This window comes from Streptomyces sp. RLA012 (assembly GCF_056270325.1).
In genome coordinates this window covers 6,007,052-6,064,339 of the sequence record NZ_JBWDPA010000002.1, presented here as the reverse complement: position 1 = coordinate 6,064,339, position 57,288 = coordinate 6,007,052, and the positions used below count along the sequence as shown (strand labels likewise).

At 70.2% G+C, this 57,288-nt stretch carries 50 protein-coding genes, 8 tRNA genes and 1 other RNA gene (1 of these 59 running past the window's edge); 21 read left to right on the top strand and 38 right to left on the bottom strand.

Features of this window, described 5'->3' with window-relative positions:
- Positions 1 to 13: 13 nt before the first annotated feature.
- The 4 genes from RV986_RS27775 to RV986_RS27760 all read right to left on the bottom strand — a co-directional run bounded on the left by RV986_RS27775 (position 14) and on the right by RV986_RS27760 (position 7,064).
- Positions 14 to 3,100 (bottom strand): FG-GAP repeat domain-containing protein, encoded by a 3,087-nt coding sequence (locus tag RV986_RS27775; protein WP_475919988.1) that lies wholly within the window; start codon positions 3,098 to 3,100, stop codon positions 14 to 16.
- Between the two features lie 248 nt (positions 3,101 to 3,348).
- A complete protein-coding gene (locus RV986_RS27770) occupies positions 3,349 to 5,691 on the bottom strand; it encodes a DEAD/DEAH box helicase (protein ID WP_475919987.1) in 2,343 nt (780 codons plus the stop codon).
- Positions 5,692 to 6,013: 322 nt separating this feature from the next.
- Positions 6,014 to 6,538 (bottom strand): hypothetical protein, encoded by a 525-nt coding sequence (locus RV986_RS27765; RefSeq protein WP_475919986.1) that lies wholly within the window; start codon positions 6,536 to 6,538, stop codon positions 6,014 to 6,016.
- A 175-nt stretch (positions 6,539 to 6,713) separates the two neighbouring features.
- Positions 6,714 to 7,064, bottom strand: a complete 351-nt coding sequence (locus RV986_RS27760; protein WP_475919985.1) for a metallopeptidase family protein — start codon at positions 7,062 to 7,064, stop codon at positions 6,714 to 6,716.
- A 148-nt stretch (positions 7,065 to 7,212) separates the two neighbouring features.
- Here RV986_RS27760 and RV986_RS27755 point away from each other — a divergent pair, with 148 nt between their 5' ends.
- From RV986_RS27755 to RV986_RS27720, 8 genes are all read left to right on the top strand, one after another.
- Positions 7,213 to 8,766 (top strand): metallophosphoesterase family protein, encoded by a 1,554-nt coding sequence (locus RV986_RS27755; protein ID WP_475919984.1) that lies wholly within the window; start codon positions 7,213 to 7,215, stop codon positions 8,764 to 8,766.
- 204 nt (positions 8,767 to 8,970) lie between these two features.
- Positions 8,971 to 9,043: transfer RNA gene (locus RV986_RS27750), tRNA-Glu, on the top strand.
- Positions 9,044 to 9,090: 47 nt separating this feature from the next.
- Positions 9,091 to 9,165, top strand: a tRNA-Asp gene (locus tag RV986_RS27745).
- 24 nt (positions 9,166 to 9,189) lie between these two features.
- Positions 9,190 to 9,263 (top strand) — tRNA-Phe (locus RV986_RS27740).
- Positions 9,264 to 9,413: 150 nt separating this feature from the next.
- Entirely contained in the window at positions 9,414 to 9,776 is a 363-nt protein-coding gene (locus tag RV986_RS27735) for a hypothetical protein (RefSeq protein ID WP_475919983.1), read from the top strand.
- Positions 9,777 to 10,118: 342 nt separating this feature from the next.
- Positions 10,119 to 14,096, top strand: coding sequence for an ATP-dependent RNA helicase HrpA (gene hrpA, locus RV986_RS27730; protein ID WP_475919982.1), 3,978 nt, complete (start codon positions 10,119 to 10,121; stop codon positions 14,094 to 14,096).
- A 93-nt stretch (positions 14,097 to 14,189) separates the two neighbouring features.
- Positions 14,190 to 14,264: transfer RNA gene (locus tag RV986_RS27725), tRNA-Asp, on the top strand.
- Between the two features lie 356 nt (positions 14,265 to 14,620).
- Positions 14,621 to 14,827: a DUF6274 family protein gene (locus RV986_RS27720; protein ID WP_475919981.1), complete on the top strand. Its 207-nt coding sequence runs from the start codon at positions 14,621 to 14,623 to the stop codon at positions 14,825 to 14,827.
- Positions 14,828 to 15,283: 456 nt separating this feature from the next.
- On the opposite strand, the gene bldC is transcribed toward RV986_RS27720, so the two are convergent.
- Positions 15,284 to 15,490, bottom strand: a complete 207-nt coding sequence (gene bldC, locus RV986_RS27715; RefSeq protein WP_003949541.1) for a developmental transcriptional regulator BldC — start codon at positions 15,488 to 15,490, stop codon at positions 15,284 to 15,286.
- Positions 15,491 to 16,093: 603 nt separating this feature from the next.
- Complete coding sequence (locus RV986_RS27710; protein WP_475919980.1) at positions 16,094 to 16,942, bottom strand: DUF8083 family protein; 849 nt, start codon at positions 16,940 to 16,942, stop codon at positions 16,094 to 16,096.
- Positions 16,943 to 17,188: 246 nt separating this feature from the next.
- On the opposite strand from RV986_RS27710, the gene RV986_RS27705 reads away from it, so the two are divergent.
- Together RV986_RS27705 and RV986_RS27700 are read left to right on the top strand one after the other, a co-directional pair.
- Positions 17,189 to 18,298 (top strand): Leu/Phe/Val dehydrogenase, encoded by a 1,110-nt coding sequence (locus tag RV986_RS27705; protein ID WP_475919979.1) that lies wholly within the window; start codon positions 17,189 to 17,191, stop codon positions 18,296 to 18,298.
- 321 nt (positions 18,299 to 18,619) lie between these two features.
- Positions 18,620 to 18,874 (top strand): DUF3073 domain-containing protein, encoded by a 255-nt coding sequence (locus tag RV986_RS27700; RefSeq protein WP_037615441.1) that lies wholly within the window; start codon positions 18,620 to 18,622, stop codon positions 18,872 to 18,874.
- 171 nt (positions 18,875 to 19,045) lie between these two features.
- Here the strand turns inward: RV986_RS27700 and purM are convergent, their stop codons facing one another.
- The 5 genes from purM to RV986_RS27675 all read right to left on the bottom strand — a co-directional run bounded on the left by purM (position 19,046) and on the right by RV986_RS27675 (position 24,209).
- A complete protein-coding gene (purM, locus tag RV986_RS27695) occupies positions 19,046 to 20,143 on the bottom strand; it encodes a phosphoribosylformylglycinamidine cyclo-ligase (protein WP_475919978.1) in 1,098 nt (365 codons plus the stop codon).
- 43 nt (positions 20,144 to 20,186) lie between these two features.
- Positions 20,187 to 21,713 carry an amidophosphoribosyltransferase gene (purF, locus tag RV986_RS27690; RefSeq protein ID WP_475919977.1) on the bottom strand — a complete coding sequence of 509 codons (1,527 nt, stop codon included), beginning with the start codon at positions 21,711 to 21,713 and terminating at the stop codon, positions 20,187 to 20,189.
- A 61-nt stretch (positions 21,714 to 21,774) separates the two neighbouring features.
- Positions 21,775 to 22,566, bottom strand: a complete 792-nt coding sequence (locus RV986_RS27685) for an META domain-containing protein (protein ID WP_475919976.1) — start codon at positions 22,564 to 22,566, stop codon at positions 21,775 to 21,777.
- A 73-nt stretch (positions 22,567 to 22,639) separates the two neighbouring features.
- Complete coding sequence (locus tag RV986_RS27680) at positions 22,640 to 23,434, bottom strand: maleylpyruvate isomerase family mycothiol-dependent enzyme (RefSeq protein ID WP_475919975.1); 795 nt, start codon at positions 23,432 to 23,434, stop codon at positions 22,640 to 22,642.
- Positions 23,435 to 23,570: 136 nt separating this feature from the next.
- On the bottom strand, positions 23,571 to 24,209 hold the full coding sequence (locus RV986_RS27675) for a TetR/AcrR family transcriptional regulator (protein WP_475919974.1): 639 nt from the start codon (positions 24,207 to 24,209) through the stop codon (positions 23,571 to 23,573).
- Positions 24,210 to 24,288: 79 nt separating this feature from the next.
- Here RV986_RS27675 and RV986_RS27670 point away from each other — a divergent pair, with 79 nt between their 5' ends.
- Positions 24,289 to 25,803: an MFS transporter gene (locus RV986_RS27670; RefSeq protein ID WP_475919973.1), complete on the top strand. Its 1,515-nt coding sequence runs from the start codon at positions 24,289 to 24,291 to the stop codon at positions 25,801 to 25,803.
- Between the two features lie 172 nt (positions 25,804 to 25,975).
- Here the strand turns inward: RV986_RS27670 and purL are convergent, their stop codons facing one another.
- Genes purL through purS form a run of 3 tightly spaced genes read right to left on the bottom strand, consistent with a single transcriptional unit; the run spans position 25,976 to position 29,171 of the window.
- Positions 25,976 to 28,234, bottom strand: a complete 2,259-nt coding sequence (gene purL / locus RV986_RS27665) for a phosphoribosylformylglycinamidine synthase subunit PurL (protein WP_475919972.1) — start codon at positions 28,232 to 28,234, stop codon at positions 25,976 to 25,978.
- On the bottom strand, positions 28,231 to 28,911 hold the full coding sequence (gene purQ / locus RV986_RS27660) for a phosphoribosylformylglycinamidine synthase subunit PurQ (protein ID WP_475919971.1): 681 nt from the start codon (positions 28,909 to 28,911) through the stop codon (positions 28,231 to 28,233). Before purQ ends, purL begins: the two co-directional genes overlap by 4 nt.
- Complete coding sequence (gene purS / locus RV986_RS27655; protein WP_060898438.1) at positions 28,908 to 29,171, bottom strand: phosphoribosylformylglycinamidine synthase subunit PurS; 264 nt, start codon at positions 29,169 to 29,171, stop codon at positions 28,908 to 28,910. The genes purQ and purS overlap by 4 nt, the downstream gene beginning before the upstream one ends.
- 361 nt (positions 29,172 to 29,532) lie before the next feature.
- Here purS and RV986_RS27650 point away from each other — a divergent pair, with 361 nt between their 5' ends.
- From RV986_RS27650 to RV986_RS27615, 8 genes are all read left to right on the top strand, one after another.
- Complete coding sequence (locus RV986_RS27650; protein ID WP_475919970.1) at positions 29,533 to 29,850, top strand: histone-like nucleoid-structuring protein Lsr2; 318 nt, start codon at positions 29,533 to 29,535, stop codon at positions 29,848 to 29,850.
- A gap of 142 nt (positions 29,851 to 29,992) precedes the next feature.
- Positions 29,993 to 30,064 (top strand) — tRNA-Gly (locus RV986_RS27645).
- Between the two features lie 79 nt (positions 30,065 to 30,143).
- Positions 30,144 to 30,219: transfer RNA gene (locus tag RV986_RS27640), tRNA-Gly, on the top strand.
- A gap of 130 nt (positions 30,220 to 30,349) precedes the next feature.
- Positions 30,350 to 31,375, top strand: a complete 1,026-nt coding sequence (locus RV986_RS27635) for an ABC transporter ATP-binding protein (protein WP_475919969.1) — start codon at positions 30,350 to 30,352, stop codon at positions 31,373 to 31,375.
- Positions 31,376 to 31,473: 98 nt separating this feature from the next.
- On the top strand, positions 31,474 to 32,286 hold the full coding sequence (locus tag RV986_RS27630; protein WP_475924455.1) for an ABC transporter permease: 813 nt from the start codon (positions 31,474 to 31,476) through the stop codon (positions 32,284 to 32,286).
- A 20-nt stretch (positions 32,287 to 32,306) separates the two neighbouring features.
- Positions 32,307 to 33,587: a sensor histidine kinase gene (locus tag RV986_RS27625; protein ID WP_475919968.1), complete on the top strand. Its 1,281-nt coding sequence runs from the start codon at positions 32,307 to 32,309 to the stop codon at positions 33,585 to 33,587.
- A 98-nt stretch (positions 33,588 to 33,685) separates the two neighbouring features.
- Positions 33,686 to 34,288 carry a response regulator gene (locus RV986_RS27620; RefSeq protein ID WP_475924454.1) on the top strand — a complete coding sequence of 201 codons (603 nt, stop codon included), beginning with the start codon at positions 33,686 to 33,688 and terminating at the stop codon, positions 34,286 to 34,288.
- Between the two features lie 22 nt (positions 34,289 to 34,310).
- Positions 34,311 to 34,383, top strand: a tRNA-Gly gene (locus RV986_RS27615).
- 73 nt (positions 34,384 to 34,456) lie between these two features.
- Here the strand turns inward: RV986_RS27615 and RV986_RS27610 are convergent.
- The 6 genes from RV986_RS27610 to ffs all read right to left on the bottom strand — a co-directional run bounded on the left by RV986_RS27610 (position 34,457) and on the right by ffs (position 43,612).
- Entirely contained in the window at positions 34,457 to 35,356 is a 900-nt protein-coding gene (locus RV986_RS27610; RefSeq protein WP_475919967.1) for a phosphoribosylaminoimidazolesuccinocarboxamide synthase, read from the bottom strand.
- A gap of 87 nt (positions 35,357 to 35,443) precedes the next feature.
- The gene (locus tag RV986_RS27605; RefSeq protein WP_475919966.1) at positions 35,444 to 37,033 is read right to left on the bottom strand and encodes a N,N-dimethylformamidase beta subunit family domain-containing protein; all 1,590 of its coding nucleotides are present in this window, start codon (positions 37,031 to 37,033) and stop codon (positions 35,444 to 35,446) included.
- Positions 37,034 to 37,263: 230 nt separating this feature from the next.
- Complete coding sequence (locus RV986_RS27600; RefSeq protein WP_475919965.1) at positions 37,264 to 39,279, bottom strand: M48 family metalloprotease; 2,016 nt, start codon at positions 39,277 to 39,279, stop codon at positions 37,264 to 37,266.
- Positions 39,280 to 39,621: 342 nt separating this feature from the next.
- Entirely contained in the window at positions 39,622 to 40,878 is a 1,257-nt protein-coding gene (gene purD / locus RV986_RS27595) for a phosphoribosylamine--glycine ligase (RefSeq protein ID WP_475919964.1), read from the bottom strand.
- A 227-nt stretch (positions 40,879 to 41,105) separates the two neighbouring features.
- A complete protein-coding gene (locus tag RV986_RS27590) occupies positions 41,106 to 43,403 on the bottom strand; it encodes a DNA polymerase III subunit gamma and tau (protein ID WP_475919963.1) in 2,298 nt (765 codons plus the stop codon).
- Positions 43,404 to 43,513: 110 nt separating this feature from the next.
- An RNA gene (gene ffs / locus RV986_RS27585) (signal recognition particle sRNA small type) lies at positions 43,514 to 43,612 on the bottom strand.
- 71 nt (positions 43,613 to 43,683) lie between these two features.
- Between ffs and RV986_RS27580 the strand changes: the two genes are divergently transcribed.
- Positions 43,684 to 43,771 (top strand) — tRNA-Ser (locus RV986_RS27580).
- Between the two features lie 62 nt (positions 43,772 to 43,833).
- On the opposite strand, the gene RV986_RS27575 is transcribed toward RV986_RS27580, so the two are convergent.
- The 18 genes from RV986_RS27575 to RV986_RS27490 all read right to left on the bottom strand — a co-directional run bounded on the left by RV986_RS27575 (position 43,834) and on the right by RV986_RS27490 (position 56,705).
- Entirely contained in the window at positions 43,834 to 45,114 is a 1,281-nt protein-coding gene (locus RV986_RS27575; RefSeq protein WP_475919962.1) for a tyrosine-type recombinase/integrase, read from the bottom strand.
- A gap of 84 nt (positions 45,115 to 45,198) precedes the next feature.
- Positions 45,199 to 45,426, bottom strand: a complete 228-nt coding sequence (locus tag RV986_RS27570) for an excisionase family DNA-binding protein (RefSeq protein ID WP_475919961.1) — start codon at positions 45,424 to 45,426, stop codon at positions 45,199 to 45,201.
- A gap of 339 nt (positions 45,427 to 45,765) precedes the next feature.
- Positions 45,766 to 47,328, bottom strand: a complete 1,563-nt coding sequence (locus RV986_RS27565) for a YfjI family protein (protein WP_475919960.1) — start codon at positions 47,326 to 47,328, stop codon at positions 45,766 to 45,768.
- Positions 47,325 to 47,648, bottom strand: coding sequence for a hypothetical protein (locus RV986_RS27560; protein WP_475919959.1), 324 nt, complete (start codon positions 47,646 to 47,648; stop codon positions 47,325 to 47,327). Before RV986_RS27560 ends, RV986_RS27565 begins: the two co-directional genes overlap by 4 nt.
- Positions 47,645 to 48,523 carry a bifunctional DNA primase/polymerase gene (locus tag RV986_RS27555; RefSeq protein WP_475919958.1) on the bottom strand — a complete coding sequence of 293 codons (879 nt, stop codon included), beginning with the start codon at positions 48,521 to 48,523 and terminating at the stop codon, positions 47,645 to 47,647. The genes RV986_RS27560 and RV986_RS27555 overlap by 4 nt, the downstream gene beginning before the upstream one ends.
- Complete coding sequence (locus tag RV986_RS27550; protein WP_475919957.1) at positions 48,520 to 49,278, bottom strand: DNA methylase; 759 nt, start codon at positions 49,276 to 49,278, stop codon at positions 48,520 to 48,522. Before RV986_RS27550 ends, RV986_RS27555 begins: the two co-directional genes overlap by 4 nt.
- Before the next feature lie 91 nt (positions 49,279 to 49,369).
- Positions 49,370 to 49,879, bottom strand: coding sequence for a hypothetical protein (locus RV986_RS27545; RefSeq protein WP_475919956.1), 510 nt, complete (start codon positions 49,877 to 49,879; stop codon positions 49,370 to 49,372).
- A 19-nt stretch (positions 49,880 to 49,898) separates the two neighbouring features.
- Positions 49,899 to 50,393 carry a hypothetical protein gene (locus tag RV986_RS27540; RefSeq protein WP_475919955.1) on the bottom strand — a complete coding sequence of 165 codons (495 nt, stop codon included), beginning with the start codon at positions 50,391 to 50,393 and terminating at the stop codon, positions 49,899 to 49,901.
- 15 nt (positions 50,394 to 50,408) lie between these two features.
- On the bottom strand, positions 50,409 to 50,603 hold the full coding sequence (locus RV986_RS27535; RefSeq protein WP_358545634.1) for a hypothetical protein: 195 nt from the start codon (positions 50,601 to 50,603) through the stop codon (positions 50,409 to 50,411).
- Positions 50,604 to 50,620: 17 nt separating this feature from the next.
- Positions 50,621 to 50,872, bottom strand: a complete 252-nt coding sequence (locus tag RV986_RS27530) for a hypothetical protein (protein WP_388173870.1) — start codon at positions 50,870 to 50,872, stop codon at positions 50,621 to 50,623.
- A gap of 141 nt (positions 50,873 to 51,013) precedes the next feature.
- Positions 51,014 to 53,236 carry a cell division protein FtsK gene (locus RV986_RS27525; protein WP_475919954.1) on the bottom strand — a complete coding sequence of 741 codons (2,223 nt, stop codon included), beginning with the start codon at positions 53,234 to 53,236 and terminating at the stop codon, positions 51,014 to 51,016.
- An 83-nt stretch (positions 53,237 to 53,319) separates the two neighbouring features.
- A complete protein-coding gene (locus tag RV986_RS27520; RefSeq protein WP_475919953.1) occupies positions 53,320 to 53,706 on the bottom strand; it encodes an RRQRL motif-containing zinc-binding protein in 387 nt (128 codons plus the stop codon).
- A complete protein-coding gene (locus tag RV986_RS27515; protein ID WP_475919952.1) occupies positions 53,703 to 54,809 on the bottom strand; it encodes a conjugal transfer protein in 1,107 nt (368 codons plus the stop codon). Before RV986_RS27515 ends, RV986_RS27520 begins: the two co-directional genes overlap by 4 nt.
- On the bottom strand, positions 54,809 to 55,384 hold the full coding sequence (locus tag RV986_RS27510) for a GGDEF domain-containing protein (RefSeq protein ID WP_475919951.1): 576 nt from the start codon (positions 55,382 to 55,384) through the stop codon (positions 54,809 to 54,811). The genes RV986_RS27515 and RV986_RS27510 overlap by 1 nt, the downstream gene beginning before the upstream one ends.
- Positions 55,381 to 55,671 (bottom strand): hypothetical protein, encoded by a 291-nt coding sequence (locus tag RV986_RS27505; protein WP_475924453.1) that lies wholly within the window; start codon positions 55,669 to 55,671, stop codon positions 55,381 to 55,383. The genes RV986_RS27510 and RV986_RS27505 overlap by 4 nt, the downstream gene beginning before the upstream one ends.
- 98 nt (positions 55,672 to 55,769) lie before the next feature.
- Positions 55,770 to 56,219, bottom strand: a complete 450-nt coding sequence (locus RV986_RS27500) for a transcriptional regulator (protein WP_475924452.1) — start codon at positions 56,217 to 56,219, stop codon at positions 55,770 to 55,772.
- Positions 56,220 to 56,224: 5 nt separating this feature from the next.
- Complete coding sequence (locus RV986_RS27495) at positions 56,225 to 56,455, bottom strand: hypothetical protein (RefSeq protein WP_475919950.1); 231 nt, start codon at positions 56,453 to 56,455, stop codon at positions 56,225 to 56,227.
- 85 nt (positions 56,456 to 56,540) lie between these two features.
- A complete protein-coding gene (locus tag RV986_RS27490; protein WP_475919949.1) occupies positions 56,541 to 56,705 on the bottom strand; it encodes a hypothetical protein in 165 nt (54 codons plus the stop codon).
- A gap of 489 nt (positions 56,706 to 57,194) precedes the next feature.
- Between RV986_RS27490 and RV986_RS27485 the strand changes: the two genes are divergently transcribed.
- On the top strand, positions 57,195 to 57,288 hold the start of the coding sequence (locus tag RV986_RS27485) for a GntR family transcriptional regulator (protein WP_475919948.1). The gene runs 257 nt beyond the window's last position; 94 of the gene's 351 nt are visible here — the first part of the coding sequence; it begins with the start codon at positions 57,195 to 57,197; its stop codon lies off the right edge, out of view.

Genomic DNA, 57,288 nt, shown 5'->3' with positions numbered 1-57,288 from the left:
GACGTCGGGTTGGCTAGAAAAGGCCCTTATAGCCCTGCCAGCCGCTCCCGATCTTCACCCGCGCCGCGAACGACCCCTTGCCGGTGCCGTTCTGACGGTACAGATTGCCCGCGGTGTCCCGCGCGACCAGATCCGCCTTGCCGTCACCCGTGATGTCCCCGGCGCCGACGACGACGTTGTACGACCCGCCCCAGCCCGCGAACACCTTCGTCCGCGCGCCGAACGACCCCTTGCCGGTGCCGTAGTAGCGGTACAGGGTGTTGGCCTTGTCCTGGGCGAGCAGGTCACCGATACCGTCGCCGTTCAGGTCACCGACACCGACGACCTTCTTGTACGTCTTCCAGTTGGCGTACAGCTTCACGCGCGCGGACAGCTTGCCCGCGCTCGTGCCCTTGTAGAGGTACACCGTGCCGGTCGCCGTGTTGCGCGCGATCAGATCCGGGCGGCCGTCGCCGCTGATGTCGCCGGGCGAGGTCAGGACGTCGTACTGGTTCCAGCCGCTGGTGCCGAGCGAGGTGTACGCCGTCGACGGCTTCAGCGTGCCGTAGCAGTCCGGCTTGTACGCGCGCAGTGCCCCGCTGGTCAGCCGGACCAGGACGTCGTTGCAGCGGTCGCCGCTCAGGTCGCCGAACGGCACCACCTTGTTGGTCGTCGTCCAGCCGCTGCTGGTGCCGAGGTTCACGGAGAACGTGCCCTTGCCCGAGCCCTGCCGGAAGCCCAGCGTGCCCGAGGAGCTGAGGGTGACCAGGTCGCCGATGAAGTCGCCGCCGCCGATGTAGTCGTGGGTGGCCGGAGCCGCACCGGACAGGGCGACCGTGCCGCTCGTGGCGACCGGGGCGCCGACCCCGTCGGCCGGAGTGACCGACAGCGTCCAGTCGTACCGCCCGTTCGTCAGGAACGCCCCCTTGGCGTCCGTCCCGAACCAGCCGACCTTCACCTCGCCGCGTGTCGCACCGCCGTCCCGCGTGTCCACGACCTTGCCGGTGGCGCGGCTGCGCACGGTCAGCCGCCAGCCCGCGGTCGGCTTCGACAGCAGCAGGGTGGTCAGCGTGGACGGCGTCGTGTCGATCTCCTCTGCGGCGAGGGTGGACGCCGAGTCGACCGGGGCCAGCAGGCGCAGCGGCTGCTGGGTCACGCCGGTCGGCACGAGGTGCACGCGCTCCTGGTCGTCGACGTAGGCGACGTTCCCGGTCGACTCGTCGACCGTCCAGCGCACCTCGCGCTGGGAGATTCCGGTGTCGGGCAGTGCGCCGATCACGCGGCTCGCGGGTATGCCGTCCGCGACCGTCGTGAGGACCAGTTGCCCAGCCTGTCTGTCGTGCGTGACGACGAATCCGTCGCCGAGTTCCGCCTCGCCGGCCGGGACGGGCACGGACCTCTTCGCCGTACGGTCGTAGACGCCGGCCGTGCCGTCGGCGCAACCCCAGTACAGCCAGCGGCCGTTGGCCCGCAGTTCGGTGGGTGCGCAGCCGGCGTCGGTGGTGAGGGTCTCGGTGGTCTTCTTCGTGGTGAGGTTGTACGCCGTGACGGTGCCGGGGGTGGTGCCCGGGGTCCACAGGGTGTCGCCGGAGAGGGCGGCGGCGCCGGGCGTGCGGGTGAGCGCCGGGTTGCCGTCATTGCCGATCTTGTAGACGGTCTGCGCGGTGTCCGTCGTGTGGATCAGGTACCGGCCGGACACGTCGGTGATCCGGCCGCCGGCGGGGACCCCGCGCTCCCAGAAGGAGTACGGGGCCGGCCCGGCGACGCGAATGCGGTCGCTGGTCGCGGTGTCCTTCGTCACCCAGGCGGCGCGACCGTCGGCCGTGCCGTGGAGCTGGGAGCAGCCGACCTCCGTCGCCGGGCAGGTGCCGAGGTTCAGTGCGGTGCCGTCGAACGACGAGCGTGCGCCGAACTCGGGGGTGCCGGTCACGGCGACGGTCCGTACGTAGTCGTCGCGGTATCCACCCGGGCCGCCGGTGTCGGCGACGAGCAGCCGCCCCTGCTCCAGGGACAGTCCCTGGATCTTGATCGGCGGCTTGGGCAGAGCCTTGACCTGGGTGACGGCAGGGGTGCCGTCGGGACCCGGCTTGATGCGCTGGACGCCCCAGTCGTCGGCGGTGGTGCGGCCGATCAGGACGGCGGTGCCGTTGGAGACGGCGGAGGAGTAGACACCCGACGAGGGCATCAGGGTGACCGTGGGACCGCCCGCGATCGGTTTGGCGAGCACCGCCGTACCGCCGCTGGGCCGGTGGACCAGCCAGTCGCCGACCACGGCGAGATCCTGCGCGGGGTTCACGCTGCCGCTGCCCGACAGCGTGACCTCGGTCGGGGCCGCCGACAGGTCGGAGCGGGGCAACACCTGCACGGCGGTCTCGTTGACGTTGAACAGGACCACGTGCTCGGCGGTGACCTTGGCCCTGAGGTAGACCTTGGAGCGCGGCGGGGTCCAGTCCCGCACCTGCCCCGTCCGCCGGTCGACCATGACCGACAGGTACTGCCCGTCCTTCGCGCCCTGGAACAGCAGCCCGTCGGCGTCCCCGTCCAGGGGCTGCCCAAGGTTCACTCCCGCGGGCACTCCGGCGACCGGCACGTCACGCGTGCTGCCGTCGGCCTCCGGGAGCAGCAGGTGCATCTCCCGCCAGGCCGTGCCGTTCTCGTCCTGCACGACGCGATAGGCGACCGCGAGGTCGCGGTACGCGGTGAGCAACGTCAGGCCCGAGGGTGTCCGGAGGGTGCGGGTGGTCCCGTCGACCGCGTTCCACAGGTCGACCCTGTCCTCCGCGTAGCGGTACGCGAGGACGTCGCCGCCGGTCCCCCAGGTACCGGTGATCCCCGCCGGCCGGGTCACGGGCACCGACGTCCCGTCCGCGTATCGCGTCCAGACCAGCCCTGCCCCCTCCAGCGTGTGGAAGACGCCCTGCTGTCCCGCGCCGTCGTGGCCTGACGTCGACCCGCTGTAGAGCTCGGCCGAGGTGTAGGTGCCGCGCAGTGTCGCCGGCACCACCGTCTCCTGCGGCGCGTCCGCGACCGCCGTCGGCGACGGGAGCAACGGGCTCAGGCCGGTCGCCAGCACCGCGGAGGCGGCGACGAGACGCAGGCGCACGAAGGCATGACGAGTCAAGAAGACCCTCCCCGAAGAACGAGACGGGACGCGCACCGCTTCTCGATGCCCCCGGCCCCCCGGCCGTCGCATCCGTCTCAGAAGTCGGCTGATCTTACAGCGAGTTCAAAGTTTCCGGAAAGCCTTTCGAAACAGCGTGGGGCAGGGCCACGGGCACGGAAAACGCCGTGGCCCCCACCGGATTCGGTGGGGGCCACGGCGTTCAGCACTCTCGGACGTCAGCGGACGTCAGCAGAGGTCATCGGACATCAGCCGTTGCGCTTCCAGCGCGGCTTCTCGTCGCGGCGGCCGAAGGAACCGGTGCCGGTGCCAGTGCCAGTGCCGGTGCCGGTGCCGGTGCCAGTACCGGTGCCGCGGTGGTCGTCACGACGGCCGTACGGGCGGTCGTGGCTGCCGGCGCGGAAACCGCTGGAGGGGCGGTTGTCCTGGCGGTCGCGGTTGAAGGGACGGTCGCTGCCACGGTGGCCGGCACGGTCGTCACGACGCTCGAACGAACGGCCGGTGCCCCGGTCGTTGTCACGACGGAAGCCGGAACCGCCACGGTCGTCGCGACGCTCGAAGGTACGGCCACCACGGTCGTCACGACGGTCACGGTCGAAGCCGGCGCGGTCGCCACGGGTGTCGTCGCGACGGTCGTCGCGGCGGAAGCCGGAACCACCGCGGTCATCGCGACGCTCGAAGGTACGGCCACCACGGTCGTCACGACGGTCGTTGTCACGACGGAAGCCGGAACCACCGCGGTCGTCACGACGCTCGAAGGTACGGCCACCACGGTCGTCACGACGGTCGTTGTCACGACGGAAGCCGGAACCACCGCGGTCGTCACGACGCTCGAAGGTACGGCCACCACGGTCGTCACGACGGTCGTTGTCACGACGGAACCCGCCACGGTCACCACGGTCATTGCGGTCGCCGCGGTCGTTGTCGCGACGCTCGTAGTTGCCCCGCTCGTCGCGGCGCTGACGCGGCGGCTCGTAGGACGAACGCTCGGCGGCGGGCTGCTCGGCCACGGCCGTTACCTCGGCCGGAGCCTCGGCCACCGCCTGCTCCGCCAGGGCCTCCGCGGCCGCGACCACCGCCGCCTCCGGGTCCTCGCCCCGCTCACGCGCGGCACGGGCCACCAGGCGGTCGGCCTCGCCACGCAGCTCGACCGCACGACGCTGCGCGCGCTCCAGCTCCTTGGTGAGCTGTGTGACCTCACGCTCGGCCTGCTGCGCGGCGTTGCCCGCGGACTCGGCCTGCACCTCGGTCATCGAACGGGCGCCGGTGATCTCGGCGACCTCGGGCTCGAAGGCCGTACCGGAGTTGATGATGTGACGCGAGGCGTCGACGCCCGCGTCCTCCATCAGCCGGAAGATCTGACGACGCTGGTGCGGCAGGGAGAGGGACACGACGGTGCCGCTGCGACCCGCGCGAGCCGTACGGCCGGAGCGGTGCAGGTAGTCCTTGTGGTCACCGGCGGGGTCCACGTTCAGCACCAGGTCGATGCCGTCGACGTGGATACCGCGGGCGGCGACGTCGGTCGCGACGAGCGCGTTGACGTAACCGTCCTTGAAGTCCGCCAGCGTCCGCGTCCGCGCGCCCTGCGTCATGCCGCCGTGCAGCGCGTCGGCCTTCACACCGGAGTCGCGCAGCTGCTCGGCGATGCGGTCGGCGCCCAGCTGGGTGCGGACGAAGATGATCGTGCGGCCCTTGCGGGAGGCGATCGCGGCGGTGACCGGCGCCTTGTCCTTGGGCTTCACGATGAGGATGTGGTGCGACATGGTCGTGACGTTGCCCTGGGCGCTGTCGACCTCGTGCGTGACCGGGTTGGTCAGGTAACGCTTGACCAGCGTGGAGATCTCGTTCTCCATCGTGGCCGAGAACAGCATCCGCTGACCGCCGGCCGGGATCTGGTCGAACAGCTCGGTGACCTCGGGCAGGAAGCCCAGGTCGGACATCTGGTCGGCCTCGTCGAGGACGGCCACCTGGACGTTCTCCAGCGAGCAGGCGCCACGGTTGATGACGTCGCGCAGGCGGCCCGGGGTGGCGACGAGGACGTCGACGCCGCGCTCCAGGGCGTAGATCTGGTTGCCCATCGACGTACCGCCGCAGACGACCTTCATCTTCAGGCCGAGCACGTCACCGTAGGGCTGCAGCGCGTCCGCGACCTGCATCGCGAGCTCACGGGTCGGCGTGAGGATGACGGCGCGCGGCTTCTTCTTCTCGGTGTGACCACCGGCGAGCCGCGCCAGGGTCGGCAGACCGAACGAGAGGGTCTTGCCGGAGCCGGTGCGGCCACGGCCGAGGATGTCCTTGCCGGCCAGGGCGTCCGGGATGGTCGCGGCCTGGATCGGGAACGGGGTGGTCACGCCGTTCTGAGCGAGCTTGCGGACGACGCCCTCGGGAAGACCGAGGGAGGCGAAGGTGATCTCGGGGGCGGACTCGACGGCCTCGACCGTCTCAACGGTCTCCACGGCCTCGACCGTGTCCACCGTCGCGACCGTCTCGACGGTCTCAACGGTCTCCACGGTGGCCTGCTGGACACCCTCGTTGTTGTCGTTCTCGTTGTTCTCGGGCACGACGACGTGATCAGTACTGGAAACAGACATGCGAAATGCGAACCTTCCGGAGTTCTTCGGCACGCGCCCAAACTCCGTGAAGTCGCAATCGACCGCCTCTATGCGGTCCGGCCACGGCAAGGGAGAGTACGCGCCACACGCGGCGCTCTCTGCGTTGGCGCCGGGCAAATGGGATCAAACGATCTACCACCATACGCACCCCCCACCCCTGAAGGCAAACTGACCCTCAAAGGGGCAGGTCAAGCACGTATGGGAGAGCTTTCGTCTGCTGGCACCGGTTCCAACACCGGCCGGGGTCGACCGTATTCCCCACATCCCGCCGCCCTTCCCCGTCGCCTCTCCCCACCCCCGTCTACGCCGGTTCGCCCGCCCGCGGTGCCGGCTCCCGCTCCACCAGCTGCGTGGTCTGCTCATGCGCCGAGGACGAGGGCTCCGCCGTGGTCGGCTCGGACGACGGCGTCACGGGCGGCGGCGGGGGAGGGGGCGGCGGAGTCGGATCGGATGTGACATACGTGGGACTCGGCACCCCGTTCGACGGCGGGGGCTGCTCCGGCTGCCCCTTGCCGCCCCCCTTGCCCGTCGCCCCGGCGGACGGCTTCGCACGCCCGGACTCCGTCACGGACGGAGACACCGACCCGGACACCCGCCGACCGGGCTTCGCCGAGGCGCCCCCCTTCACGCCCGTCCCGCCGTGGAACCCGCCGCCGCCGTCCCCGCCCTCCCCGACCCCTCCGTCCGGTGCCCCGTCTCCCCGCTGCCCGGCCGAGTGCGAGGGTCCCGGCCGACCCCCGTCGTCACTCACGCTCATACAGCCGGCGGCGGCCGCGACGGCGATGACCGTGGCGGCCAGACGGACGGGTACGTACAAGGCGCGCACGGGCAGCCACCTCCGGATGGGGTCTCCCCTGCTCGGTCGGAGCCGAGAGCTCGGGGAAGGATCGGGGAGTCCATCTGCCCAACTCCCGCCGCCCACAAGAAGACACGCGCACCGAACCCTCAGGGCCCCGACAACCCGCCGACGCTCCCGGCGGCACCTCCGCCGCCGCTCCCGCTCACCCGTAACCGAGCGCGTGCAACCGGTCGTCGTCGATCCCGAAGTGATGGGCGATCTCGTGCACCACGGTCACCTCGGTCTCCGCGACCACGTCCTCCCGGGTCTCGCACATCCGCAGCGTCGGCCCCCGGTAGATCGTGATCCGGTCCGGCAGCACCCCCGCGTACCACTCCCCGCGATCGGTCAGCGGAGTCCCCTCGTAGAGCCCGAGCAGCTCCGGGTCGGACGGGTCGGGCTCGTCCTCGACGAACACCGCCACGTTGTCCATCAGCCGCGTCAACTCCGGCGGAATCCGGTCCAGCGCCTCGGCGACCAGTTCCTCGAACTCCTCGCGCGTCATCTCCAGCACACGGCCATTGTCCGGTACGACAGCCTCGTACGAGAGTCGAGGGCAACCCCCGTACGACCGTCATCGCCCCGCACGAGGGCCGGTCCGCGGTACGAGAGCCGGTCCGCACCCCCGCATACGCACCCCGACACTTGGGCATACGGGTCCAATGGCCCGCGTCCCCGCTGCCGTACCCGCTCTCGCCACCGCTCTCGCCACCGCCGTGACCCGCCCGTACCGCACCCTCCGCACCCGCCTCCGCACCCGTCCCCACCCCCGCCCCCGCCCGGTCACCGAGGAACTCGTCCACCGGCTTGACCAACCCCCCGCCTACCTCCGGGCCCTCGGTCTGATGACCGTCGTCCTCCTCGGCGCCTGGCTCGGCCTGCTGATCGTGGGCAATGTGCGCGTTCCGGTCGGCCCCATGAACACCACGATGACCCTGCGCCCCTCGGTCACCGGCGGCACGAAGATCAACGTCTCCCCGCTCGGCGCCCTGGAGCTGAACAGCCACATCGCTCCCGTACGCCTCGACGTGAACGTCGACCAGCTGGACCCGGTCCGCGCCCAGGCCCTGGTCGACCACCCCGAGCGGCTCTCGGGCCTGCAGGACGAGGTCGCCCAGGACGTGGAGCACGGCACCCTCGACCTGGCCGTACGGTCCTGCGTCGCGGTCGTCTCCGGCGCCACCGCCCTCGGCCTCGCGGTCTACCGCCGACCGCGCCGCGCCCTGGCCGCCGGCGGCCTGGCCCTCGCCCTCCTCGCCGCCTCCGGCGCGACGGCCTTCGCCACCTGGAACCCGAACTCGGTGCTGGAACCGAAGTTCTCCGGCCTGCTCTCCTCCGCCCCCTCCCTGGTCGGCAACGCCCGCAACATCGTCAGTGAATTCGACGTCTACCAGAAGGAACTGGCCCGCCTGGTGACGAATGTGACGAAGCTGTACGACGTCACCTCCACGCTCCCGACGTACGAGCCGGACCCGTCCACGATCCGGGTGCTGCACGTCTCCGACATCCACCTCAACCCGGCGAGCTGGAAGATCATCGCGTCACTGGTGAAGCAGTACGAGATCAATGTGATCGTCGACTCCGGCGACACCATGGACCACGGCACCTCGGCCGAGAACGGCTTCCTCGACCCCGTCCAGGACCTGGGCGCGCCGTACGTCTGGGTCCGCGGCAACCACGACAGCCGGCTCACCCAGCGCTACCTGGAACGCATGAAGAACGTGCACGTCCTGGACGACGGCCGCGCGATCACGGTCGCCGGCCTGCGCTTCGCCGGCATCGGCGACCCCCAGTTCACCCCCGACCGCTCGGTCGCCCCGGGCGGCGACGCGGCGGAGGAACTGGCCGGCGCCCGCCTGGCCTCCTCCCTGCGGGACCAGCGCGCCGCGGGCACCCCCGTCGACATCGCCATCACCCACGAGCCGTCGGCCGCCCGCCTCACGGACGGGGAGGTACCCCTCGTCCTGGCCGGTCACCTCCACCACGAACAGACGGAGGTCATGAAGTACGGAACCCGTCTGCGCGTCGAGGGGTCGACGGGCGGCAGCGGACTGCGCGCGATCGAAGGCACCTACCCGGACCCCATCGAGGCCTCGGTCCTCTACGTAGACCGCGACACCCGCCACCTCCAGGCCTGGGACGAGATCAAACTGGGCGGTCTGGGCCTGACAACGGCCGAGGTCAGCCGCCACCTGCCCGAGGACAACCGACCCTGAACCCGCGCTCCACTATCTGGTTTGGTCCGCATCCAGGCCGCGTAGTACAGTCTGTTCGTGCCCAAGGGCGCCGGTCAGGACTTGACCGTCCCGAGCTTCCTTCGAAGCGAAGGAGAAGCGGAACCCCTCGGGGGAAAGCGGAGTCACATGCTTCTCACGTCCCCTCGGGAACGCGAAGACGAAGCAGAGCGGTACTGGCTGTTCGCCCTCATCGTCTAGCGGCCTAGGACGCCGCCCTTTCAAGGCGGTAGCACGGGTTCGAATCCCGTTGGGGGCACGCAATACCGTGTGCGACACTGTTTTACACGCCGCACACAACAGCTTGGTCCTGTGGAGCAGTTTGGAGTGCTCGCCACCCTGTCAAGGTGGAGGCCGCGGGTTCAAATCCCGTCAGGACCGCTGAGGTTTCACATGAAACCTCGTGGCTGGGTAGCTCAGTTGGTACGAGCGATCGCCTGAAAAGCGATAGGTCGCCGGTTCGACCCCGGCCCCAGCCACACCCCGAAGGCCCCGTCCACCAGGACGGGGCCTTCGCCGTTCCCCGCTCCGCGACCCCGGCGCGTCCGACTTGGCATGCCCCGCACAGAACACGCTACGTTCTGGCTGCCGAAGCGACCCAGCGACCCCATGAGGCAGGGAACGAAACCATGGCGGGCAAGGACGGACTGAAGCCGATGCGCGAACTCGACCTGGAGCGGTACCGAGCCCGGTACGGCTTACAAGCGGTCCTCCTCAGCAACCTCGCGATCGCCGTCGTGGCGATCTTCGGCGTATGGCGCCTGGACGGCGACAAATCAGTGATCATCGGCGTCCTGACCGCCGCCTTCACCTCGGTCAGCAGCATGACCACGGCCTACCTGGGCATCAAGGCCGTCTCCAACACCGCCCAGGCCATGGCCCAGGGCGACCCCACCCGCCGCGCCCAGCCCCCACAGCCCACCCCACCCCAGGCACCCACACCCCCGACGCCCACACCCCCAGCACCCACACCCCCAACACCCACCGACTGACCGCACGCTCCGCGACCGGCAGCCGAGTACGAACGGACTGCTCCCCGGCAACGACTGTCGACCGGCGGCAGCCGAGTACGCACGGATGGGGCCGTGCCGGTGCGTCGAAAGCCCGTCGCGTACGTCCGGATCCGGCAGCGGCTCCCTCCCCCACCTCACGTCTGATCCACCGGCGACGGGCTCGACGCACCGGCACGGCCCCGACCCACGCCCCTCCCCCGCAGACACCCCGACGCACCCCCCGCAGACACCCCGGACACACCCCCGGCAGACACCCCGAACGCACCCCCCACCCAAAACCGTTCGCCACTAATTTCGCCAAGGTGAGATCCTGGACCGCGTATGTCTACGCACCCCGCCCCCGCCCTCGGCGACCTCGCCCCCCGCCTGGCCGAACTGTCCCTGCGCGAAGCGCACCGACTCGGCCGCAGGCTCGAGGGCGCACGCCGGATCCGCAAGCCCGAGGCCCGGGCCGCCGTGCTCGCCGAGATCGACGCCGAGGTCACCAAGGCCGAGGCCCGCCTCGCCGAGCGCCGCACCCGCGTGCCCGCCGTCACGTACCCCGAGCAGCTCCCGGTCAGCCAGAAGAAGTCCGACATCGCCGACGCCATCCGCGACCACCAGGTCGTCATCGTCGCGGGCGAGACCGGCTCCGGAAAGACCACCCAGATCCCCAAGATCTGTCTCGAACTGGGCCGCGGCGTCCGCGGCATGATCGGCCACACCCAGCCCCGCCGCATCGCCGCCCGCACGGTCGCCGAGCGCGTCGCGGAGGAGCTGGACACCCCCCTCGGCGAGGCCGTCGGCTGGAAGGTCCGCTTCACCGACCAGGTGAACCCGGACGGCACCTTCGTCAAGCTGATGACGGACGGCATCCTGCTCGCCGAGATCCAGACGGACCGCGAGCTGCGCGCGTACGACACGATCATCATCGACGAGGCCCACGAGCGGTCCCTCAACATCGACTTCCTGCTGGGCTACCTCGCCCAGCTGCTCCCCAAGCGCCCGGACCTCAAGGTCGTCATCACCTCGGCCACGATCGACCCGGACCGCTTCTCCCGCCACTTCGGCGACGCCCCGATCGTCGAGGTCAGCGGCCGTACGTATCCCGTGGAGGTCCGCTACCGCCCCCTCCTCGAAGAGGACGGCGACGACTCGGACCGCGACCAGATCACCGCGATCACGGACGCCGTCGAGGAACTGCAGGCCGAGGGCAAGGGCGACATCCTGGTCTTCCTCTCCGGCGAACGCGAGATCCGCGACACGGCGGACGCGCTCACGAAAAAGAACTACCGCTTCACCGAGGTCCTCCCCCTCTACGCCCGCCTCTCGCACGCCGAGCAGCACCGCGTATTCCAGCCCCACACCGGCCGCAGGATCGTTCTGGCGACCAACGTCGCCGAGACCTCCCTCACCGTCCCGGGCATCAAGTACGTCATCGACCCGGGCACCGCCCGTATCTCCAGATACAGCCACCGCACCAAGGTGCAGCGCCTCCCCATCGAGCCGGTCTCGCAGGCCAGCGCCAACCAGCGCAAGGGCCGCTGCGGCCGTACGTCGGACGGCATCTGCATCCGTCTGTACTCCGAGGACGACTTCGACGCCCGCCCCGAGTTCACGGACGCGGAGATCCTCCGTACGAACCTCGCCTCGGTCATCCTCCAGATGACGGCGGCCGGCCTGGGCGACATCGAGAAGTTCCCCTTCCTCGACCCGCCGGACCACCGCAACATCCGCGACGGCGTCCAACTCCTCCACGAACTGAACGCGCTGGACCCGTCCGAGAAGGACGTGCGCAAGCGCCTCACGGACACCGGCCGCAAGCTCGCCCAGCTCCCCGTCGACCCCCGGCTGGCCCGCATGGTCCTGGAGGCCGACAAGAACGGCTGTGCGCGCGAGGTCATGGTGATCGCCGCCGCGCTCTCCATCCAGGACCCGCGCGAGCGCCCCGCCGACAAGCAGACACAGGCGGACCAGCAGCACGCCCGCTTCAAGGACGAGACGAGCGACTTCCTCGCCTTCCTCAACCTCTGGCGTTACGTCCGCGAACAACAAAAGGAACGAGGCTCGTCCGCCTTCCGCCGTATGTGCAAGCAGGAGTACCTCAACTTCCTGCGGATCCGCGAATGGCAGGACATCTACACCCAGCTGCGCACGGTCGCCAAACAGATGGGCATCCACCTCAACGAGGACGACGCGGCGGACCAGAGCGTCCACGTCTCCCTCCTCGCCGGCCTGCTCTCGCACGTCGGCATGAAGGACGTGAAGGAGACCGGAGGGGAGAGCGGGCGCAGCACGGGCAAGAACGAGTACCTCGGCGCCCGCAACGCCAAGTTCGCGATCTTCCCCGGTTCGGCCCTCTTCAAGAAGCCCCCGCGTTTCGTGATGTCGGCCGAGCTGGTGGAGACCTCCCGTCTCTGGGCCCGGGTGAACGCCAGGATCGAGCCCGAGTGGGTCGAACCCCTGGCCGAGCACCTCCTCAAGCGCACCTACAGCGAACCGCACTGGGAAAAGGACCAGGCCGCGGTCATGGCGTACGAGAAGGTCACCCTCTACGGCGTCCCGATCGTCGCCCAGCGCAAGGTCAACTACGGCCGTATCGACCCGGAGACGTCCCGCGATCTCTTCATCCGCAACGCGCTCGTCGAGGGCGACTGGCGTACGCACCACAAGTTCTTCGCCGACAACCGCAAGCTCCTGACCGAGGTCGAGGAGTTGGAGCACCGCGCCCGCCGCCGGGACATCCTGGTCGACGACGAGACGCTCTTCGACTTCTACGACCAGCGGGTGCCCGCGCACGTCGTGTCCGGCGCGCACTTCGACTCCTGGTGGAAGCACAAGCGCCACGACGAGCCCGAACTCCTCGACTTCGAGCGTTCGATGCTCATCAACGAGAAGGCGGGGGCCGTCACCAAGGACGACTACCCCGACTCATGGCGTCAGGGCCGTCTGAAGTTCCGGGTGACCTACCAGTTCGAGCCGGGCGCGGACGCCGACGGCGTCACGGTCCACGTCCCGCTCCAGGTCCTGAACCAGGTGACGGACGAGGGCTTCGACTGGCAGATCCCGGGCCTGCGGGAAGAAGTGGTGACGGAGCTGATCCGCTCCCTCCCCAAGCCCGTCCGCCGCCACTACGTCCCCGCCCCGAACTTCGCGAAGCGGTTCCTGGACCAGGCCGTCCCGCTCCAGGAGCCGCTGGCGACGACGCTCGCCCGCGAGCTGAAGCGGATGGTCGGCGTCCCGGTCACGGCCGACGACTTCGACTGGTCCCGCGTCCCCGACCATCTGAAGATCACCTTCCGGATCGTCGACGAACGGCGCCGCAAGCTGGCCGAGGACAAGGACCTCTCGACCCTGCAGCTCCAGCTGAAGCCGAAGGCACGCAAGGCGCTCTCGCAGGCCGCGGCGGCGACGGCGGAGCGCGAGGGCGGCGAGTCCCTGGAACGTACGGGCCTCACGGACTGGACGATCGGCACGCTCAGCCGCGTCTTCGAGACGCGCCGGGCGGGCCAGCCGGTGAAGGCGTACCCGGCCCTCGTCGACGACGGACCGACGGCGAACACCGTCTCCGTACGCCTCTTCGACACGGAGGCCGAGCAGGCGCAGGCCATGTGGAAGGGCACGCGCCGCCTGATCGTGCGCAACATCCCGGTGAACCCTGCCAAGTTCGCCTCGGACAAGCTGACGAACGCCCAGAAGCTCGCCCTCTCCGCCAACCCGCACGGCTCCGTCCAGGCCCTCTTCGAGGACTGCGCGACGGCGGCGGCGGACAAGCTGATCGGCGACTTCGGGGGCCCGGCGTGGGACGAGGAGTCGTACCGGAAGCTCTATGACAAGGTGCGCGCCGAGATCGTCGACACGACGGTCCGGACGGTGGGTCAGGTAGAGCAGGTCCTCGCCGCCTGGCAGGCCTGTGAGCGCCGCCTGAAGGCCACCGGCAGCCCCACCCTGCTGGCAAACCTCACGGACGTACGGACGCAGCTGAACGCCCTGGTGAAGCCCGGCTTCGTCACGGCGACCGGCCTGCGCCGCCTCCCGGACCTGATGCGCTACCTGGTCGCCGCCGACCGCCGGCTGCAGCAGATGCCGACCGGCGTCCAGCGGGACACCACCCGCATGGAGAAGGTCCACGAGATGCAGGACGAGTACGCCTGGCTCCTTGAGCAGTTGCCGCAGGGCCGGCCGATCCCTTCGTCGGTCCTGGACATCCGCTGGATGATCGAGGAGCTCCGCGTCAGCTATTTCGCCCATGCGCTCGGCACGGCGTACCCCGTCTCCGACAAGCGCATCGTGAAGGCGATCGACGCCGCGGTGCCGTAACGAGGCCTGCACGGTGGGTGAGTTCGACCCGGGGCTCACCCTCCTGTACAGTCTCTTCTCGCAGCACAACGCAAGAAAGTGACTGCGAAACCTGGTCCTGTGGAGCAGTTTGGAGTGCTCGCCACCCTGTCAAGGTGGAGGCCGCGGGTTCAAATCCCGTCAGGACCGCAGTAGACAGCAGCAGATGAAAGAGCCCGGGTCTTCGGACCCGGGCTCTTTCGCATGCGCGTTCCGCGCACCTCGCGAGTACGGCCGACCGCACGCATCGCAGGCCCAGCCGACAGGCACAGTCGTCGGGCCCAGTCGCGGGCCCAGCCGTCGGGCCCGCATACGGACTCCAGGGACGCGTACGCCCCCTCCACACGCCCCCGCGCGCCCCACGCCCATACAGCCGCCCCACGAGCCCTCCCGCGCACGGCCGGACACCGCTCCTGGCCCCACGGGCGGAGCTCCCGCACCTTGACGCGGGCCGCCTTCCGCGGGTACCCCAGAAGCCAGGGCACTCGACCCCCTGGAGGTGGTCCATGGCGGCGTCCGCTCGGCACGAGACGCGCGCTCTGCTTCGCGCCCATCTGTCGGCCGCCTCCGGCTACCGCCATCTGACGCGGCACTGCCCGATCTGTCGCCAGCTTCTGAGACTGGCCATGGAACCCGCTCCGCACGGCGAGGAGGACGAGCCGGCCGTCGAGGACGAAACCCCCTCCGAGGCACAACCGCCCCAACTCCTTTAGCGCAGAGGTGCCAGAGGCAACAAGGACTCTGGCATGTGACGGGTGTCACCGCATAAGTTTTCAGAACGGCGGAACTTACACCCCACCTACAACTGGTCAATTTAATATGTGCAATTGCACCAGTCCCCGAAGGCTTCCACAGGAGATCCGACACCCCTCCCCAGACTCTGACAAGCCCGCTCACAGACCCACCTCACACCCCTCGCCGACAGCTCCCCGAGAGCTCCCGGAGAGCCGCTCGACCGTCATTCGACAGCCGTTCAACAGCCGAGCGGGGCATAAAAAAAATCGCGCTGGACCCGGCGGAGTCCAGCGCGATCGACGACGCACCCTTGTCGCATGTGTAACTGGGTCGGGCGTGAGCCCTGTTGGGGCAGGACCCGCGTCGCTTGGAGCTGTGGTTCGGACGCCTCGGCGGGTTGGGGGACCTACCGAATTGTCCGGTTATGCAGTTGTTCAGGCCTCGCTGCGCTGCTGCGGAATACCCGCGAGTAGTGCGCGGACCTCAGCCTCGCGATAGCGGCGGTGCCCGCCGAGCGTGCGGATGGACGTAAGCTTGCCGGCCTTCGCCCACCGCGTGACCGTCTTGGGGTCGACGCGGAACATCGTGGCGACCTCAGCCGGGGTCAGCAGCGGCTCGGCATCAGGGGTGCGAGCGGTCATGAGCGGCCTCCTCGGGAGAACCGAACCTTCTCGGTTCTTTCCTCTAAATTCTGCACCTTGACCCGCGTTGCCCGAAATGGCGGACGCGAGTCGAGTCGGTTATAGGACGAACGGCTTGTCCTCGGCACTACAACTACACCATCCGTCCAGCCGCGTCGGCCAAACCGATGGAATTGCCCTCCCAGGTGTTCATCAGCGACGGAAGCCGATGGACCATGCCATAGCGGACAGTCACGCCACTGTGACGATCAGTCACAGGACGATCAGGAGTCACCAGACCCCCCATAGCGTGCAATGCAGAGATTCCCCCCAAAAAGCGGGCGGATAGACCCTTCCCCCGGGGTCCTTGTCCTATTTTGGCACGAGGAGGGGCGAGCGATGCAAGAGCCAGGTAAGTGCCATCCGTCACGCTTGACACACCGTCGACGCAAAAGACCGGATCGGGACCTACGTCCCGCCGTGCGGGGTGATCTCCCGCAGTGAGGGTTGATCTCCCGGCATGAGGGTTCTTCAGCGTGCGAGGACCATACGCGAGTTCGAGGCCAACAGGTGAGATCCAGGTCACATGCCCCAAACGCCCCAGACGTCTCCCGCGTCCCGGCGTCAGTTCGCCGAGCGCCGGTCCCGCACCGTCCGCCAGCGCTCCACGAGCCGCCCGTAGGCCTCGCCCGCCGCGGCCCCGTCCCCGTTGCGCAGCGCCTCGATGCCCGCGGCCACGTCCGCCGCCGAGTGGTCGTCCTCCAGATGCCCGACCGGCAGGGTGTGCACGAGCCCGCCGTAGTCCAGCTCGACCAGCGAGCGCGGATGGAATTCCTCCAGCCAGCGCCCCACGTCCACCAGGCCGTCGATGAGCGGCCCGTCGTCCAGGGTCTCCTTGAGCGTCTTCAGGGCCCGTGCCGTCCGCCGCCGCGCCTGCACCATCGGCGTCCGGTAGCGCAGCACCGGTGCCACTCCGTCGCCGTCCGCCCCCTTCTCGTACTGCCGCTCCTCGTCGGAGACGAGCACGAACCAGTTCAGCGGGACCTGCCAGGTGGAGCTGCGGATCCACGGGCGGGCGTCGGGGTTGCGCACCAGCCAGCGCTCGTAGTCCAGGGCCGCCTGGCGGCGCACGAGCGGCGGCAGGACCGCGTCCAGGACCGACGCCGGCAGTTCCTCGGCCAGCTCGCCCAGCGCCTGCCAGCCGCGCAGCCGGGTGCGCCAGGGGCAGACGCAGAGCACGCCGTCGACGCTCAGGACGAACGCGTCGCTGCTCTCGTGCACCGGCACCGGGATCGGCGGGGTGGGCAGCAGATCGGCCAGGGAGCGTCGCAGTTCGTCCTGGTAGGAGGGGCGCTCGGCACGCCGGGCGTAACGCGCCCAGTGGCCGCGCTCCGGCTCCGGAAAGGCGGCCAGCGGTTCGTACACGCGCAGATAGGACGCGTACGGGACGATCACCGAGGACACCTTGGGCACCCCTGCTCCCTCCCCAACGGATCGGACGCGAAACCCGGGCCGGAAACCCGCTCGACCGGCTCACGAACAACCGGGAAACCACTGCAAATCGTCCCACGGTCATGCGGAAACGTACTCCGGGAGGGGGTGATCCTGAACACTGCGCCGATGGTGACCGGGCGCAGGCTCTAATCTCGTGCCCACGGAAGCCCGCCATCCGCACGGGCACCGTCTCCAACCGCCGCTACTTACCTGGGAGTCACCACCGTGACCGACGTAACCGGCGCGCCTGCTGATGTACTGCACACCCTGTTCCACTCGGACCAGGGCGGTCATGAGCAAGTCGTGCTCTGCCAGGACCGGGCCACCGGCCTCAAGGCCGTCATCGCCATCCACTCCACCGCCCTGGGCCCCGCCCTCGGCGGTACGCGCTTCTACCCGTACGCGAGCGAGCAGGAGGCCGTCGCCGACGCGCTGAACCTCTCCCGCGGGATGTCGTACAAGAACGCCATGGCCGGTCTCGACCACGGCGGCGGCAAGGCCGTGATCATCGGGGACCCCGAGCAGATCAAGAGCGAGGCGCTGCTCCTCGCCTACGGCCGGTTCGTGGCCTCGCTCGGCGGTCGCTACGTCACCGCGTGCGACGTCGGCACCTACGTCGCCGACATGGACGTCGTGGCGCGCGAGTGCCGCTGGACGACGGGCCGCTCGCCCGAGAACGGCGGCGCCGGCGACTCCTCGGTGCTGACCGCCTTCGGGGTCTTCCAGGGCATGCGGGCGAGCGCTCAGCACCTGTGGGGCGACCCGACGCTGCGCGGCCGCAGGGTCGGCGTCGCAGGGGTCGGCAAGGTGGGCCACCACCTCGTGGACCATCTGCGCGAGGACGGCGCCGAGGTCGTGATCACGGACGTACGGGACGAGTCCGTACGGCGGATCCTGGACCGGCACCCGACCGGTGTCACGGCGGTCGCGGACACCGAGGCGCTGATCCGGGGCGACCATCCCTCCGGGGGGATCGACATCTACGCCCCCTGCGCGCTGGGCGGGGCGCTGAACGACGCGTCCGTGCCGGTGCTCACCGCGCGGATCGTGTGCGGCGCCGCCAACAACCAGCTGGCGCACCCGGGCGTCGAGAAGGACCTCGCGGACCGCGGGATCCTGTACGCGCCGGACTACGTCGTGAACGCGGGCGGGGTCATCCAGGTCGCCGACGAACTGCACGGTTTCGACTTCGACCGGTGCAGGGCGAAGGCCGCGAAGATCTTCGACACCACGCTGGCCATATTCGCACGTGCGAAGGAGGACGGGATTCCGCCGGCCGCCGCGGCCGACCGGATCGCCGAGCAGCGGATGGCGGAGGCGCGCCGCCGGGGATAGCGGAACCTTCCATTCCGGCACATTCCGTAGGTGTCTCGATGCTTGTCAGGGACCCGCCGAGGGGACACTTGGAGAGAACTCTCACTCCCGTCGGCGGGTCGTCCGCCAAGAAGAGGTTAAAATCGCGGTTGACCAGCGAGGACAGGGCACCTCGCGGGTTCTGGGCGTAGGCGCGTCCTGCGGGCGACGTACCGTATGGGCGCGGGCTCAGGTACCGTGGAAGCCCTACGGACCGGTCTCTCCACGGAGAGCCCGTTCCAGATCATGAACGCGTGTCAAGACTCTGGGGCCACCGAGCCCCGTATCCGAGGGGGTCGAGCCATGGGGCGCGGCCGGGCAAAGGCCAAGCAGACGAAGGTCGCCCGCCAGCTGAAGTACAGCAGCGGCGGGACTGACCTCTCGCGTCTGGCCAATGAGCTGGGCGCTTCGACTTCGAGCCAGCCGCCGAATGGCGAGCCGTTCGAGGACGACGACGAGGAAGACGACCCGTACGCCCAGTACGCGGATCTCTACAACGACGACGATGAGGACGAGGACGACCAGTCCGGTCCGCAGTCTCAACGTCGCGGCGCTTGACGCACCAGCGTCCCTCGCAGTTTCCGCGATCTCTCGTAGCAGTAGCGGTGAGCAGATCTCAGTTGGCGGATTTCTCGTAGCAACCGCACTTCACCCGGTCCGGGGCCTCAGCGCCGGACCGGGTTTCGTGCTGTCCCGAGGGCGCCGGGGGCCGCGTGGCCCCCGGGTGCCTCAGTTCGCGTAGTCGCCGATCAGGGCCGCGCCCGTCGCGTGCTCGCCGCGCTCGGTGATCTCACCGGCGATCCAGGCGTCCACGCCGCGGTCCGCGAGGGTGGCCAGCGCCACGTCCGCCGATTCCTCGGGGACGATCGCGATCATGCCGACGCCCATGTTCAGCGTCTTCTCCAGCTCCAGGCGCTCGACGTGGCCCGTCCTGCCGACGAGGTCGAAGACCGGCGCCGGCGTCCAGGTCTCGCGGTCGACGATCGCGTGCAGCCCGTCCGGGATCACCCGGGCCAGGTTGGCCGCGAGGCCGCCGCCGGTGATGTGCGAGTAGGCGTGCACCTCGGTGGTCCGGGTGAGCGCCAGGCAGTCCAGCGAGTAGATCTTGGTGGGCTCCAGGAGCTCCTCGCCGAGCGTGCGGCCGAACTCCTCGACCTGCTGGTCCAGGCTCAGCTTCGCCCGCTCGAAGAGGACGTGCCGGACGAGGGAGTACCCGTTCGAGTGAAGACCGGAGGCCGCCATGGCGATCACCGCGTCACCCTTACGGATACGATCCGCGCCCAGCAGCCGGTCGGCCTCGACCACACCCGTACCGGCGCCCGCGACGTCGAAGTCGTCCGGACCGAGCAGGCCCGGGTGTTCGGCCGTCTCGCCGCCCACCAGGGCGCAACCCGCGAGCACACAGCCTTCGGCGATGCCCTTCACGATGGCCGCCACGCGCTCCGGGTGGACCTTGCCGACGCAGATGTAGTCGGTCATGAAGAGCGGCTCGGCGCCGCACACCACGATGTCGTCCATGACCATCGCGACCAGGTCGTGGCCGATGGTGTCGTACACGCCGAGCTGCCGGGCGAGGTCGACCTTGGTGCCCACCCCGTCCGTCGCGGAGGCGAGCAGCGGGCGCTCGTAGCGCTTGAGGGCGGAGGCGTCGAAGAGGCCGGCGAAACCGCCGAGGCCGCCGAGGACCTCGGGGCGCTGCGTCTTCTTCACCCACTCCTTCATCAGCTCCACGGCGCGGTCGCCCGCTTCGATGTCGACGCCGGCAGCCGCGTAGGAAGCACCGGTACTGCCCGGGGACGGGGTCCCCTGATCGGACACAGCAGACATTGCCTGGGATCTTTCGGGTTGGTGATACGGGGCTCTGCGGCGCTTACGGGCGACGGATGGCGTCGGCCGCGGCCGTGGCGGCGGGACCCGCGGCCAGCTCGGTCTCCAGGAGCTGCTTGCCGAGCAGCTCGGGGTCCGGGAGCTCCATCGGGTACTCGCCGTCGAAGCAGGCGCGGCACAGGTCCGGCTTGGCGATGGTGGTCGCCTCGATCATGCCGTCGAGGGAGATGTACGAGAGGGAGTCGGCGCCGAGCGAGGTGCCGATCTCCTCGATGGTCATGCCGTTGGCGATCAGCTCGGCGCGGGTCGCGAAGTCGATGCCGAAGAAGCAGGGCCACTTCACGGGCGGCGAGGAGATCCGGATGTGGACCTCCGCCGCGCCCGCCTCACGGAGCATCCGGACCAGGGCCCGCTGGGTGTTTCCGCGCACGATCGAGTCGTCGACGACGACCAGGCGCTTGCCCTTGATGACTTCCTTCAAGGGGTTCAGCTTCAGGCGGATGCCGAGCTGGCGGATGGTCTGCGAGGGCTGGATGAAGGTCCGCCCGACATAGGCGTTCTTGACCAGTCCGGCGCCGAACGGAATCCCGCTGGCCTCGGCGTAACCGATCGCGGCGGGCGTCCCGGACTCCGGAGTCGCTATGACCAGATCGGCCTCTACAGGGGCTTCCTTGGCCAGCTTGCGGCCCATCTCGACACGCGAGAGATACACGTTCCGACCGGCGATGTCCGTGTCGGGGCGGGCCAGATAGACGTACTCGAAGATACAGCCCTTGGGCTTCGCTTCCGCGAATCGCGAGGTGCGCAGGCCGTTCTCGTCGATGGCGACGAACTCGCCCGGCTCGATCTCCCGGACGTAGGCGGCGCCGCAGATGTCGAGGGCGGCGGACTCGGAGGCGACGACCCAGCCGCGCTCCAGGCGGCCGAGGACCAGCGGGCGGATGCCCTGCGGGTCGCGGGCCGCGTACAGGGTGTGCTCGTCCATGAAGACGAGGCTGAAGGCGCCCTTGACCTGCGGGAGGATCTTGGCGGATGCCTCTTCTATGGTCAGCGGCTTGCCGTCGTCGTCGACCTGGGCCGCGAGCAGGGCCGTGAGGAGGTCGGTGTCGTTGGTGGCGGCCACCCGGGTGGTGCGGCCGTCCTGCTTGGGGAGGTCGGCGACCATCTCGGCGAGCTGCGCCGTGTTGACGAGGTTGCCGTTGTGGCCGAGCGCGATGGAGCCGTGCGCGGTGGCACGGAACGTCGGCTGGGCGTTCTCCCACACGGAGGCGCCAGTGGTCGAGTAGCGGGCGTGACCGACCGCGATGTGACCCTGGAGCGAACCGAGCGAGGTCTCGTCGAAGACCTGGGACACGAGGCCCATGTCCTTGAAGACGAGGATCTGGGAGCCGTTGCTGACCGCGATACCCGCGGATTCCTGGCCTCGATGCTGGAGGGCGTAGAGCCCGAAGTAAGTGAGCTTGGCGACCTCTTCGCCCGGAGCCCAGACACCGAAGACGCCACAAGCGTCCTGGGGGCCTTTCTCACCGGGGAGCAGATCATGATTGAGTCGACCGTCACCACGTGGCACGCCACCGAGTGTAGGCGAGATCGACCACTGGTCCGAATTGGGGATACGGGACTCTAACGGATCACTTGTCGGCCACCGCACCGACGGTCGTTCCGTTTGCGCTGGTCAGCACGAAGGAGCGATGATCCAACTCGTATGCGACCGTGCCGCCGAAGAGGCGCAGCAGGGTCCTCTCGGTGTCCATGAGTGAGCGGTCGCACATCATCCGGGTGGTCCTGGCGGTGCCGAGGGTGATATGTCCGTCGCCGACGGTGGCCTTCGCGGACACCTGGTTGCAGCCGAGGCGCCCGGAGAGGGTGCCGTTCTTCTCGTCCAGGGTGAAGTGGGCCTCGGCTCCCTGCGGGAGTGACTGGGACACGTCCGCGTTGCCGAGCGACGTGATGGTCCACTCCGTGCCGTACAGGGGCGCGTCCTTCTCCTCGGTGAGACGGACGCGGTCGCCGTCGGCGGTGGTGAGCGTCAGCTTGTCGCCCTCGACCTTCGTGGTGAAGGTGTCGTCGACGAAGGCACGGGTCAGGCTCTCCTCGAAGGTCATCGGGTCCTTCTGGCAGCCCATGTCGGTCATCTGGATCTCTCCGAAGTCGACGCGGTCCCCCTTGAGGGTGGCGGTCGTACCGAAGCCGTTGCAGCCGAGGTTGCCGCTGACCCGGCCGTCCTCGCCGATCCGCAGATACGCGCTGTCGGGTGCCTGCCGGGTCCGTCCGTCCACGGTGAGGCTGTCGACGGTCCAGTGGACGCCGGTCACCGGTGACGAGGCCGTCCCGGCGGAGCCGCTCCCCGCCGTCTCGGTGCCGCAGGCCACGGCGAGCGGAAGCAGGGTCAGGACGCTGAGGGTCAGTCGCTGCTTGTCCATGACGGTGTGACGGGACGGGTGGGGTGGCCGGTTCCCTCCAGGCCCTGGCGGCCTCGGCCCGAATCCGGGCGCCTCAGCCCATCAGGGGCAGCAGTCCGCCGAGGTCGGCCCGTTCCCCGCTCGCGCTGACCTTGGCCTCGTCCAGTGCGGCCCTCCACTCCGTACGCCCTGTCGCGAGCCGGATCCAGGTCAGCGGGTCGGTCTCGACGACGTTCGGCGGGGTGCCTCGGGTGTGCCGGGGCCCCTCGACGCACTGCACGACGGCGTACGGCGGGATCCGCACCTCCGTCGACGCGCCGGGCGCCTTCACGGCGAGGGCGTCGGCGAGCAGCCGGGTGCAGGCGGCGAGGGCGTGGCGGTTAAAGGGGATGTCGGTTCCGGCGGCCCGGTTCAGGTCGTCGGTGTGGACGACGAGTTCGACGGTACGGGTGACGAGGTAGTCGGCGAGGGTCATGGCGCCGGTGCGGGCGGCGAGCAGCCGGTCGTCGGAGGCCGTGAGGAGGCGCCCGATGAGCCGCTTCCCGGTGCGGGCGTAGAGCGCGTCGAGGTCGGGGTTGTCGGCGGCGAGTTCGCGGGTGCCGTCGGCGATGTCCTCGGCGCGGTCCGCCGTCGCGAACGGCCAGTCGAGCAGCGCGAGTTCCTTCGTGCCGGGCTCCGGCCGGTCGAGGTTCCGGCTGACGGTCTCGACGGCCATGGTGATGTGCGCGGCCAGCTCCCGCACGCTCCAGTCCCCGAGGTCCGTGGGCCGCGCCAACTGCTCCTCGGTCAGGTTGTAGACGCCCTCCCGCACATTCCCGAACTGCGCGAGCACGGCCACGCGGATCTTGGCGGGGTCATAGGTACGGGCGCGTTTCCTGGCCGGCGGCATGCGCCGAGCCTAGTCGGCGCGGGGCAGCCGGTCGGCGAGGTGGTCGGCGGTGAGCACGGCAGTGAGCACGGCAGTGAGCACGGCAGTGAGCACGGCAGTGGGCACGGCAGTCTCGGCGAGGCCCGGTGCGGGAACGTCACGCTTTGCGCGCGTAGTCCCCGAGTCCCTGTTCCACCAGCGCGAAGGCCCGCTCGGCGAGCCGGGGCGCGTCGGCGGCGACGGACTCCACGCTCTCGCCGGCGTCGACCCGGCGGTGGTGCTCCTCGACCAGGGCGTTGCGGGCGGCGCTGAGCGTGGCGGCGGCGATGGTGGCGAGGGTCAGGTCGCCGGTCTCCTCGGCGAGGGCGGCGGCCAGGTCCCGGGTGCCCTTCTGGGCGGCGAGGAAGGCGCGTTCCATCAGCACCGGGGTCTCCATGACGAGCCCGCGCACCTGGCGGGCGAACGGCTCGCTGTGCAGGCCGACCGAGGGGTCGCGGTTCTCGACCATCTCCAGGAAGTGCCGGCGCACGGCCGACACCGCGGACTCGCCCGACCCCCGCTCGCGCACGGCGCGGGCCGCGTCGCCGAAGTGCTCCTCCACGGGGCGGAAGACCAGGTCCTCCTTGGTGCCGAAGTAGTTGAAGACGGTCATCTTGGAGACCTCGGCGGCATCGGCGACCTCCTGCACGGAGACGTTGTCGAAGCCGCGCTCGACGAAGAGCGCGACCGCGGTCCGGTAGATCCGCCTCGCGGTCTGCTGCTTCTTGCGCTCGCGCAGCCCCATCACCTCAGCCATGCGGTCACTGTACCAAGGCCAAATTTAATCCCGGATGAAAGATTGACTTGGTACACACTTCTGGCCCATGGTGATGCCCATGACCGAGACCCAGCGCAGAATCGGCTTCCTCGTCTGCCTCGTCACGATCGTGCTGGCTCTGCTGGACCTGCAGATCGTGTCCGCGGCCACCGTCCCGATCGTCCGCGACCTCGATCCCGACCACGGCATCGACAAGATCCCGTGGCTGGTCAGCGCCTACGCGCTCGCCTCGGCGGCGATGCTCCCGCTGTACGGCAAGCTCTGCGACGTCCTCGGCGCGCGGCGTGTCTTCACCGGCGCGATCGCCACCTTCCTGCTCGGCTCCGCGCTGTGCGGCGCCGCCCGGTCGATGGACCAGCTCATCGCGGCCCGCGCGCTGCAGGGCCTCGGGGGCGGCGGGCTGATGAGCATCACCATGGTGGTGATCGCTCAGCTCAAAGGGCCCGCGGGGCGAGGCGACGGCTCCGGCGGAGGCACCAACGCCGGCGGACTCGTCGCCGGCGGCGCCCTGGCGGTCGGCCCCTGGATCGGCGGGCTGCTGGCCGACCACGCCGACTGGCGCTGGATCTTCTACGTCAACCTGCCGATCGGCCTCGCGGTACTCGCCACCGCCGCCTTCGCCCTGAAGCTCCCCGAACTCCCCGAGCACCCCGAACACCAGGTGCGCCGCCCGCTGGACTACCTGGGCGCCGGGCTCGCCGCCGCGTTCTCCAGCGCACTGCTCCTGATGACGGACTGGGGCGGCAAGAAGTACGCGTGGACGTCCCCGGAAGTCCTCGGCCTGGCCCTCGCGGCCGCCGTGACCCTCGCCCTCTTCCTGTGGCGGCAGGTACGGGCACCCGAACCGGTGCTCCCGCTCTCCCTCTTCCGGGTCCGTGAACTGCGGGTGGGCTTCGCCGTGCAGGCGATCCTGGGCGGCGCGATGATGTGCGCCATCTACTACGTACTGGTCTATCTGCAGATCGCGCGCGGCATCGCCAGTTCCTCGGCGGGCCTCTACCTGGTCCCGATGGCGGTCGGCCTGGCGGCGGCCGGTCTGCTCACCGGCCCGCTCACCGCACGTGGCTGGTCGGCGCGGACCTTCACCGTCAGCGGCACGGCGACCGCCGCGCTCGCCTTCGCCCTCCTCGCCACCACGACCGGCCCGGACACCTCGCTGTGGCTGATCCGCGGCGAACTCCTGCTGGCCGGCGCCGGGTTCGGCCAGCTCGTCGGCCAGCTGATCCTGCTCGTCCAGGACTCCGCGCCGCGCCATCAGCTCGGTGTGGCCACCACGTCCATCCGCTTCTTCCAGACCCTGGGCAACGCGCTGGGCACCGCCGTCTTCGGCAGCGTCCTGGCCCGCCTGTACGCCGCCCACGGCCCCGGCGGCGACATCACCGCGCTCGCCCGGCTGACCGGAGCGGCCCGTACGGACGGCGTCCACGCCTTCGTCGACGCGACCCGGATCGTGTTCTGGGGAGGGGCCGGACTGATGACCCTCGCCGCACTCCTCGCGCTGAGGCTGCCCAAGGCCGGTGACACCAGGGGCACCGGGACCCCGCCCCGGGAGACCGAACCCGTCCCGGCATGACGATGGCCCCGCCCGTCGAAACGGGCGGGGCCATCCGCTGCGGAAGTCGTGAGCACTAAACCGGTTTAGTGCTCACGACTTCCGGCACACATGCTGGGGAGCCGGCACGGCCAACCGGATTCGCCAACAGCATCCGTCGAAACGGGCGGGGCCATCGGCGTCCTACGACCGCCTACGCGAGCAGCGCCGGGATCGTGCCCTCGTGGGCCGTGCGCAGCTCGTCCAGCGGGAGCGCGAACTCGCCCTGGACCTCGACCGCCGTCCCGTCCACGACGCCGACGCGGGTGACGGGCAGACCCCGCGCGCCGCACATGTCGTTGAAGCGGAGCTCCTCCGAGCGCGGGACGGCGACGACCGCGCGGCCCGCCGACTCCGAGAACAGGAAGGTGAAGGCGTCGAGGCCGTCGGGCACGACCAGCCGTGCGCCCTTGCCACCGAGCAGCGCCGACTCGACCACGGCCTGGATCAGACCGCCGTCGGACAGGTCGTGCGCCGAGTCGATCATGCCGTCGCGGGAGGCGGAGATGAGGATCTCGGCGAGGAGGCGTTCGCGCTCCAGGTCGACCTTCGGGGGCAGACCGCCGAGGTGGTCGTGGACGACCTGCGACCAGGCCGAACCGCCGAACTCCTCGCGGGTGTCGCCGAGCAGGTAGAGGAGCTGGCCCTCTTCCTGGAAGGCCACCGGCGTGCGGCGGGCGACGTCGTCGATGACGCCCAGCACGGCCACGACCGGGGTCGGGTGGATGGCGACCTCGCCCGTCTGGTTGTAGAGCGAGACGTTGCCGCCGGTCACCGGGGTGCCCAGCTGCTGGCAGGCGTCGGCGAGACCGCGGACGGCCTCGGCGAACTGCCACATGACGGCCGGGTCCTCGGGGGAGCCGAAGTTCAGGCAGTCGGAGACGGCGAGCGGCTTGGCACCGGTCGTCGCGACATTGCGGTAGGCCTCGGACAGCGCGAGCTGTGCGCCGGCGTACGGGTCCAGCTTGGCGTACCGGCCGTTGCCGTCCGTGGCGATGGCGACGCCGAGTCCGGTCTCCTCGTCGATGCGGATCATGCCCGAGTCCTCGGGCTGCGCCAGCACCGTGTTGCCCTGCACGAAGTGGTCGTACTGGGAGGTGATCCAGGACTTGGAGGCCTGGTTGGGCGAGCTCACCAGCTTGAGGACCTGGTCCTTGAGCTCCTCGCTCGTCGCCGGGCGCGGCAGCTTGTTCGCGTCGTCGGCCTGGAGGGCGTCCTGCCACTCGGGGCGGGCGTAGGGGCGCTCGTAGACCGGGCCGTCGTGCGCGACCGTACGCGGGTCGACGTCGACGATCTTGCCACCGTGCCAGTAGATCTCCAGGCGGTCGCCGTCGGTGACCTCACCGATGACGGTGGCGATGACGTCCCACTTGTCGCAGATCTCCAGGAACCGGTCGACCTTCTCCGGCTCGACGACCGCGCACATGCGTTCCTGCGACTCGCTCATGAGGATTTCCTCGGGAGAGAGAGTCGAGTCCCGCAGGGGTACGTCGTCCAGGGTCACGCGCATACCGCCGGAGCCGTTCGAGGCGAGCTCCGAGGTGGCGCAGGACAGACCGGCCGCGCCGAGGTCCTGGATGCCGACGACCAGCTTCTCCTTGAAGGCCTCCAGGGTGCACTCGATGAGGAGCTTCTCCTGGAAGGGGTCGCCGACCTGGACCGCGGGGCGCTTCGACGGCTTGGCGTCGTCGAAGGTCTCGGAGGCCAGGATGGATGCGCCGCCGATGCCGTCGCCGCCCGTGCGGGCCCCGTAGAGGACGACCTTGTTGCCGGCGCCGGAGGCCTTCGCGAGGTGGATGTCCTCGTGCTTCATGACGCCGATGGCACCGGCGTTGACGAGGGGGTTGCCCTGGTAGCAGGCGTCGAAGACGACCTCGCCGCCGATGTTGGGCAGGCCCAGGCAGTTGCCGTAGCCGCCGATGCCCGCGACGACGCCCGGCAGGACGCGCTTGGTGTCGGGGTGGTCGGCCGCGCCGAAGCGCAGCGGGTCCACGACCGCGACCGGCCTGGCACCCATCGCGATGATGTCGCGCACGATGCCGCCGACACCGGTGGCCGCGCCCTGGTAGGGCTCGACGTACGACGGGTGGTTGTGCGACTCGACCTTGAAGGTGACGGCGTAGCCCTGGCCGACGTCGACGACTCCGGCGTTCTCGCCGATACCGACGAGGAGGGCGTCGGACTGCGGGGCCTTCTCGCCGAACTGGCGCAGGTGCACCTTCGAGGACTTGTAACTGCAGTGCTCGGACCACATGACGGAGTACATGGCGAGTTCGGCGCCGGTCGGGCGGCGGCCGAGGATCTCCACGACCCGCTCGTACTCGTCCTTCTTCAGGCCCAGTTCGGCCCAGGGCAGCTCGACGTCGGGGGTCGCGGCCGCGTTCTCGACCGTGTCCAGAGGCGTGCGGCTCATGCGTTGACCAGCTTCTTGAGGATCGAGGTGAAGAAGGGGAGGCCGTCGGTGCGGCCGGTGCCGACCAGGGGCTCCACGGCGTGCTCGGGGTGCGGCATGAGGCCGACCACGTTCCCGGCCTCGTTCGTGATCCCGGCGATGTCCCGAAGGCTGCCGTTGGGATTGAAGTCCACGTACCGGAAGACGACCCGGCCCTCCGCCTCCAGCATGTCCAGGGTGCGCTCGTCGGCGACGTACCGCCCGTCCATGTTCTTCAGCGGGATGTGGATCTCCTGGCCGGACTCGTAGTCGGCCGTCCAGGAGGTCTCCGCGTTCTCCACCCGCAGCTTCTGGTCGCGGCAGATGAAGTGGAGGTGGTTGTTGCCGAGCATCGCGCCGGGGAGGAGGTGCGCCTCGGTGAGGATCTGGAAGCCGTTGCAGATCCCGAGGACCGGCATTCCGGACTTCGCCTGCTCGATCACGGTCTCCATCACGGGCGAGAAGCGCGAGATGGCACCGGCCCGGAGATAGTCGCCGTACGAGAAACCGCCGGGCAGCACCACGGCGTCGACCTGCTTGAGGTCCTTGTCCTTGTGCCAGAGAGCGACGGGTTCGGCACCGGCGAGCCTGATCGCACGCTGCGTGTCCCGGTCGTCGAGGCTGCCCGGAAAGGTGACGACTCCAATACGAGCAGTCACTTTCCTGCCTCCGCGACTTCCTCGACCTTGACGGTGAAGTCCTCGATCACGGTGTTGGCGAGGAAGGATTCCGCCAGTTCATGGATGCGGGCGAGCGCGGCGTCGTCCACCGGTCCGTCCACTTCCAGTTCGAATCGCTTTCCCTGACGTACGTCGGAGACACCGTCGAAACCGAGACGCGGCAGTGCACGCTGCACCGCCTGGCCCTGGGGGTCGAGGATCTCCGGCTTGAGCATGACGTCGACTACGACGCGTGCCACTGGCACTCCCGGTGTGTGGTGCTGAGCAGGTCGCTTCAGACTACCCGCACAAAATTTCTACTCGCGTAGATTCGTAGAATCCTACGTGAGCCCGATCACGATCCCGCATCGACGCGGGGGCTCCCACGGAAAATCCTGGGAAAAATCGCGGAAGAGCGGCTGGACACCATTACCTTCGGACACGCGGAAGGTTTTAGTCGGGCTTCACAATGCAATGCCTGGCACTGTACAAAGGAATTGGCAATAGCCGATACTTTGCCCAATAACAGCCGGACAGTCGGCATCTCCCCGACAACTCCGTGACGTCCACGCACGTCATGGGGTGTGATCGCAGAGGTGCCGCACGAAGGGACCGATATTCGTGGCTCAGCGTGTCGTGGTCACTCTCTTTGACGACATCGACGGGTCGGAAGCGGCGGAAACGATCGCCTTCGGACTCGACGGCAAGTCGTACGAGATCGACCTCAATCCTGCCAATGCCAAGAAACTGCGTAAGGCACTCGCACCGTTCGTCGAGGCCGGCCGCAAGCAGGCGAAGTCCGGGAAGGCCTACACGCACACCGCGTTGACCCCCGACCCGGCCGCCGTCCGCGCCTGGGCCCGCTCCAACAAGCTGGAGGTGCCGCCACGCGGGCGCATCCCCAAGAAGGTCTACGAGGCGTTCGCCGAGGCGCACTGAGCCCGCGGGTCCTCCCGGGACGCCCGCGAGGACCCGCCATCGGGCCTTGGGAACAGCCGACTTGCGCTGACCCCCCGCTGATCAGCTAGAGTCTGGAGCACGCCGAGGGGCAAGGCCGAAAGGACGAACCCCAAGGAGTCACGCGGGTGTAGTTCAGTAGCAGAACATCCCCCTTCCAGGGGGAAGGCGCAGTGTGCAATTCCTGTCACCCGCTCTGCAGCCCTTACCGTTCACTTTTGTGGATCAGGTAGGGTGGTGCTCGCACCGACCGGTGAAAGCTGGTCGGGAGCAATGCGGACGTAGCTCAGTTGGTAGAGCGCAACCTTGCCAAGGTTGAGGTCGCGAGTTCGAGCCTCGTCGTCCGCTCCAGCAAGCAAAGACCCCGGTCATCGACCGGGGTCTTTCTCGTGTGCGCACACGAGTGTCCCCTGACATTTGTCATGCGGACTGATGACACCGCGCACTGCTGTCGGGCCCCGTCCGCGGTGACGCTGATTTCATGAACACGAACGAGCAAGATGACGTGATTGAGGTCACTGATCTGCGGCGCGTGTACGGGGGAGACCGGGGAGTCGGCGGAGATTTCGAGGCCGTGCGCGGAATCACCTTCTCCGTGGGCCGCGGTGAGCTCTTCGCGCTGCTGGGAACGAACGGCGCGGGCAAGACCTCCACCGTCGAGCTGCTTGAGGGCCTCGCCCCTCCGGCCGGCGGTCGGGTACGGGTCCTCGGGCACGATCCGTACGAGGAGCGCGCGGCCGTCCGGCCCCGGATCGGCGTGATGCTGCAGGAGGGCGGCTTCCCCTCCGAGCTGACGGTCGCCGAGACCGTACGGATGTGGGCGGGCTGCACGAGCGGCGCCCGGCCGACCACCGAGGCCCTGGACATGGTCGGGCTCACCCGGCGGTCCGGGGTACGGGTCAAGCAGTTGTCCGGAGGCGAGAAGCGGCGCCTGGACCTGGCCCTCGCGCTCCTCGGCCGCCCCGAAGTCCTCTTCCTCGACGAGCCGACGACCGGTCTGGACGCCGAAGGACGCCGGAGCACCTGGGAGTTGGTACGAGAGCTGCGCGACGGCGGTACGACCGTGCTGCTGACCACGCACTACCTGGAAGAGGCGGAGGAACTGGCCGACCGGCTCGCGATCCTGCACGAAGGACATATCGCCGCCGCCGGCACCCCGGCCGAGGTGACCGCGTCCCAGCCGTCCCGGATCTCCTTCGAACTGCCCGACGGCTTTCTCCTCGGAGACCTGCCCCCGCTCCCCGGACTCGGCGTGACCGACCACCAGACGGCGGGCCGCCTGGTCAGGCTGCGCACCGACGAACTCCAGCGGACCGCCACCGGACTGCTGATATGGGCCCGGGACCAGCGGGTCGAGCTGCGGGGGCTTGATGTGCGGTCGGCGTCACTGGAGGAGGCGTTCCTGCGGATTGCGCGGGACGCGGCGGATCGGGGCGGGGCCCGCGAGGCCCGCGGGGGCGACCGGGGCGTGGGTGCGGGGGAACAGGAAGGGGAGGTGGCGGCATGAGCACGACAGTGCCGGTTGGCGGGGATGCGGGGATGGAGAAGGGCAAGGGCTCGGAGGTGGGTGCGGGCTCGGGGGCGGGGGTAGGCACGGGGGCGGATATGGGCTCGGGCTCAGGCTCGCGGGCGGGTGCGGGCGCCGGTGCCGGTGTGACCACGGCCGTGGGGCGCATGGTCGCTCTGGCGCGTGCCGAGCTGACTCTGCTGGGCCGCACGAAAGCGACCCTCGCCGCCGCCGTGCTCGTGCCGCTGACCTTGCCGTTCAGCCTCCGCGGAACGGTCGACCAGATGGACCTGAAGGACACCGGGCTCTCGGTCGGCTCGGTGATCCTGCCGTCCTCCGTGGGCTTCTCGCTCCTCTTCGCGGTCTACAGCTCGCTGGTGAGCGTGTACGCGGCCCGCCGCGAGGAGCTCGTCCTCAAACGGCTGCGCACCGGGGAACTGCGGGACGTGGAGATCCTCGCCGGCGCCGCGCTGCCCTCGGTCGCGATCGGCCTGGCGCAGTGCCTGGTCCTGACCATCGCGTGCGCCGCGCTGCTGGACGTCGGAGCGCCCCGGGCACCCCACCTCGCCGTGCTGGGACTGCTGTTGGGCCTGGCGATGTGGCCCCCGCTCGCGGCGGTCACCGCGAACTTCAGCAAGAGCGTGGAGGGCGCCCAGGTCGCCGCCATGCCCCTGATACTGGTGTCGCTGCTCGGCTCCGGCACCTTCGTCCCCCTCGAATTCATGCCCGACCGGCTCGCCTCGGCCTGCGAACTGCTCCCCCTGACCCCGGTGATCACCCTGATTCGCGGCGGCTGGACCGGCGACCTCTCCGCACACGACGCCCTGGGCGCCCTCGGGACGGCGATGGCCTGGATCGTGCTCGCGGTGTTTGCTGTACGACGGTGGTTCCGCTGGGAGCCGCGACGGTGACCAGGGACGCGGAGGTGGGCATGAGCGGTCGAAGCGGCTGGTGGCGCGGGAAGAGCACACCGGCGAAGGTCGAGACGTACACACGGTGGTCGTTCCACACCTTCCCGTTCATCGAGATCGCCACCTTCGCGCTTCCGGCCTTCGGGTATGTGCCCGTACCGGTGAACTGGATCCTGGTCCTGCTGGTGAGCGCGCACGCCGCGCTCAGCGGGGTGACCGCCTCGCGGACTCTGGACGCGACCCGCGGCCACCGCCCCCTGCCGGTACGGCTGCTCTGGGCGCTGGCGACCGCCACCGCGGTGTTCGCCGTCGTGAGCCTGGTGATCGCGCTGCACGGCGCGCACGGCGCGGACAACGAGGCGGCGGCGGGCACGGTGTTCGTCGGCGTCCTGTCGTTCGGGACCGGCACGCTCGCACTCGCGGTGCGCGAGACGCGACGCCTGGTCTACGGCGTGCTCGGCACCGCCCTGGGCGCCGGCGCCGTGGCCTTCTTGGTGGGCGTTCCGGCGCCCGCCAGCCTCGTCACCGCGGGCGTGGTGGTGATCACCACAGGGTTCCTCACCTTCACCTCTGCCTTCTCCGTCTGGCTGCTGAACGCCGTCTACGAACTGGACGAGGCCCGCGAGACCCGGGCCCGGCTCGCCGTCGCCGAGGAGCGGCTGCGCTTCGGGCGCGATCTGCACGATGTGATGGGGCGGAATCTGGCGGTGATCGCCCTGAAGAGCGAGCTCGCCGTACAGCTGTCGCGGCGCGGGCGGCCGGAGGCCGTGGACCAGATGACCGAGGTCCAGCGGATAGCGCGGGAGTCGCAGCGGGAGGTCCGGGAGGTCGTACGCGGCTACCGCGAGGCCGACCTGGGCACGGAACTCGCGGGCGCCCAGGGCGTGTTGGCGGCCGCGGGCATCGACTGCGAGGTCAGCGGCGCGGCGACCGGGCTGCCCGCGTCGATCCAGTCGGCCCTCGGCTGGGTCGTACGGGAGGCGACGACGAATGTGCTGCGGCACGGGGACGCCGGGAAATGCACGGTGTCCCTGCGGGTGGCGGAGGGCCGGGTGACCCTCACGGTCGAGAACGACGGGGCGCCCGGAGCCGCCCAGGGGCGGGGGTCCGGGCTCGCGGGGCTGCGGGAGCGGATGAGGGAGGTGGACGGGGTGCTGCGGGCCGGGCCGGCCGAGGGCGGGCTGTTCCGGCTGACCGCCGATGTGCCGCTGCCGCCGGCCGGCCCGGAACCGGCGCCGCCCCCGGAGCCGGGGGTCCTGAAGTCTCCTGTCCCGCGTGTCGTGAGCGAGGTCACCCCGTGACATCCGTACCGCCCTCCCCACCGTCCTCCGTACCGCCTTCCGTACCGCCTTCCGTACCGCCTTCCGTACCGCCTTCCGTACCGCCTTCCGTGTCGCCCATCCGACTGTTGCTCGCCGACGACGAGCATCTGATCCGAGGAGCGCTCGCCGCGCTGCTGGCGCTGGAGGACGATCTCGTGGTGGTCGCGCAGGCGGCGACCGGGCCCGAGGCATTGGCGATGGCGCGGGCGCACGCGCCCGAGGTCGCGGTGCTGGATCTGCAGATGCCGGGGGCGGACGGTGTGAGGGTGGCCACATCTCTGCGGGCCGAACTGCCCGACTGTCAGGTGCTGATCGTGACGAGTCATGGGCGGCCGGGGCATCTGAAGCGGGCGCTTGCGGCGGGTGTGCGCGGGTTCGTCCCGAAGACGGTCAGCGCACAGCGGCTCGCGGAGATCATTCGTACGGTGCATGCGGGAAACCGTTATGTGGATCCGGAGTTGGCCGCCGACGCGATCTCCGCCGGGGACTCGCCGCTGACCGCGCGGGAGGCGGAGGTGCTTGAGTTCGCCGCCGACGGGGCGCCCGTCGCGGAGATCGCCGAGCGGGCGGCGCTGTCCCAGGGGACGGTACGCAACTATCTTTCGTCGGCCGCCTCGAAGCTCGGGGCGGAGAACCGTCACGCGGCGGTGCGTCTCGCACGGGAGCGAGGTTGGGTATAGTTGTCCTCGCACCACAGCGCATGCGGACGTAGCTCAGTTGGTAGAGCGCAACCTTGCCAAGGTTGAGGTCGCCAGTTCGAACCTGGTCGTCCGCTCAGAGAAAGAAGCCCCCGGCCCTTCAGGGTCGGGGGCTTCTTCGTGTATTTCTCCGTGTGCTCCTTCGCGTCCTCAGCTCCAGCTGGTGCCGGTCAGGCGCTCGTACGCCTCGATGTACTTGGCGCTGGTCGCCTCCACGACGTGCGCCGGCAGCGCGGGCGGCGGCTGCTCGCTCCTGCGGTCCCAGCCCGACTCGGGGGAGGTCAGCCAGTCGCGGACGAACTGCTTGTCGAAGGACGGCTGGGGGTGGCCCGGCTCCCACGCGTCGGCGGGCCAGAAGCGGGAGGAGTCCGGGGTGAGCACCTCGTCGGCGAGGACGAGCGTCTCGCCCTCGTAGCCGAACTCGAACTTGGTGTCCGCGAGGAGGATCCCGCGCTCGCGCGCGATGTCGCGGGCACGGCGGTAGACGGCGAGGGTCGTCTGGCGCAGTTCGGCCGCGGTGTCGGCGCCGACCTGGCGGGCGACCTCCTCGTAGGAGACGTTCTCGTCGTGCTCGCCGACCGCGGCCTTGGTGGCGGGGGTGAAGATCGGCGCGGGGAGTTCCGAGCCGTCGGCAAGGCCCTCGGGGAGGGCGAGGCCGCAGACCGTACGGGACTCGTCGTACTCGACGAGGCCCGAGCCGGTGAGGTAGCCGCGCGCGACGCACTCGACCGGGACCATCCGCAGGGACTTGCAGATCAGGGTGCGGCCGGCCCAGTCGGCGGGGGCACCCGGCGGGAGTTCGGTGCTCAGGACGTGGTTGGGGACCAGGTCGGCGAGCTTGTCGAACCACCACAGCGAGAGCTGGGTGAGTACCCGGCCCTTGTCGGGGATCTCGGTGGGCAGCACCCAGTCGTAGGCGGACAGGCGGTCACTGGCGATCATCACGAGGTCGCCCGCCTCGTTCTGGTACAGGTCGCGCACCTTGCCGGTGTGCAGATGCACCAGACCCGGGACCTGGAGGGGCTCGGGCTTTTCGACGAATCCGGACATGGTTCCTCCCCGTGGTTCTGTCCAAGTGGCTCGATTCTCCCGTATCCGGAGAGCGGCGTCGGCCAGGGGTGTGCTTGGTGTGCTCTCTCAGTCGCGTTTGCAGATGCGGTCGAGGAGGTTGGCCGTGGCGCGCTGCACTCGGGCGTCGACGTGGCCGGGTCGGTCCAGGGCCGGGGACCAGGCGAACGTCCCGGATGCGAAGACCAGGGCGCCGGAGGGGGCACGGTAGAGGGAGGTCTCCTGGTGACGGACGGTGCCCTCGCTGTCCCGGTACGGGGAGTGGGCGAGGAGGATACGGCCCTGGTGCTCCGGCAGCGGGGCGCGGGGGAAGTAGCGGTCGGCCTCGCCCGCGACCATGCCGTCGAGTTCGTCGCCCTCGTGCGCGCCGGTGGCGTCCCACAGCCAGTGGTCCGCGTTGCGTACGACCATGGGGTGGGGCTCCGGGACCCTTCCCGCGTACTGGATGCCGATGAGCTGCTGCTCGGGGCGGTCGATCTCGCGCCACAGCGCCGGCCGTCCGGGACCTCGGCGCTTGCGGCAGGTCAGCAGGCGGTCGGCGACGCCGGACGGGGACGGGCCCAACTCCACCTGCCAGTACATGGTGTTGGCGGAGAGGAAGACCAGGGAGGTGCCGCTTTCGCGGGCGAGTTCCACGGTGCGGCGCATGGTCGTCGACCAGTACTCGTCGTGGCCCGGGAACACCAGGCCGCGGTAGCGGGTGGGGTCGACGCGGCCGGCGTGCAGATCGCGGGCGTCGGCGTAGGCGAGGTCGTAGCCGTAGCGCTCGGCCCAGCGGATGAAGTCGTAGGCGTGGCCGACGTGCAGGGGGAGGCCCGCACCCGCGTACGGGCGGTCGAAGGAGACCGTCGTCGCGGCGTCGGACTCACCGAGCAGGCGGCCGTTCTCGTCCCAGGCGTGGTAGAGGCTGGCGCCGGTGTGGCCGTCCTCCGGGTAGAGGTTGTACGCCTGCCACGTGATGTCCGGCAGCAGAAGCAGCAGGTCCGCCGGGTGGTTGTCGCGGACCGTGAAGGGGACGTGGGAGCGGTAGCCGTCGGCGGTGGTCAGTACGGCCACATACGCGCCGATGTTCCAGTAGCTCGGGATCTGCAGACGCCAGGAGAGCCACCAGTGATGGCAGGAGACGGTCCGGTCGGCGGTGAGCGGCGGGGGCTGGACGATGCCGGAGAGGCGGGGGCTGGTGGTGATCTTGCTGGCGCCGTCGCCTCCGTAGTGCCCGATGCGGTAGATGTCGACGCTGAATTCCTGGGGCGGGTCGACGGTGACGTGGAAGTCGATGGCCTCGCCCGGGGCCGCGGCGCCGTTGGAGGCGAAGCCCTTGATCTGGCGGCGCACGTCGTCCGCCGGGCGGGGGCCGCCGGCTCGGGGGCGGGGGACGGGGGGTCTGCGGGAGCCCTGCCGCTGGGCGTCGCCGCGGGCGTCTCCGACCCGGTCCGCTCGATCTGCCCGGTCTGCCCGGTCTGCTCTCCCGGTTCGGTCGGCCTGGTCGACATGGTCGATGTGGTCGATGTGGTCGGTGTACCAGGGGACGACGTGGCCGGTGTCGTCGAAGTACTGCTCGTCGCCCCGGAGCCAGGGGACAGGGCCCTGGCCGAAGGGGTCCGTCACGGCGTGCGCGAGTGCGCCTGACTCCCAGCGGCGGATCTGCTCCGACCCCATGTCTGTTCCCCTCCCTCGTGCCCCCGTCGGTTCCGTATTGCCTCTGCACTTGCGCGATCCTCTGTCCTGCGCGCGATCGGTCCCAGCACATCACATTACGCACGCACTCCGTCACCGTTCGTCGTGAATTGACGTGAACGGAATGCGATCCTCCGCCGGCCTTGCCCGTCCCGTTCCGAACCAGGGGGTCCGGCGTTCGAGAACGAGGAAGGGGTGTGTCGATGGTGTGTTCAGACCAGGCGGACCGGTTTTTCGGGGCGGACGCCCAGGTGGAGGAGCCAGTCCCGGAGCGGAGCGGGGTCGCCCTCCTCGACGAGGGTCAGGACACGGGGCCCCAGATCGGCGGCGCGCTCACCGCCGACGAGGAGGGAAGGACCGTCGAGCCAGTCGAGCCCCGGCGCCGCCCCGGCGGTGTCCATCGCCGCGCAGCAGACCATCGCGGTGACATGGTCGGCCAGCAGCTCGCGCCCCGTGCGCGGCGGCTGCAGCGGAAAGAGGGGCAGCATCCCGTCGTCCCAGAACGCCCGGTCGGGCCCGGCCGGCTCCGCGCCCCCGCCCGGCCCGGAGGCCACGGCCGGCGCGGCCGCCTCCTCACGGGCCAGCTCCGCGGTGAGGCCGGCGGCGAGCGCCGCCGTCCGCTCATTTCCGAGGGCGAGGTCACCGTCACCGTCGTCGGCATCCGCATCCGCTTCCGTGTCTGTGGCCGTGCCCGTGTCTGTAGCCGTGTCTGTGCCTGTGGCCGTGTCTGTGCCTGTGGCCGTGTCTGTGCCTGTGGCCGTGTCGTCGGCCTGGATCCGGATCTGGACCTGACCTTGGTCCTCCTGGTCCTGGCCCTGGCCCTGGCCCTGGTACAGATCCTGGTCCTCGGTCAGGCCTGAATTCACGGCGTCCACGGCGTCCGGGGCGTCCGGGGCGGGCACCGCGGTGCCGGTGGGCGGCGCCGTCAGATGGTCCACCACGCGCGCCAGCGTGGGACCGTCGTGGTGGCCGGGCGCCGCGGGGTCCGTGGAGTGACGGACACCCAGCGCGTCCAGCACCCGGTGCAACCGGGCCGCGTCGGTGCGCCATTTCCGGTCGACGACCTCGTCCGGATACTCCTGCCAGTCCACCGGAGCCCAGTCGGGCCCGGACTCGGCGGGCCCTCCGTGGAAGAGCCGGGCGGCGAGGAGCGAGGCGGCCTCGTCCACCGTGCCGGGCTCTTCGAGCAGGTCGCAGGCGGGGCGCTCACCGAGGCGGGAGGCGAATCCCTCGGCCAGCCGGTCGCGGCGCGACAGCTCGGTGAGGGCCGCGACGACGCCCGCGTCCAGCCGGGACGGCCAGCGGCCCATCCGCCAGGCGGGCAGTGCGACGCGGGTCAGGAGACGGTCCCAGCCCGCGTAGGCCAGGCCGACCTGTTCCTGCGCGACGATCCGCAGACCGTAATCCACAGCCTGTGCACGCTCCGCCGCGGCGGCCGCCACCCCCCGTTCCATTTCGGCCGCGTGGCCCCGGCAGCTGCGCAGCAGCAGGCGGGTCACCCAGCCGACACCGGCGAGAACCGTGCGGACCAGTGGGCCACGGCTGGGCGCCGAGGTCACGGCCACGGCCGCGTCCAGGCCTCGTACGAAACGGCGGGCCGCGGCTATGTCGGAGTGGGCCGAGGGTCCCGTACCGGCGACGACCGGGGCGAGGACCGCGCGCAGTTCCCCGACCCGCATCCACCACAGGAAGGGCGAGCCGATGACGAGGACGGGAGCCGCCGGGGCCCGGCGGGAACGCCCGGACACCCCTCGTACGCCGCGCAGGCCTCGTACACCCGCTATTTCGTCCCTGTCCTCGCGCGGTGGCGGGCCGTGCGCCGGATGGGTGCGGTCCTCCAGCCAGCTGTCGCAGTCCGGGGTGAGCGCTATGGCCGAGGGGGGCGGTACGTCGAGGCGGTCGGCCAGGTCCCGGACCATGCGGTAGAGGTCGGGGGCCGATTCCTCCGCGATCGGGACCGTGGGGCTCATGGCCGGGCGGGCGCGGGCGACGACGAGGGCGATGCCCGCGGCCGAGAGGAGGACGAGAACGGCGAGGACCGTCATGATCCAGCGGGTGACGGGCCAGCCTCCGCCGGTGATGTGACCGGTGGAGCCGCCGACGAGCAGCACGACGGCGACGGCCGCGGGCAGCAGGGCGACGGCCAGCGCCCTGCCGCGGATGCGCAGCACGGCGAGCGCCCGGGAACGCGCTGCCTGCGCGCCCACCTCCACACCCATACCGGTCACGACCGAACGTCACCCCCTATGGTCCGCCGGGCGCGAGCTGTCTCACAGCCCGTACCGACGGATGCCCTGGCGTTGCTCACTCCCCCACTGTGGCACCCGCCACTGACATCGCAATGCCGGTGGGCCAAGTGCCGGAACGCTTTCGCCGCACCCTAGTTGGGGCCTCGGCCTCCGTCAGCCGGATGGGGCATCGCTCACTCGATGGAATGGCTTTGGGGAAAGGTGGATGACCGTGGGCAAGGATCAGGCCCCGGATTCCGTACAGAATCCGGGGCCCGGCGGTACAGCGGGAAGGGGCGGAGGTCCATGCCTCCACGCCCTCAGCGGGTGGGGGGTGGAGGGCTATGCCTCGTCGGCCGCCGCCTTCGCCGCGATGTCCGTGCGGTGTTGCGAACCGTCGAGGCCGATGCGGGAGACCGCCGCGTAGGCGCGCGCCCGGGCCTCGGTGAGGTCGGTGCCGGTCGCCGTGACGGAGAGCACGCGGCCCCCGGCGCTGACGACCGCTTCGCCGTCGCGCTTCGTCCCGGCGTGCAGGACGTACGCGTACGGGGCGTCCTGGGCCGCCACCTCGTCGAGTCCGGTGATCGGGTCGCCGGTGCGCGGGGTGTCCGGGTAGTTGTGCGAGGCCACGACCACCGTGACCGCCGCGTCGTCGCTCCAGCGCAGCGGCTCCAGATCGGCGAGGGTGCCGTTCGCCGAGGCCAGGAGCACACCCGCGAGCGGGGTCTTCAGCCGGGCCAGGACCACCTGGGTCTCCGGGTCGCCGAACCGGGCGTTGAACTCGATCACCCGTACACCGCGGCTCGTGATCGCCAGACCCGCGTAGAGAAGGCCGGAGAACGGGGTGCCACGGTGGCGCAGCTCGTCGACGGTCGGCTGGAGGACGGTCTCCATGACCTCCTCGACCAGCTTCGGGTCCGCCCACGGGAGGGGCGAGTACGCGCCCATGCCGCCGGTGTTCGGGCCCTCGTCGTCGTCCAGCGCGCGCTTGAAGTCCTGCGCGGGCTGGAGCGGGACGACCGTCTCGCCGTCGGTGATCGCGAAGAGCGAGACCTCGGGGCCGTCGAGGAACTCCTCGATGACCACACGGTCGCAGGCGTTGGCGTGGTCCCGGGCCTTCGCGAGGTCGTCGGTCACGACGACACCCTTGCCGGCCGCGAGCCCGTCGTCCTTCACGACGTACGGGGCTCCGAAGGCGTCGAGCGCCTCGTCGACCTCCCCGGGCGTCGTGCAGACATACGAACGTGCCGTGGGGACGCCCGCCCCCGCCATCACATCCTTGGCGAAGGCCTTGGAGCCTTCCAGCTGCGCGGCCTCCTCGGAAGGGCCGAAGCAGGGGATGCCCACCGCGCGTACGGCGTCGGCGACGCCGGCGACGAGCGGTGCCTCCGGGCCCACGATCACCAGCTCGGCACCGAGCTCCGTGGCCAGCGCGGCCACGGCGGCGCCGTCGAGGGCGTCGACCGGGCGCAGCTCGGCCACCTCCGCGATGCCTGCGTTCCCGGGGGCGCAGTGCAGGGCGGTGACGTCGGGGTCGAGGGACAGGGAACGGCACAGGGCGTGTTCGCGGGCGCCGCTACCGATGACGAGGACCTTCACGGGGTCAGCCTATCCGCCGGGGCCGGGTGCCTTTGTGGGGGCTTCCGAAGCGGGGGGTGCGGAGAGTTGGTGCGATCCTCCGAGAGCCCAGGGGGTACGGGGCTGCGGGCACCCGCCTTCAGCGACGGGAACCGGCCCTTCGGCGACAGGCGGCGCCCCTTCTCCACGTTCGTGCGCGTACTTCATGCACGTACTTCATGCGCCTGTTTCATGTTTCATGCGCGCGTTCACTCGTTGGAGAACTCCTCCACCACCGTCGCACCCAGTTCGCGGACGATCAGGTCATGGCCCGAGAGTGCGGACTCGTCGAGGTCGGGGTCGTCGTCCTCGGGGATGTCGTCCTCGGGGGCCACCGGGGGCGGCTCGTAGGCGGTGGGCGGCGGGGTGGGGGGCGGCGCGGGTGCGGACGGACCCTGACCCGCCGACGGGCCCTGCGGCGCCGCGGGGCGCGGAGCCGGGGCCGGTGACTGCTGGGGGGCGGGGCGCGGGGCGGCCGGAGCTCCGCCGTAACCACCGCCACCGCCGAACCCGGGGCCGGGACCTTGGGCAGCCATCGGAGGCGGTGCGGAGCCGCCCGAGGCGTCGACGATCGCCTCGATCTTCCACTGGACGTTGAACTGCTCGGCCAGCGCCTGCTTCAGCACTTCCTCGCTGCCGCTGCTCGCGAAATTGTCCCGCGCGCCCGCGTTGACGAAGCCGATCTGCAGGGTCGTGCCGTCGTAACCGGTCACCTGGGCGTTCTGGCTGAGCAGGATCCAGGTGAAGCGGCGGCGGTTCTTCACCGCCTCCAGGATGTTCGGCCACAGCATGCGGGGGTCGACACCACCGGCGGCGGGGGCCGGGACAAAGCCGGATGCGGCGCCAGATGGGGCGGCTGCGGGAGCCGTCGGAGCGGCCGCGGGCGTCGCGCCGGGCGGGGCGGGGGCCTGTCCCCCGCCCGTGGGTGCCGCGGTCGGCCAGCCGCCGGGGCGCCGACCACTGCCCGCGGCGGTCGCGGTGGGCCAGGCACCGGGTGCGGTTGCCGCCGGGGGGGCGGGCGCGGCCGGAGCGGCGGCCGGGGGAGTCGCGGGAGCGGGCGCGGGCGCGGCAGCGGCGGGGCTTGGAGCCGGGGCCGGAGTCGGGTACGCGGCAGCGGGCGCCGCAGGGGCAGGAGCCACCCCCGCGCCCGAAGCCACAGCACCAGCACCAGCACCAGCACCCCCATACCCCTCAGGTACTCCCGGCCGTACGGCGGCGCGGGCGGCGGCGGCCCCACCGCCCGGCGGAACCACCGCGGCGCCCGCGGGCTCCGCGCCTCCCGGCACCGCATGTACTTCAGGACCAGGTACGTACCCCATGGCAGGGCCGCCACCACCGCCGGAGAAGTTCACCCCGCGCTCGATCCGGTCCAGGCGGGCCATGACGGACCGCTCGTCCCCGTACGCCGCGGGCAGGAGCACGCGCGCGCAGATGAGCTCCAGCTGGAGTCGCGGCGAGGTGGCGCCGCGCATCTCCGTCAGCCCCGCGTTGACGAGATCGGCGGCGCGGCTCAGCTCGGCGGCGCCGAAGACCCCGGCCTGGGCCTGCATGCGCTCCACGACATCGACCGGGGCGTCGATGAGCCCCTTCTCCGCCGCATCGGGCACAGCGGCGAGGATCACGAGATCCCGCAGCCGCTCCAACAGGTCGGCGACGAACCTCCGAGGATCGTTTCCGCCCTCGATGATCGTGTCGACGACCTCGAAGGTGGCGGCGCCGTCCCCCGCGGCGAACGCCTCGACCACCGAGTCGAGCAGCGAGCCGTCCGTGTAACCCAGCAGCGAGGTGGCCATGGCGTACGTCACACCGTCGGTGCTCGCCCCCGCGAGGAGCTGGTCCATGACGGACATGGAGTCACGCACGGATCCGGCGCCGGCCCGCACGACCAGTGGCAGCACCCCGTCCTCGACAGGGATGCCCTCACGTCCGCAGACCTCTCCGAGGTACTCCCGCAGGGTCCCGGGCGGCACGAGCCGGAACGGATAGTGATGGGTCCGCGACCGAATCGTCCCGATGACCTTCTCGGGCTCGGTCGTGGCGAAGATGAACTTGAGATGCTCCGGCGGCTCCTCGACGACCTTCAGCAGGGCGTTGAAGCCCGCCGAGGTGACCATGTGGGCCTCGTCGATGATGTAGATCTTGTACCGACTGCCGGCGGGCCCGAAGAATGCCTTCTCGCGCAGGTCACGGGCGTCATCGACACCACCGTGCGAGGCGGCGTCGATCTCGATGACGTCGATGGACCCCCGTCCGTTCCGCGCCAGGTCCTGACAGGACTGGCACTCCCCGCAAGGCGTCGGCGTCGGCCCCTGCTCGCAGTTGAGACACCGGGCCAGGATCCGCGCGCTGGTGGTCTTCCCGCATCCGCGCGGACCGCTGAACAGGTACGCGTGATTGACCCGGTTGTTCCGCAGCGCCTGCTGCAACGGGTCGGTGACATGTTCCTGCCCGATGACCTCGGCGAACGACTCCGGGCGATAACGGCGGTACAGCGCGAGAGACGACACGCATACGAGGTTATAGGCGCCCACTGACAACAGGGACCGCTCGCCCGACCGCCGGGATCCCGCCGACGGGATCCCGCCGACAAGGGACCGCCCGCCGCCACACCCCCGCAAACGCAAGCGCCCCCCACGCACCCGCCAGAGCCAACCTACCCTTGCTGCCTTCCGGCCCTGGGGGAGTTCAGTCAGATAGCGCCGCGTGAGGGGCTCCGCACAGAGTACCTGATCCGGGAGGGGGGAACGAGTTCGCGAGCACTCCTCAACGTCTTGTATTGTTTGCGGCGGAGGATTCGCCTAGAGGCCTAGGGCGCACGCTTGGAAAGCGTGTTGGGGGCAACCCCTCACGAGTTCGAATCTCGTATCCTCCGCCAGTGCCTCACCGGGCACGATGTCGAAGGGCCCCACCTCACGGTGGGGCCCTTCGACGTTGTCCTCAGACCCCGTTGTCCTGGTTTTTGTCCACAGCGGGTGTTCGCGGGGTTCCCCAGATGGCATCGGCGATCTTCCGGGCAACGTCCTTGAGCATGGCGTCGGGCACGTGGAGGTACCTCGCCCGCATGCGCGCGGAGGTGCCCGGTTCCCATCCCATGATCTGATCAATGACCCGGTCCGGGACCCCGAGCAGCATGAGCACGGTGGCGGCGGTGTGCCGGGCGTCGTGAAGCCGGGCGTCCCGAACCCGCGCGTCCACCAGCAACCGCTTCCAGTCGTGGTAATCCGTGTTCGGGCTCAGCGGGCCCCCCAGTGCCCTGGTGAACACGTAGTCCGACTCGACCCACAGATCACCAGCGGTCTTGCGCTCGCGCGCCTGCACCTCGGCATGCGACCGAAGCATGGCGACCAGCGGACCCGGCAGGGGCACCGCGCGGCGGCCCGCCCGAGACTTGGTGTTCTTGGTCTCGCGCCGGACCTGTTCCCGGTTCGGGCAGTACCCGGCCTTTCGGCCGCACGGCGAGGCTTCCGGGCACCCGTGCTTGTACCTGGGGCGCAGACGGTTCCGGCGTAGCTTCAGGTACTCGTTGTCCAGGTCGACGTCAGACCAGCGCAGTCCGAGTGTCTCGCCCTGCCGCAGACCGAGCGCGAGTGCCAGCATCCAGCGGGCGCTGTTGCGGCGCTTGTTGACCTCGATCAGCAGGCTCTGCACCTCTTCCAGCGAGTAGGGCTCTACCTCGTCTTCCGCCTCTTCCATCCGTGGCGGCTTCGCCAGCGCGGCGGCGTTCTTCGCCGCATGGCCGCGCCGTGCTGCCTCTCCGAGGGCGGTTCGGATGGTGCGGTGAGCCTGATGAGCCGTGCCGGGCTTGCTGCCGCTCTTCTGCATCCGGCGGTACAGACTCTCCAGGTGTTCCGGCTCCAAGCGGTCGATGCGGTGCTTGCCGACACCGGGCACGAGGTGAACGCGCACCGCGACCTCGTAGCCGTCGTAGGTGTTCTCGCTGACCACCGGCTTGGCGATGTTCTCGACCCAGTGCCACAGCCACTTCTCGACCGTCCACGGCTTGCCGGGCTGTTGCGCCGAACCCTCGTCGCGCTGCTTCTCCAGCTTCCGGACCTCGTCCACCAGTTCCTTGCGCGTCGGGCGCGTCAGGTGCCGACGGTAGGGCGTCCCGTCGTCCTTGTAACCCATCGGCACCCGGGCGTGCCAACGTTCATCCTTCCCGTAGTAGATGGCCGATTCGCCGTTCGCCCGACGGGTGCGCTTCTGTTCTTCTGCCACGGGCAGACTCCTGTTTCTGGGTGTCGGGATGGGAGCCGGGGCGGCGGGCTGTCCTGTCCGGGAGTGCCGCCGCCCCGGGCGTGGTCAAGCGGCGCGTTGGGCCGCGCGTCGGCGGGCGACGTATTCGGCGGGCGCGTCTGCGGGGACCCGACGAAGGCGGCCGACGTCGATGGACTCCAGCTCTCCGGTGCGGATGAGCGCGAAGCACGTGGTCCGGCCGATGCGGAGTCGGCGGGCGGCCTCTTCGACGGTGAGAAGAACAAGTGTCGGGTCGTCGTCGGCGGGGGTCGTGAGGGTGCCGTGTTCGTCCAAGGCTCACTCCTGTGTGGCTGAGTTCCTGAGCAGATGCCGCCGCACAAACCGCAAAATCCGCAGAAATAGCGGGGATGGCCGCTGACCTGCGGCGATGCGGTGTGTGGGTGGTGGTGGACGGTGCTCCGCAAAAATCCGCGATATTCCGCAAAAATCAGCGGCACCCCGCGGCCGGCTCCGACCGGTGAGGCTGGGCTCGGATTTTTGCGGAATATTGCGGGATTGTGCGGCGGGGCCTCGCCGTGCGGTGGCGTGAGGTCCCGCCGCAGGTCAGCGGGCATGCCGGGGGTTATTGCGGATTTTGCGGTTTGTGCGGAAGGGGTCGGGCGGGATTGAGGGCTACCGCCCGGCATCCCGCACGTTGGGGTGTACCTGCAAGCGGGGCGCGGGAGGTCGGCCTCGCTTGCCGGTGCGCTCCGGTTGGTAGGACCGCAGGTATCCGTGGTCTTCCAGCAGGGCGAGGGCCGGTTCGAGGTCCGTGATGGTGGGGACCTCGGAGCGGGACAGGGCGGTGAAGACGTCCCGCCGGCTGACGTCCTCCCATCCGTTGTCCCTCAGCGCGTCCAGCACGCTGCGGGCCCGTCCGAGGACGGGATCGGCGCCCATGACGTCAAACGCAGCGAGGGCGTGGGCGGTGTAGTACTCCCCCAGTTCGATCGCCGCGCGCATGGTGGTCTCCGGGACCGGACGGGCGTAGCCCTCCCCCAGTTGTTCGGCGAGGTGCAGCAGCGCGGCCATGCGGGCGGTCGCCCCGGCGAGCTTTCCGGCCCAGTTGGAGACGTGGCTCAGATGCCCGCCGCGGGGCTTGAGCTTCGTCTCGATGCGGTCCTGATAGGAGATCAGGGCCGCGTCGGCTTCCGGGCTGAGTTGAATGAGGGCCGGGTCGGTCCATTCCGCGAGGGACAAGGTCAGGTCGATGACCCTCGCGGCGTAGGTGGCGGCCGTCGTCTCGGGGACCGGGTCCGTAATGATTTTCCGGTAGCCGACCGTGGACACGGGCAGGGAGTACAGGAAGCGGGCCAACAGGCCGCGCCCCTCGAACCCCTTCACCTTGCCGATGTCCCTGAGCACGTCGGGTTGGACGGCGAGGCCGATGGTCAGGGCGGGGGCGTCGATGTACTCGCGGCGGGTCTGCCGGTTGACCCTCAGCCGGTCCCCGGCATGGCCCTTGAGGAACACCTCCATGTTCGGGGCACCGGAGTAGCGGCCGGCAATGATGTCGAAGATGCCGCCCTCCGCGCTCATCACAGACAGCCGGCCGCCTTGTTCAGCCATGAGCGAGGTGACCGTCTCGGGGGTGGAATCGTCCGCGAGAAGCACCGGTTCGGCGGGGACCATGAGTGTGTCGGCGGTCTGCGCGAGACCAACCGCGGTAGCCACCATCTGTTCCCGCTTATCGCCGTCCGCGGACGCGGCCTTGGCGGCAGCCTTGTCCGCGGCCTCCTTGGCCAGCCGCGCCGTTACTTCCGCTTCCACGATGACCGGCTTCATAGACGCCTTGAGCTGCTTCTCCGCCTCATACAACGGGTTGGTCAGCAGAGAAAAGACGGCGGACTTGCGGTTGGCGGGCGGGAGCGCCACCACGGTGTAAAGGTTGGTGGGCTCGCGCCAGTTGCCGCGTACGTGGACGACCGACCGGCCCCCGGCCGCCGTGGCGAGGACGGCGAGGGCGATCGATCCGGCGAGGTCCACGGGGGTCTGCGTCTCTTCCGCGACGGCCGCCACGAACTCCCCCAGCCACGCGGGCAGAACGTGAGCGGGGAAGACGGGGCGCTCGCGCCAGCCGGTGAGAGGAATGGGGTCCTCCCACACGTCCGGCGCCGTGTCGTCCTCGCCGGGCGGCTGTTCGAGGGCGGGAAGTCCGGCCCACAGGTCAGAACTGTCCACAGGCTGTGGAGTCATGAGGCCGCCCTCCCTTCGAACGCGGTGGTGTGCGGGCAGACGCCGACGATGACGCGGGCGCTCAGCGCGATGACGGCAGCGCGGCCACGGGCACGTTCGTGATGCCCACAGGCACACAGCCAGTCCGCCACCGGTACGCCCTCGCGCCGGACCTGGAGACCCGGTTGGATGCCGGTGACGGTGACCGTCTGCGGGTCAGAACCAACAGCAGAAAGGACGCCCTTACGGGCGGCGACCCTCGGTTCGCCCACGGCGGGCCGTGGCCTGCGCTGTACGGCGCCCTGAGGGCTGTTCGCGGGGGTTCGGGATGCTTTGTTCATGCCGCGCGCCCCACAGTCGTCTCAAGGCCGTTGGCGACGGCGCGGCGGGCGTAGGGCTCGGGGACGCCGACGGAGACGGCAGCGGCCACGATCTCTTCGCCGATGGCGTCCAGTCCGCACGGTCCCGGGCACCGGGCGTGCTGGGCGGCAAGGAACCGGGCGACACCGAACGCCTGTGACCCGGCGCCGGATTCGCTGCGGTCCCGCACGAGGGCGAGGCCGCGTTCGAGGCCGGTGCGGACGTAGCGCTCGGTGTGGCGGCACCCGGTCGCAACCGCCCGGTCCCAGGTGACGCGCTCGGGGACAGAAGAGACCACCTCCCCCGGGGCGGGGGTGGTCTCTTCCTTCACCACCAGGGCGCGCACGGCCGCCGGCAGGTCGACCATGCGGCCGGTGCCGGGACCAAGCCACCGGGCGTACTGCATCAGCGACTTGACGTCCACACCCGGCCGGACCGCGTTGGACGAGCGCATCGTGCCCCGGTAGATCCAGTGCTCACCCCGCGTCGTCTGCACGATCCGGGTCGCGGGCAGGCTCCCGCGGGCCCATACGACGGCCGCCGCGTTGTCGAGGTCCACCACGGTCACCCCGGCCCCGCCGGGGTGGTAGGCAACCGCTTGAGCCTCGCGCCATGCCGGGGCCCACGCGGGGGAGTTGATGATCCGGGTGTCTGTGGTGGCGGCAGCCCATGCGTGGCAAGGGGCGGGGCACCGGCAGGTGCCCGCCCGCTTCATGTTCGGCCGTCCGCCGCAAGCGCCGTCCGCGCACCGGGGGCAGTTCCCGAACGGCACCTTGCCCCGCCGAAGGGGCAGCGGCGGCACACCGGCCGCCGCGAGGTCCAGCGCAGTCCGCAGGTGGTTGTCCGTCGTGCTCATGCCGCCACCCCCAGTGTCTCCATGGCAGCGAGGTAGGCGCGGCCGATGAACTCGGTGTAGGCGGGCGGGATGGCCTCGGTGAGTTCCTCGCGGACGTCGGTCCACGTGATGCCCATCGCGGTCTGAAGTTCCGGGATGGACGGCTTGCCCCCGCCGGCGCCGTACGCGGCGACATAGGGGCCGTCGTAGAAGCGGCCGTGACGCCACCCGCGCACCCGCCCGCGGTGCGGGACGTGCGCCGGCCGTGCGGTCGTCCAGCCGCCCAACTCGAAGTTGCGGTGCCGGATGACTCCGAGCCCGAACATCTCCCCGCACAGGGTCAGGTCCTTACGGATCTTCGCGCGGCCGTTGGGCTGCTCGATCACGTACGGCAAGCCGGTGCGGTCCAGAAGCTCACGGGTGGGCGCCACCAGGTCGACGTGCGTGCCGCCCCACCCCTGCGAGGCGTTCGTGCCCACGGTCAGCGCGCATCCGTGCTGGCACGGCGGAGAGGCGTGGACGAACGCGTAACGGCGGATCTCGCCCGACGCGATCAGACCGGCGAGGTAGGTGAGGGCGTCGCCGCGGTGGCGGGGGAAGGGGTAGTTCGGGCGGTCGGCGATGTCACAGCCGTCCACCCCGAACCCGGCCCGGTGGTAGCCCATCGCGGCACCACCGGCACACGAGAACAGATCCAGCAGACGCGGCCGGGACACTCGCCCCGAACGGGCGGCAGGGGCCAAGGGGCCCTCGCCGAAAGCGCGCAGTTGGGTCATGCTGTAGGTCTCCTGTTCTGCTACGTCGGGATACGGAGACCGAGGGCGGCGGGCTGTCCTTGTCCGGGAGTGCCGCCGCCCTCGGGCGTAGCTAGTTGGTCTTGGCCCAGTGGGCGTATTCCTGGCGGACGTAGCCGCGCGGTTCGGCGGCGGCCCTCGGCTGCACCGCCCGGATCGGTCCGTCATGGTGGCCGCCGTTGCCGTCGCGGTCGTAGTCGACGAACCGGCGGGCCGCTTCCGTGGCCACCTCGTCGGCGTCGCCCGTGATGCCGTCCTGTTCGTCGCGCAGCGCGATGCGGTCCAGCAACGCGGCCTTGCGCAGCCAGTACTCACGGCCCGAGGCCTCGCCGTGCGGCCTGTCGACGGCCGTGCCGACGGTCCATCCGATCTCGCGGACGACGCTCGGGGCGAACACGTACGCCGCCTCCGGGGTGGGCCACGGGCCCGGGTCGGCGCGGTGGTCGGCCCTGACGTAGAAGCGGTGCTGCTTGCCGTCGCGGGTGGGGCAGACGGTGACGGTGCCGGTCGTGAAGGTCTTGTCCAGCGCGGCGACGATGCGGTCAGTGTCGGCCGGGTCGCAGATGACGCGAATGTCGAACACGGTTCTCCTATCGGGCTGTTCAGCCGTGGAAGTGGCTGCGCTTGATGACGGCTTTACGGATGTTGACCGTGCTGCCCTTGCCGCCGGTGATGGCGCGGGCCGGGGTGCGCAAGGCGAGGACGACAAGGGCGACCCAGATCAGTGCCCCGCCGCTGAAGCCGGCGGCGGCATTGATGACTTCGCCGATGCCGTATCCGGCCCCGGCGGACAGGGCGCCGCCACCGATGCCGGCGCCCATGAGGCGCTGCGCGATGGGGTCGAGGAGCGGGAGCGGGGTCAGGTCGCGGGGCGCGGGGGCGACGACGGCGGGCGGGGCAAGGTGCTTGGGCATGGGGACCATGCGGCCGTAGGCGTCCGGCACCCACACCACCGGCTGACGCTCGGCGTACACGTCCATGGCCACCGGCGAGGCAAGGTCGTAGGGCGCGAGCGGGGCCGGGTGGTGGACTTCCACGGTCGCCGGCTCGCATCCGGCCGGGCGGTGGCGGTCGTAGTACGCGGTGGGTTCGTTCACGTCCTGGTCTCCTCTCTAGCGGCCGGTTCCGGCGAGGGCGCCGGTCACGGCGGTGACGAGTTGGTTGACGGTGTCGGCCGCGCCGGTGCCAGCGAGGTAGAAGCCGAAGAGCACGGCGGCGACGGCCGCGCCGGCACCGAGCGCCCGGAAGCGCAGCAGCAGCGCGAGCACGGCGGCGAGCAGCAGTACGAGGGGGATGGTGAGGACCACGGGCGTCTCCCGGCGGGTCAGCGGGTGCCGGCGCGGTAGGTGCGCGCGGCGCGGTTGTAGATCCAGCGGCCGACGCGTATGCGCTTGCCGGTGGCCTGGCAGCGGCGGCAGTCCTTGCCGCGCTTGGTCTTGCCCTTGCGGTCGGTCTTGAAGGCGTGGCCCATGCCGTCGCACTTGCGGCAGTCTCCGAACGGGCTCAGCCAGCACTTGACGACGTAACAGAGTGTGATTGCCAGCAGGAAGGCGGTAGCGAGCACTGCAAGGCTCATCAGGGGCCTCTCAGAGGGGGTTCGAGGGGTTTCCGCAGGTCGGCCGCTATGTGCTAGCGACCTGATCAGGGGCGGTTTGGGTCGCTAGCAGGGTTGCTACCGGTAGCGACGTCTGCCGCTACCGGTAGCAGGCTGCGGAACCTATCCGGCGTCCCGCTTCTTGTTGCGCTCCGTAATCGCGGTGGCGATGTCGTCGCGCTTGATGCCGCGCTTGTTGACCTGTTCGCCGTCGATGCGCCGGCTGATCTGTCCCGTGCCGATGCCGAACGGCTTGAGGGCTGCGGTGAGCGCTTCCGCCTTGGGCTTGGGCTCCAGTTCCGCCCACGGCCCGTAGACGTCGGGGCGCAGGTCGGCAAGCCGGTCCACGATCGTCTCCGACCACACCTTGGCCTCGCCCTTGCCGAGCACGGCGGCGACGTCGTCCAGGATCGTGGCGGACACCTCCGGGGCCGGTGCCTCGCCGGCCGCGTCGCCGGTGAGCGTGCCCTCGGCCTCGCGCAGCGCCGCAGCCCTGGTGAGGATGCGTTCGGCGTCACGGCCGTCGGCAAGGTAGGTCCGCACGATCCCCGCGTCGTCCGACATGCCCTTGAGCAGACCCACACCCTTGTGGGACTTGAGCAGCTTGGACGCGTCCAGACCCTCGGAGTACGAGCCCGCACCGAGGATCGTGTCCGAGACCTGGTAGGCGCCGACGCGCAGCGCGAACCGCGCTTGGTGCTGGTCACGCAGCTCCGAGGGGCACGCCTTGTCGTCCGGCTTCTGCGTGGACGTCATCACGCTCACGCCGACCGCCGGGGCGACCCGGGCGAGGTAGACCAGCAAGGACAGGATCTCCTTGCCGTGCTCGGGGTGCTGCAAGTACTCCTGCACCTCATCGATCACGAACAGGGTCAGGGGCATGTTCAGCTTCTTGTCCCGGCTGATCTCCGGGGTGAGCTTGCCCTCCGGGCAGACGTGCAGCGGCAGTTCCGAGAGCCGGTGGTACCGGTCCTCGACGTCCGCCTTCAACTCGCGCAGCGAGGTCAGCAGATGCCCCACCGGGTCGAACCCGTTCTTGGGCACGATGCCGAACCCGATGCGGTGCGCGACCAGCGCGAACTTGCGCCAGTCCGGCGACGCCTTCCCGTCGAACACGTACAGACGCACGTACGGGTCCAGCGCGGCAGCAAGCGCGATCGTGCGGGCAGAGAACGTCTTGCCCTGCCGAGGGACGGCGCCGACCAGCAGAGACAGCCACAGCAACGTGGCCATGACCGGGTTGCCCCGCTCGTCCACACCCCACGGGAACGGCTTCCAGAAGTCCACCCGAGTCGCCCCCAACAGCGGGGACTTGCCGGACGGGACCGCGAGCGGGTCACGGTCGGCGATCCAGTACGACACCCGCCGGCCGCTCGTCTCGTCCTTGTCCAGGAAGAGCTGAGTCGGCGCGATGTCCATGCCGGACGCGAGCCGGGCATGGGCCTTGAGGGCGTCCTCGAACGTCTTGCCGTAGGGCAGATCCACCACAACGCGCCAGCCGTCGCCGTCCCGGCCGATCGGCCGCGGGAAGGCAATCGACTGATCCTTGGTCGTCAGCCCAGCCGCCTCATGAGCGCGGATGACGATGTCCGAGGACAACTTGCGCTTGCGGAACGTCACCTTGGCCAGATCGATCAGCGGCCGGTCCGCCGGGGCGCCGACCACACCGAGCGTGGTGGTCAGCGTGGCCACGGCCAGCAGGAGCAGCCACGACGGCGCCATGACGAACAGCGTCAGGGTAGCGGCGAGGCCGACGAACCCGGCGATCGTGGCGACGATCCCGCGCAACCTCACGCGGTCGTTGCGCTGCCGCGACAGCTTCAGATACTCGGCCGCATCCTCAGCGGCCACGGCGGCGAGACGCAGGGACTTGCCCTCCGCGTCGAACACCCACCGGCCGATCGCGGCCGACCAGCGCCACGCCCCGCGCGGCGAGTACCACAGCACCTTGGGCGTGTAGATGCACGGCAGACGAACCGCGTGGTAGCCGACCACGGTGGAGTAGTGGCGCACGGCCCACTTGCGGACGGCCTTTCGCTGGTCGGGGAGCTTGACCCAGTCCGGCAGGACAGCCATGCGGGCCTTGTCCTTGGCCTCCATCCACTCAGCCACCGAGGGCGGGTAGACCTCGCGCGGCGGGTCGACCGGGGCACCCTCGGCCAGTCCGTCGGCCTCCGGGTCGTCGGTATCGGGGAGTTCGGCCTCCCACTCCCCCGGCTTGGCCTCGCCGGGGGCGGCGGACTCGGGAGTCTTCTTCTTCAGCGGGAACGGCAGCACGGCGGCCGTCTGCGCTTCGTCGCCTTCCGGCTGGTCCGGAGGCGGGGTGAACGTGGTTGTTTCCGTCACGATGTACGTACTCCTTCGGGAGTCGACAAGGGTCCGGCCGACTTGCTGTGGAAGGTGGGCGGCCGGACCCGGGATCGGGTGGTTCAGGCAGCGCGCTGTTCTTCGGGATAGGCGCAGGTCACGCACATGCCGAGCGTCGGAGGGATGACGTATCCGGCATCGCGTCGGCACTCGGGGCAGGTGCGGCGGGCGCGCATCATGGCTTCGTGTACGCGCCACATGCCCGGCGTCATCGGCCGTACCGGCAGGGCGAGGTCGACGCGGTACAGGTAGGCGGTCAGCGGCTCGCGCCGACGACGCGGCCGGAAGAGTTGGGCCGCGATGTCCTGACCACCCGGCCGTAGCCCCTGACTGCGGAGTTGGCGGCGGGTGGCCAAGCCGTCGTCCGGGGCGTGGCGCCACGGATAGGTGGGGATGCCGAAGCGCTCACCGGTGGGGTCGAAGCAGTCGGCGAGGGTCAGCCGCTTCACAGGGCCGTGCCGCCGACGGCGTCACGTTCAGCGAGGATCGTGTCCCGCAGCATCCGCGCGTTCGCCGGCGAGGTGTGGACCTCGCGGCGGATCCCCTCAGCGGTGATCTGCGCATCCGCCCACCCGGCCGTGACCGACCGTGCTTCGGTGAGCAGTTGATCCGGCGTCCGCTTCGGTCGACTCGATCGGGCGACCTGCGGAACCCGACCCGTCGCTCGGCGCGGCCGGCTCGACACCGCCGGGACCGTCCATACGACCGGTGCCACGATCGGCGCCGGGATCGCGCGTACGGGCTTGAGCGGCAGAGTCGACTTGCCCAGGTCGACCGCCACCGGATCGGGCACCGGGAATCGAGTCAGGACCACGGACGGCGCCGGGGTCGATTCCGGCAGGTCAGCCGTAGACCGATTCCTTGTGATCTCGGCAGATTCCTCCGCATTCGCGCCCGGGCCGGACGCGGGGTCGGTGCCGCCGAACATCGAGGCGAGCGCGGCATCCGCACCGGCGGTGATCCGGTCGCGCTGGACGTCCAGCAGCCTCGATCCGAGCGCCACGTCCCCGACCCCGACCTTGCGGGCCAGACGCCACGACACCCGATCGGACCGCTTCCTGACCCGGGCGGTCGGATGCTGAGCAGCACGCGCCCGGTGGTAGGCGAGGGCCTGAACGATGTCCGCAGTGCGCCGTTCGTTCTCCGCATCCCGGCCGTCGGTGTGGACGACGATCCGCCGGGCGAGGAACGCCATGCCCTCCGCCGACACCGACATGCCCATCGGGGTCAGGGCGAAGATGACGGTCCGCCCCGGGTCCGGCGCGGCCATCGCGCCCATGACGGCAGCGGCAGCCGGCAGAGCCCACAGCCCCACGCGGACGACGCGCGGGGAGGACTGTCCCAGCATGGTCAGCCCGAGCAGCACCAGGGCGAGAACGGCAGTTGCGCCCTCGCCGGCGGCGAGCGCACCGAGCGCGGTCCCCTTGCCGTAGGCGTGCCCGATGTTGCTGTAGGTGCCGATACCGCCGACCACGCCCGTGGCCAGCATCGGCACGAACGCAGCCGTCAGCACACTGATCTGAACCTTCGTCAGTGGCTTGTGTGCGGTCATCACGCCATCTCCTTGCCGGCGGTGCCCGGCCGGCCGTAGCGGCGGCCGTGGACGGTAGGCAGTGCGGACAGGTCAGCGCTCCCACGCCAGTAGCGGGCCACCCCGACCGAGACGTACACGTCGATGTCCCGGCTCTCGAACGGCACCGGCCGCTCAAGGCTGCGGATCAGGTCCAGCACCTTGGCGCTCAGGTTGCCGGTGACGGTGCCGGCGTCGCCGGACACGTCGGTGACGGCGGCGAACTCATCCCCGCCCAGCCGTCCGGCCACCCCGTGGTGTCCGGCCGCCCACGCCCCCAGCCGCCTGCCGGTCGCGCGGATCACCGCGTCACCGGCCGCATGGCCGTGGGTGTCGTTGATCTCCTTGAACCAGTTCAGGTCCAGCACGAGAACGGCCCGCTGCTGTCCCTTCGACAGGCTCTTGCGGGCGCGGTCCTCGAACGCGTCCCGCGTCCAGAGCCCGGTCAGCGGGTCGCGGCGAGCGGCCTCGATCCGGCGCGTCAGCCGCAGCGCGTGAACCGACCAGCCGGCCAGTAACGGCGCGCTCGCGGCGGCGGTGACTATCAGCTCAGTCATGCCGCTTCCCCCGTTCCCATCCGGTGGCCGCGAGCGGCACGCAGGAACGGCACGGTGCGGGTGAGCGCGTCGGCGTACAGGACGTCCCAGCCGGCGATCTCGTCACCGGCCTCCGCCTCCTGCCGCAGGTCGGCGAGGATGTCACGGGCCGCGTCCTCACGGGCGGCGCGCTCGTCGTCCGTCTCGGACTCCAGCGGTCCCCGGAACAGGTCGACGTCGAGACCGAGCGCCAGTTCCGCGAACTCAAGGTCGCCGTGCGCTTCGTGACCGGCGACGAAAGTGCGCATACGCATGGTGGATCTCTCCATTTCAGGTACGTCGGGATTGGCGCGGGGCGGTCGGCTGTCCTTGTCCGGGAGTGCGACCGCCCCGCGAAATACGGGGGTCAGACGGTGGCGATGAGGAGAGCGGCGACCAGCAGCCACAGGTGGTGGAAGGACTGGTCAAGCGCGTAGGCGCCGGTACCGATGTGCGGGTTGTCGTCGTGGCCGGCGCGCGGTGCACCGAGCCGGTAGAACTCGCCCTTGCCGGTCACCTTGGCCAGCCACGCGAGCGTGGTGCGCCGGTCGGCCCACCAGTGCGTGACGGCGTCGACCGTGAGTCCGGCGACGATGCCGAGCACCGACAGACGCAGGTCCAGCAGCCAGACGACCGGCAGCAGAACCGTCACCTTGGTGGCGGTCAGGGTGGCCACGTGCCGGGCGTCCGCAAGCCGGCCGACCCAGCCGGGGTGGCCCTTGTGCATGGACTGGTGGGAGGTCTGTACCCAGTGGTCGCCCACGCTGTGGGCGACGTACAGGGCGACGAACACGGCGGCGAAGGCGGCAGCATCCACGGCGGTCACCGGCTCTCGTCGCGGTGCTGGACGAGCTGAATGGCCATGCGCGGGAAGTCCCCGATGCCGTCGAAGTGCGCGAACTTCACGCCGTGCAGCTCGGCCGCCCGGATCATGTCGCGGAGGATCGAGGCGGCGTCGGCCACCTGCCGGGGCGTCGGGCGGTGACTCGGAGCGAACTCCATTGCGGCCGACTCGACGCGGCGGGCGAGGTCCTCGATGTCGTTCTGGTTCACTGCGCTTCCACTCCTTGACTGTGTCGGGATGGAGACCGGAAGCGGCGGGCTGTCCTTGTCCGGGAGTGCCGCCGCACCGAGCGCTCTACTCGTCGTCGGTGTCCTCGGTGCTGGCGCCGGCGCCCATGACCACGTCGCCGTGGACGATGCCGCCAGACACGGCCACCTGGTCCCCCAGGACCACAGAGCCACCGAACGTGATGTTGCCGTCGCCGAAGTTGAAGACGGCGCCGCTCTTGCTGTCGCTCATGTGCTTCTCCTCTGTGCGTGCCGGATGTGCAGCGGTCGGGCGTTGCTGTGGTTCAGCAGCGTTCGGCCGCTGAACCGATGGAGGCGAGGGTCTGACCCTCGCGAAGGTGCTGCGGACTTCAGATCTGGCAATGCCAGTCACCACCCCGTGGGGTGGATCCGGGCAGGTCATCCGGCCCGACATGGGCGGTCGGGATGATGACCCGCACCCATCGACCACCCGTGTTCAGGTGGCTGGGTCGGCACTCTGTTGAGTTCTTCGCAGCGCTCGCTCCGGGCCGTACATCCGGTCGCTGTTCGTGCAGGTCAAGCGGGGTTTTCAAGCGCCCCGCCCCTTTCGGGGGGAGCCGCTTTCTCAACTCTGCCTCAGAGTGCACTGTGAGGCAGAGCCAGTCAAGTCCTCTCGCGGAACATGCAGCGTGGGCCGCTGGTTCTATCTCTGAGGCACAGGCACTATGAGGCAGAGACCGAGACGAGACTTGGGGTGCAGATGGTCGAGTGGACCGGCAAGTTCGCCTACCAGCAGGTGGCCGATGACCTGCGGCGACGGATCGGGGATGACGAGTTCGCCGAGACCGGACAGC

Excerpts from the sequence above, each read along its gene's own strand:
- RV986_RS27700 (WP_037615441.1), top strand. The coding sequence starts at position 18,620 with ATGGGGCGCGGCCGGGCAAAGGCCAAGCAGACGAAGGTCGCCCGCCAG.
- RV986_RS27550 (WP_475919957.1), bottom strand. The coding sequence starts at position 49,278 with ATGACCCAACTGCGCGCTTTCGGCGAGGGCCCCTTGGCCCCTGCCGCC.
- RV986_RS27755 (WP_475919984.1), top strand. The coding sequence starts at position 7,213 with ATGGCCCGCGTCCCCGCTGCCGTACCCGCTCTCGCCACCGCTCTCGCC.
- RV986_RS27555 (WP_475919958.1), bottom strand. The coding sequence starts at position 48,523 with ATGAGCACGACGGACAACCACCTGCGGACTGCGCTGGACCTCGCGGCG.
- RV986_RS27490 (WP_475919949.1), bottom strand. The coding sequence starts at position 56,705 with ATGAGCGACAGCAAGAGCGGCGCCGTCTTCAACTTCGGCGACGGCAAC.
- RV986_RS27505 (WP_475924453.1), bottom strand. The coding sequence starts at position 55,671 with ATGCGCACTTTCGTCGCCGGTCACGAAGCGCACGGCGACCTTGAGTTC.
- RV986_RS27670 (WP_475919973.1), top strand. The coding sequence starts at position 24,289 with ATGACCGAGACCCAGCGCAGAATCGGCTTCCTCGTCTGCCTCGTCACG.
- purM (WP_475919978.1), bottom strand. The coding sequence starts at position 20,143 with ATGTCTGCTGTGTCCGATCAGGGGACCCCGTCCCCGGGCAGTACCGGT.
- RV986_RS27735 (WP_475919983.1), top strand. The coding sequence starts at position 9,414 with ATGGCGGGCAAGGACGGACTGAAGCCGATGCGCGAACTCGACCTGGAG.
- RV986_RS27560 (WP_475919959.1), bottom strand. The coding sequence starts at position 47,648 with ATGAACAAAGCATCCCGAACCCCCGCGAACAGCCCTCAGGGCGCCGTA.
- RV986_RS27770 (WP_475919987.1), bottom strand. The coding sequence starts at position 5,691 with ATGTCTGTTTCCAGTACTGATCACGTCGTCGTGCCCGAGAACAACGAG.
- RV986_RS27675 (WP_475919974.1), bottom strand. The coding sequence starts at position 24,209 with ATGGCTGAGGTGATGGGGCTGCGCGAGCGCAAGAAGCAGCAGACCGCG.
- RV986_RS27530 (WP_388173870.1), bottom strand. The coding sequence starts at position 50,872 with ATGAGCCTTGCAGTGCTCGCTACCGCCTTCCTGCTGGCAATCACACTC.
- bldC (WP_003949541.1), bottom strand. The coding sequence starts at position 15,490 with ATGACCGCTCGCACCCCTGATGCCGAGCCGCTGCTGACCCCGGCTGAG.
- purL (WP_475919972.1), bottom strand. The coding sequence starts at position 28,234 with ATGAGCCGCACGCCTCTGGACACGGTCGAGAACGCGGCCGCGACCCCC.
- RV986_RS27515 (WP_475919952.1), bottom strand. The coding sequence starts at position 54,809 with ATGACCGCACACAAGCCACTGACGAAGGTTCAGATCAGTGTGCTGACG.
- RV986_RS27565 (WP_475919960.1), bottom strand. The coding sequence starts at position 47,328 with ATGACTCCACAGCCTGTGGACAGTTCTGACCTGTGGGCCGGACTTCCC.
- RV986_RS27510 (WP_475919951.1), bottom strand. The coding sequence starts at position 55,384 with ATGACTGAGCTGATAGTCACCGCCGCCGCGAGCGCGCCGTTACTGGCC.
- hrpA (WP_475919982.1), top strand. The coding sequence starts at position 10,119 with ATGTCTACGCACCCCGCCCCCGCCCTCGGCGACCTCGCCCCCCGCCTG.
- RV986_RS27685 (WP_475919976.1), bottom strand. The coding sequence starts at position 22,566 with ATGGACAAGCAGCGACTGACCCTCAGCGTCCTGACCCTGCTTCCGCTC.
- RV986_RS27625 (WP_475919968.1), top strand. The coding sequence starts at position 32,307 with ATGAGCGGTCGAAGCGGCTGGTGGCGCGGGAAGAGCACACCGGCGAAG.
- RV986_RS27610 (WP_475919967.1), bottom strand. The coding sequence starts at position 35,356 with ATGTCCGGATTCGTCGAAAAGCCCGAGCCCCTCCAGGTCCCGGGTCTG.
- RV986_RS27605 (WP_475919966.1), bottom strand. The coding sequence starts at position 37,033 with ATGGGGTCGGAGCAGATCCGCCGCTGGGAGTCAGGCGCACTCGCGCAC.
- RV986_RS27680 (WP_475919975.1), bottom strand. The coding sequence starts at position 23,434 with ATGCCGCCGGCCAGGAAACGCGCCCGTACCTATGACCCCGCCAAGATC.
- RV986_RS27630 (WP_475924455.1), top strand. The coding sequence starts at position 31,474 with ATGGGCTCGGGCTCAGGCTCGCGGGCGGGTGCGGGCGCCGGTGCCGGT.
- RV986_RS27635 (WP_475919969.1), top strand. The coding sequence starts at position 30,350 with ATGAACACGAACGAGCAAGATGACGTGATTGAGGTCACTGATCTGCGG.
- RV986_RS27720 (WP_475919981.1), top strand. The coding sequence starts at position 14,621 with ATGGCGGCGTCCGCTCGGCACGAGACGCGCGCTCTGCTTCGCGCCCAT.